The organism is Methylobacterium sp. AC433, assembly GCF_979253015.1.
Map to the genome: position 1 here is coordinate 110,430 of NZ_CEEDBN010000010.1, position 55,414 is coordinate 165,843.

Genomic DNA, 55,414 nt, shown 5'->3' on the forward strand with positions numbered 1-55,414 from the left:
GAACTCAGGAACGATGCGGCGGCCATCGGCGCGCGATCAGGCCGAGCGCCACCAGACCACGCCCATGATGAAGATGATCGCCAGGAACTGCAGCAGCACGCGCAGGCGCATCAGCTTCTGCGAGAGGTTGGCGCTGCCCCCGCGCATCATGTTGAACAGGCCGAGGACCAGGACCACCGCCACCGCGACGCAGGCGAGGAGCACGAGAGTGTTGGAGGAGATCACGGCGTCAGTCTCGGTTCTGTCGGGTCGGGGAATATGGCCCCCCATATGGACTCCTCGAGGGGAGGAGCCCAGGGGGCGGGTTCATCGCGTCAGTTCCGGCGCAGCAGGCGCTCGAAGTAGTCGAGCTCCTCGCGCGGGCGGTTCGGGTCGCCGAGCTTGCGGCGCAGTTCCTCCATAATGCGGCGGGTGCGCTGAACGGCGGATTCGTCCGCCGTGGGCACGCGGGCATTGCCGTTGGTCATGTCGCGGCCCTTGGTGGGGCGGCCGAGGGGATCGTCGTCGCGGTTGCCGGCCTGGCCCTGCTGGCTCGGCTGTTCGCCCCCTTCGCCCTCGCCTTTGCCCTCGCCCTCGCCCTCGGCCATCTCCTGCATCTGCTTCTGCATACCCTCGGCGCCGCGCTTCAGGCCATCCAGCGCCCGGCCCTGGGCGTCGACCGCCTCGCCGTCCTTGCCCTGGCCGAGGGCGCCCTCGGCCTCGCGCATGGCCTCCTCGGCTTCCGACAGGCCTTCCTCGCCCTGCATGCCGAGATCCTTCATGCGGCGCTGAAGGTCCTCCAGGCGCTCGCGCAGGGCCTGCTGGCGCTGGCCGGCGCCGCCCTTCTGGCCCTCGCCCTTCTGCCCCTGCTGACCTTGGCCCTGCTGACCCTGGCCCTGCTGACCCTGGCCCTGCTGACCCTGACCCTGCTGCCCGGGCTGGCCCTTCTGGCCCTCGCCCTGCTGGCCCTGTTGCCCACGCTGCGGACGCTGGCCGCGCTGACCCTGCCCCTGCTGGCCGCGCTTGTCCTGGCCGTCCTTGAAGGTCTCGTCGCGCAGGTCCTGCTGCTCGCGGGAGAGCTTGTCGAGTTCGTCGGCCTGCTTGCTCATCTCGCGGCCGTTCGGGTCGGACTTGCCGCCCGGCTCCGCGGTCTGGAGGTTCTCCAGGATCTCGCGCAGCTGGTCGAGCAGGCGCTGCGCCTCCGCGGTGTCGCCGCGCTTCATGGCCTCGGCCATGTCGTTGAGCATCTTGTTGAGATCGTCCGGCGTCACCGTCTTGGCGTTCGGGTTGGGCTGGCTCTTCTCGGCCTGGGGCTTCTGGTCCTTGCGCTGGCGCTCGGCCATGCCCTTCATGAACTTGTCGAGGGCCTGCTTCAGGTCTTCGGTGAGCTTCTTGATCTCCTCATCCGGCGCATTGCGCTCGATCGCCTGCTTCAGGTTGTCCTGGGCCGCGCGCAGGCTCTTCTCGGCGTCCGACAGGTCGCCGTCCTCGATCTTCAGGGCCATCTCCCAGAGGAGGTCGGCCACCTCCATCAGGGCCTCGTCGCTGCGGGCGGCGCGCAGGCGGCGGGCGGCGGTCTTCAGCCCGAGGAAGACGCTCGGCTGCGGCGTGAACGTGTCTGGGGCGATCAGGAGCGCGTCGAGGGCGGTCTGCACCCGGCCGCGGCTCTCGTCCGGCGCGGTGATCAGGCGCCGGCGCTCCTCGGCCAGGGCGCGGGCCAGCGGCTGGGCGAAGATCCGGGCCGGCAGCGTCACCTCGGCGGTGGGCGTGCGGCCCTCCTGCCCGGCCTCGTCCTTCACCACCAGCGTCAGGCGCACGCGGGCTCCGGACCACGGATTGTCGGTGAGGTCGACCAGGGTCTTGGTCTCGTGCTCGCCGGTCGCATCGGCCGGCAGGGCCAGCGCGATCTTGGGCGGCGGCACCAGGGCGCGGGTATTGGCCAGGGGCTCGACCAGACCCTCGGCCGAGGCGATGCCGTAATCGTCCTTGGCCCGGTAGGTCAGGTTGAAGGTCCCGCGCGCATTGACCTCGAGGGCGCCGATGCGCTCCACCTCGGGGGGCGTGTCGGGGATCGTCTCGACGAGGAGGTGCTGCGTCGTGCCGCCCGCCGCGACGGTGAGGTCGGCGACGCCGCCGGTGAGCTGGAAGCGGTCCTCGCGCAGGTCCGCATGGGGCGGCTTGCCCGGCAATGCCTTCAGCCCGGCCTTCGGCGCCAGCACCGCCTCGCCCTGGCCGGCGATCCGCACGATCAGGGTGGAGTTCACCGGCGCGCGCAGGCGCTGCCGCTCGCCGTTCATGGTCACGACCAGGGGCGGCAGGCGGGTGTAGAGCGGCGGATCGATCCAGCCGTCCACCCGGAAGGTCGGCCCCGGCGCCGGCGGCGCCCGCCAGTCGAAGGCGCCGAGGATGCGGGGGCGCCACTCGGCACCGGCCACGAACAGGCTCGCCACCGCCGCCACGATCAGGCCCGCCCGGAGCGCGAAGGGATCGCGCCGCGCCATGCCGGGCCGCGGCGGCGGCGGCGCCAGCCCGGCCACGGCCTCGGCTGCCCGGGCCTGGTGCAGGGCCCAGAGGGCGCGGGTCGCCGGATCGGCGGTGCCGACCGCGAGGGTGTCCTCGATCGAGGAGGCGGGGTTGTGGGAGAGGGGACCGCCCTTGGCGGCGGCCGCGCGGTCGATCCGGGCCAGGGCCGCGCGCCGGCTGTCGCGCCGCAGGCGCGCCAGGGGCAGGAGCACGGCGACGAGGGCCAGGGCGAAGAGCGCGATGCCGGCGATCCGGGCGAGCGGCGGCAGGTCGAGCCAGAGCCCGAGCCAGGACAGGGTGAGGAAGGCCAGGACCAGGCCGATGCCGCGCCACAGGATCGGCCAGGCCCGCTCCCAAAGCCCGGCGGCCTGCGAGCGGGCGACCAGCCGGTCGAGCCGCTGGCGCAGGGCGGGTCCCCGTGCCTCGGGGGCCGTCGCGCGCGAATCCGACGCCTGTCCGCCGCGTGTGGAGGTCGCCGGGTCGGCCTCGCCCATCGTGTCTGGCTCCTCGCGCGTCGCATGGCCGCCGCGCCTTCCCCGCAAGGCTAGCATGGTGGCGGCACCGCGCGACGGGGTCAAATCATCCCAGGGTGCCTCGCCGCATGCCCCGGCGTCTGGCCCTCGGCGACGAGCCGATCTGAACCCGCCGCGTCCCTCGCGGGTTGCTGCCTCGATTTCAGCGGTTCGGAAGGATGCCCGCCATGGTCGATGTGAAGCCTGTCGTCGATGCCCTGGTGCGCGCGCGCCGCGGCCGCCTCGCGGCCACCGCCGCCCTCGGCGGCCTCGCCCTGGTGGCGGGCCTCGCCGCGCGGGCGTTGCGCGGATCGACCCTGCCGGAGCCCGAGGAGGCACCGGCGGCCCCCGGCGTCGACGAGGACGAGGCGCGCTGGATGCTGCGCGCGATGGTGGCGGCGACCCTGGCCGACGGCATGATCGACAAGGACGAGCGCCAGCGCCTCGACGCGGCGGTCCAGGCCTCGGGGGTCGCGAGGGACGGGGCGGCCTGGCTGGAGGCCGAGGTCGCCGATCCGGTCGACCTCGACACCATCGCGGATGCGGTGAACACGCCCGAGCAGGCGACGCGGATCTACTCGGCGGTGCGCCTCTCCGTCCTGGCTGACACGCTTCAGGAGCGGGAATTCCTCAAGCGGCTCGCCGAAGCCCTCGACGTTCCGGAGGAGGCCGTCGCCCGGATCGAGGGCGAACTCGCCGCCTGAGGTTCAGGCCTGCGGCTCGAGCCAGTCCGGCATCCGGTCGAGGGCGATCAGGTCCTCGTAGGTCTGGCGCGGGCGCACGATGGCGGCGTCCGCGCCGCGCACCAGCACCTCCGGCACGAGCAGGCGGGAATTGTAGGTGCCGGCCTGCACCGCCCCGTAGGCCCCGGCGCTCATCACGGCGATGAGGTCGCCGGGGGCGACCTCCGGCATCTCGCGGCCCAGCGCGATGTAGTCGCCGCTCTCGCAGACCGGACCGACCACGTCGGCGACCATCCTCGGCGTCTCGGCCGCGGGCTCCTTGACCGGCCGCAGCCCGTGATAGGCCTCGTACAGGGTCGGACGGATCAGGTCGTTCATCGCCGCGTCGACGATGACGAAGGTCCGGCCCTCGGTGCGCTTCACGTAGATCACGCGGGTCACCAGGATGCCGGCATTGCCGGCGATCATCCGGCCGATCTCGAAGACCGGGCGCAGGCCCAGCGGCGCGAAATGCGGGCGCAGGATCGCCGACAGGGCCGCGGGCTCCGGCGGCGGCGCGTTGTCGTCGCGATAGGGGATGCCGAGGCCGCCGCCGAAATCGATGTGGTGGAGGTCGTGCCCCTCCGCCATCAGGTCGCGGGCGAGCCCGGCGAGCAGGCCGGCGGCGTGGTCGAAGGGCGCGAGATCGGTGATCTGGCTGCCGATATGCATGTCCACACCGGCGATCGCGAGGCCCGGCAGGGTCGCCGCGTGGGCGTAGACCGCCCGGGCCCGGCCGATCGGGATGCCGAACTTGTTCTCGGACTTGCCGGTGGAGATCTTGGCGTGGGTGCCGGCATCGACGTCCGGATTGACCCGGATCGAGACCGGTGCCGTCAGGCCGAGGCTGGACGCCACGGCGGAGAGCTGGGCCAGTTCCGGCTCGCTCTCGACGTTGAAGCAGAAGATGCCGGCCTGCAGGGCGGCGGCCATCTCGCCCTGCGTCTTGCCGACGCCGGAGAAGACGATGCGCTGCGGATCGACGCCGGCCGCCAGCGCCCGGCGCAGCTCCCCCTCCGAGACGATGTCCATGCCGGCCCCGAGGCGGGCCAGGGTGGCGAGTACGGCCTGGTTCGAGTTCGCCTTCATGGCGAAGCACACGAGGGCGTCGTCCGCGCCGAAGGCCTTGGCGAAGACGCCGTAATGGCGCTCCAGGGTGGCGGTGGCGTAGCAGTAGAACGGCGTCCCGACCGTGTCCGCGAGGGCGGTCAGGTCGACATCCTCGGCCTGGAGGCGGCCGTCGCGGTAGTGAAAGTGGTGCATCGGCCTGCCTGCGGGCATCCGCCCGGGGGATTCGGGCCTGCGCGCGGCGCGTCCGGGCGGGCGCGTCTTCCCGCACGAGGCCGGGGAAGGTCTGTGGTGACCCGCTTCTACAGCAGCGGGTCGAGCAGGAAAGGCTCCTTGGGGATGACGTAGCCGCGCTTGGCGCCGCGCGTCGTCTTCACCGGCGCCTCGGCGCCCGAGCCCGGCACCGCCAGGGTGTCGAGTTCGTCACCGGCACGCACCGCGTCCGGCTCCGGCGTCGCGGTCCCGCCGCCGAGGCCGACGCTCTGCGGCAGCGCGCGCGGGCTCGCGACGCCGGGCAGGCCCGGGCGCGCCACGGAGCGTGCGGCGGAGGTGCCCGGCGGCGGCTCCAGCGCCCCGCGGCGGCCGCAGGCCGAGGCGGACAGCGCGATGAGGCCGAGCGCGGCGATCGTCGTCAGAGGGCGGGAACGGAGGAACATCGACGCTTGCGGTCCGGGACGCGGTGGCGGTCAGCATAGCCGTTGCGGCCGCGCGACGCGAGGGAAACGGCGACGCTGTCCCGCGCGGCGATGGCGTCCCGCGCGGAACCGGGCGCGGCTCAGCTCTTCTTCTTGCCGTCGGTCTTCTGGTAGACGTCGATGGCGCGACGGCAGTTCTCCGAGAGCTTCGTCCAGTTGGTCTGGAAGCACTTGTCGAGAGCCGGATCATCGGTAGCGAGATTGCCGCAATAGGTCAGGTAATCGCCGGTGCAATACTTCTTCAAGGTCTCGTTGCCGCGCTTCGTCTGCGGAGCGGCGGCTCCCTGCGGCTGCGCGGCGGGCTGGGCGAGCGCCGGTGCGACCGCGGCCGTGGCGGCGAGGAGGAGGGCAAGCGACGTGAGCTTAAGGGCCATGGGGGGCGCGGTCCGTCTCAGAAAACAGGGAATGGGCGATCCGATGAAGCGCCGACATGGTCGAAACATGGCGCGCGGATGGTCGCCGCGTGGTCAGGCCGCTTTCTACGCCGCGATTTCCCGTCCGCGCAACGTCCGCGGCGTTTTCCGCCGCACATGACGAAATGCGAATGCGGCCGGATCGCGGATCAGTTCGTCCGTGCCGGCATCGGGTAGGCCGAGACGGGCGGAAGCCGCTCGCGCTGCATCAGGCTGTCGGCGACGTCGGAGATCCTCCGCCGCAGGTCGGCCGCCTCGCCCTCGCGCCGGGCCATCACCTCGGCCAGGGCCTCCTCGGCCGCCGCGAGGCTGGCGCGCAGGGTCTCGCGCTCGGCCACCAGGGTGGCGGTGAGGTCCGGGACCTCGGACCCCGACGGAACCCCGGTTTCGGCCGCGCCCGGCCCGCTTTGCCCGGCGCGGGCGGCGATGAGGTCGTCGAGGATCTCCTGGTGGGCGAGTTCGAGCACCTGCAGGGTCGCGAGACCCAGGGCCGTGTCCTGGCGCGCCGCCTCGAGGTCGCGCTCGACGTCGCTCAGGGTGGCGCGGGTCGCCGCGATCACCGCCTCGCGCTCGCCCAGGGTGGCCTCCCGCTCCTCGACCGTCCGCGTGAGGGCGGCCGCCTCCATCGTCCGCGCGCCGATGGCGGCGAGGTCACCGTGGCGGTGGGCCTTCACCGCCTCGACCCGGCGCTCGAGGCGGCGCTGGGCGACGGCGAACTGCGCCCGGAGATAGTCCTTCTCGGCGGCGACTTCGGAGATCGACAGGGGGAGGCGGGCCTCGACGCGGCGCTTCGACAGGCGCGCCGCCCGGGCGTTCACGGCGGGCAGAAGCAACAGCGCGCACAGGCTCGCGGCCAGGAAGCCGAGCGTGAAGATCATCACGGTTTCGATCACGCGGAAACGCTCGCTCAACACGCCGTTGACGACAATGACGACGGGGTGACCCGTCGACCCTCGCCGGCCTGTTTAGCCCATGTCCCCCCGGGATGGGCAAGACGTGCGGGGACACACCCCCGCGCTCGCGCGACTCAGAACGGATTCCAGGTCGGCTTGGCCGTGAACTTGAGGTAGCCGATGTTGATGCCGAGGCGGGCGCCGACGCCGGTGCGGATCGGCACCACCACGATGTCGTCCGCCGTCACCGCCGTCATGCCGAATCCGCCCACGAGGTAGGCCGAACCGTCCACGCCGCCGAAGCGGCGATACAGGCCCGCCACCGCCGGCAGGTTGTAGACCAGCATCATGGTGCGGTCGCCGTCGCCGCCGACGTCGAAGCCGATCGACGGCCCCTGCCAGTAGATCCGGCGCTGGCCGGCATTGCGGGTGTAGAGCGTGCCCTCGCCGTAGCGGACGCCGCCGACGATGGCGCCCGAAGCCTCCTGGCCGAGGATGTAGCCGTTGGGCTCGCCCCAGCGGCGCGTCGCCTCCTCGACCAGCTGGGCGAGGCCGCGCGACATCGAGCCGAAGAAGCGGTGGCCGTTATCGACCAGTTCCTCGGGGCGAAACTTGCCCGGCGCGCCGTCGGCCGCAGCGAGGGCGCGGGGCGAGACGCCGAAGAGGAGCGCGCCCGCGAGGGCGCCGACGAAGGCGCGCCGGGTGGCGGGCTCGCGCGATGGCAGGGCGTGGCCGGCCCGATGGTTCGACGTCATGCCTCGTCCCTCCTGTCTACCGACACCCGCCCGGAGGCGCTATCGTCTCGCTAACCGAGACCGCGCTATGGACGATCATCTCATCCTAGGGACGCCGCGGCCCGGAGCCGGTGCGCCTCGATACGCGGCGATCATGATGCGAAACAAAGCAACATGTGGTTAACGCGCCGTCACCTGGTTCGCGTCGCCGCCATCGGCGGTCTGCTGCCGGTCGGCACCGGGGTCCGGGCGTCTCCGCTGCCGCAGCTTCCGGCCGGCCGCATCGCCCTCGCGGGCTTCGACGTGGTGAGCTACTTCCTCGACGGCCCGGAGCCGGGCCGACCGGCCTACGAGCTGTCCTGGGCGGGACGGACGTGGCGCTTCGGGCGGGCCGCGAACCGGGAGGCGTTCCGGGCCGCGCCCGCCGCCTATGCCCCCCGGCTGGGCGGATTCGACCCGGTCGGCGTCCTCGCCGGGCGCCTCGTCGATACCGATCCGCTGGTCTATGCCCGCCTGCCGGGTCCGGACGGCACCGAGCGGCTCTACCTCTTCCGCAACGCCGAGCACCGCCTGCGCGTCATCGCCGAACCGCGCCTCGGCGCCGAGGCGGAGGCGCGCTGGCCGAGCCTGCGCGACCAGATCGACAGCGATTTCCCGGACTGAACATCCGTCCCGGTCAGATTCGGCCCTCGCCCTGCGGCGCGTGCCGGTCCGGGCCGCGCCCGACCGGGCTGCGCTCGGGCAGCACGAGGTTGTCCGCGTAGCTCGCGTCGCCCAGGGCCGCGAAGGGGCCGTTGCGGTAACTGCGGGTGTAGTGCCCGTAGGTCATCGGCCGGCCGGCGGGGACGACGACGCAACCGCCCGCGACCGTGAGGATGTGGTCGCCCGCCGCCGTGTCCCACTCCATGGTAGGCCCGCAGCGGACGTAGATGTCGGCCTCGCCGGAGGCGATGAGGCAGAATTTCAGGGCGGACGCGGCCGAACGGGTCGCCCCGAGCCGAAGGGAGCCGAGGCAGGCCTCCGTCTCGCTGTCCCCGTGCCGGTTGCTGCGCAGGGCGACGAGGCCCTGGTCCGGCCGCGGCCGCACCGCGATCGGCTGCCGCTCGCCGAGATGCCCGTCGCGGATCTCCGCCCCGAAGGCGTGGGCACCGGCGCCCCAGACCCGGCGCAGGCCGGGAGCCGCGAGGGCGGCGGCGATCGGCCGGTTGCCGGCGACCAGGCCGATATTGACGCTGTACTCGGCGTTGCCGGCCAGGAAGTCGCGGGTTCCGTCGAGGGGGTCGACGAGGAAGAAAAGCGGCGCCGGCGGATGGTCGTAGGAGGATTCCTCGGCGATCACCGGGATGCCGGGCCAGTGCCGGGCGAGCTCCCCGATGATGAAGGTCTCGGATTCCGCGTCCGCCTGGCTGGCCGGCGAGCCGTCGGGCTTGAGAACGTGCGGACAATCGCCGCCATGGTGCCGCCTCAGGATCTCGCCCGCCCGGCAGGCGATTTCCATCAGGGTGGCCGCAATACGGTCGCGCGTCGGCGCATCGATCGACATGATGCGAGGCATGATGCCCGCGCCACGGACCCTTGTCGACCCGGATCGCGAGAGGTCCGGGTGCTTTTCAAAGTATCCGGCGCCGTCTATCGGTGCCCTTCAAGACCGGACGCGGCCCTGAAACGCCTGCGCGGAGCGCACCATGACCCCCCTCAATCTCGACGCCCTCGACCTGTCCGCCCTCCTGTGCTCACGCGTCTGCCACGACGTGATCAGCCCGGTGGGAGCCATCGTGAACGGGCTGGAGGTCCTGGAGGACGAGAGCGACACCTCCATGCGGGAATTCGCCCTGGAGCTCATCGCCAAGAGCGCGCGCCAGGCCTCGGCGCGCCTGCAATTCGCCCGCATCGCCTTCGGCGCCGCCGGCTCCGCCGGAGCCTCGATCGACCTCGCCGACGCCGAGAAGGTGTCTCGCGGGATGTTCGCCGACGACAAGACGCAGCTCGCCTGGAGCGCGCCCCAGGCGCTCTACCCGAAGAACAAGGTCAAGCTCCTCCTCAACCTCGTGATGATCGCGCAGAGCGCGATCCCCCGCGGCGGCCTCATCGACGTGGTGGTGCGCGGCGACGGCGAGGCCCCGACCCTGACCCTGACGAGCAAGGGCTCGCATGCCCGCATCCCGGCCCATGTCGAGGACATGATCGCCGGCACGCCGGAGAACGGCACCGTCGACGCGCACGGCATCCTGCCGTTCTATGCCGGGCTCGTCGCCCGCGCCGCGGCCATGGACGTGCGCTTCTCGATCGAGGGCGACACCGTGACCATCGCGGCGACGCCGACCGCCGCCGCGCGGCCGGAGGCGCCCGCGGCGCCGCATGCCGAGCCGGAGGCCGACCGGCCGTCGGATTCCGAGCCGCCGGACACTGCGCTGGCCTGACGCGAACCGAGCTTAGGGCGGTTCATCGGGAGATCGACAAATATTATAGCGATCTCCCGCTTTGTCCTCGGGGATGAAACCCTTCCCTAACCGGTTCGGGTTCAAAGTCGGTCCTGCACAGACTGTAGTGCGCGTATGGACCGAGTACCTCTCATGGACGACTTGTTGCGTGAGTTCCTGACCGAGAGCGCGGAGCACCTCGACACCGTCGATGCCGAGCTCGTCCGGTTCGAGCAGGATCCGAACAATCAGACGATCCTGCGGAACATCTTCCGCCTCGTCCATACCATCAAGGGCACCTGCGGATTCCTCGGCCTGCCGCGCCTCGAAGCGCTGGCCCACGCCGCCGAGACCCTCATGGGCCAGTTCCGCGACGGCATGCCGGTCACCGGCCCCGCGGTCAGCCTAATCCTCGTTACCCTCGACCGCCTCAAGGCGATCCTCGGCGATCTCGAGGCCACCGGCGCCGAGCCGGCCGGCAGCGACGACGATCTCATCGGCGCCCTGGAGGTGATGGCCTCCGCCCCGATCGCCCCGGCCGCTCCCGCGCCTGTCGCGGACATCAAGCTGCCCGATCCGGTCGTGCGCGAGCTGAAGCCCGGCGAGGTCAGCCTGGAGGATCTCGAGCGCGCCTTCATGGAAGCCGAGGGGCCCGATCCGTTCGACGTCGCCGTCGCCCCCGCGCCGGCGCCGGTCGCCGCCGCTCCCGAGCCGGTGCGCGAGGCTCCGGCCCCGATGCCCGCGAAGGCCGCCGAGGCGCCCGCGAAATCCGCCGATGCGCCCGCCGCCCCCGAGGGCGAAGGCGGCATCGCGAAGGTCCAGACCATTCGCGTCAACGTCGACACCCTCGAACACCTCATGACGATGGTGTCCGAGCTGGTACTGACCCGCAACCAGCTCCTCGAGATCGCCCGCCGCCACGACGACTCGACCTACAAGGTTCCGCTGCAGCGCCTCAGCCACGTGACGGCCGAGTTGCAGGAAGGCGTCATGAAGACGCGCATGCAGCCGATCGGCAACGCCTGGCAGAAGCTGCCGCGCGTGGTCCGCGACCTGTCCTCGGAACTCGGCAAGCAGATCGAGCTCGTGATGAGCGGCGCCGAGACCGAGCTCGACCGCCAGGTCCTCGAGGTCATCAAGGACCCGCTCACCCACATGGTGCGCAACTCGGCCGATCACGGCATCGAGTCGGCCGCCGACCGCAAGGCCTCCGGCAAGCCGCTGCGCGGCACCATCCGCCTCTCCGCCTATCACGAGGGCGGCACGATCACGATCGAGATCGCCGACGACGGCAAGGGCCTCGACCTCGCCGCCATCCGCCGCAAGGCCGTGGAGCGCAAGATCGCGAGCCAGGCCGAGGTCGAGCGGATGACCGACGCCCAGGTGGCGAAGTTCATCTTCCATCCGGGCTTCTCGACGGCCGCCGCCATCACCTCGGTCTCCGGCCGCGGCGTCGGCATGGACGTGGTCAAGACGAACATCGAGCTCATCGGCGGCGTCATCGACATCAACACGCAGCTCGGCCGCGGCACCACCTTCACGATCAAGATCCCGCTGACCCTCGCGATCATCGCCGCCCTCATCGTGAAGGCCGGCGAGCAGCGCTTCGCGGTGCCCCAGGTGGCGGTGCTGGAACTGGTGCGCGTCGACAAGGCGACCGCCCAGAAGGTCGAGCGCATCAACGGCTCGCCGGTCCTGCGCCTGCGCGAGCGCCTCCTGCCGATCGTCACCCTCACGGGCGTCCTCGGCCAGGACCAGGCCGCTGACGCCGTGGATTCCGGCTTCGTGGTGGTGGCCCAGGTCGGGCGCCAGCGCTTCGGCATCCTCGTCGACGAGGTCTTCCACACGGAGGAGATCGTCGTGAAGCCGATGTCCTCCAAGCTGCGCCACCTGCCGCTGTTCGCCGGCAACACCATCCTGGGCGACGGCGCCGTGGTGCTCATCGTCGACCCGAACGGCATCGCCCAGCAGGTCAGCCAGGGCTCGCAGTCCGGCGCCATCCCGGTCGAGGCCGAGGTCGAGGAGATAGAGGCTGCCGACGCCAAGGCCACGCTCCTCGTCTTCAAGGGCGGCGCGGGCAGCTACAAGGCGGTGCCGCTCTCCCTGGTCACCCGCCTGGAGGAGATCGAATCGGCCAAGGTCGAGTGGGTCGGCGGGCGTCCGCTGATCCAGTACCGCGGCCGCCTGATGCCGCTGGTGCCCGCCGATCCGTCGATCGAGATCCGCACTTCCGGCACCCAGGCCCTCGTGGTGTTCTCCGACGGCGAGCGGGCCATGGGCCTCGTGGTCGACGAGATCGTCGACATCGTCGAGGAGCGCCTCGACGTCGAGATCTCGGCGGATCGCTCGGACCTCATCGGCTCCGCCGTCCTGCGCGGCCGCGCCACCGAGATCATCAACATCGCCCACTTCCTGCCGCTCGCCTACGACGACTGGGCACGGGGTCCCAAGAAGACGGTCAAGAAGAGCTCGACCCTCCTCCTCGTCGACGATTCCGCCTTCTTCCGCGAGATGCTTAGCCCGGTCCTCAAGGCCGCCGGCTACAGCGTGATCACCGCTGCCAGCGCCGACGAGGCGGTGGCGGCCCTGCTCTCCAACGGCCGGATCGACGTCGTGGTGTGCGACCTCGAGATGCCGGGCCGCAACGGCTTCGACCTCGTCGGCGCCATGCGCAAGGTGGAGGGCCGCGTCGCCGGACTTCCCGTCATCGGCCTCTCCGGCACCATCGGCGCCGAGGCCATCGAGCGGGCGCGGACGCTCGGCATCGCCGACCTCGTGGCGAAGTTCGACCGCAGCGGCCTGATCTCGGCCCTGGCCGAGCTCGACGTCTCCAGCCTCGCCGCCGCCGCCTGACCGGCGAAGCCCCTTCGGAGTCCACGCCCATGATGCAGGCCGCCAACACCAACGCCGCGGAAACCGTCGGCACCCACGACTTCGTCACCGTCTTCGTCGGCGAGACCATGTTCGGTCTCGCCATCGACCGGGTGCACGACGTCTTCATCCCGGCCGGCGTCACGCCGGTGCCGCTCGCCCCGCCGGAGATCGTCGGGCTCCTCAACCTGCGCGGCCGCGTGGTCACCGCCCTCTGCCTGCGCCGGCGCCTCAGCATGGCGCCCCGCACCGGGGACGGCGCCCAGATGGCGATCGGCCTGGAGCAGGGCGGAGAGACCTTCGCCCTCATCGTCGACGGCGTCGGCGAGGTGCTCAAGCTCGGGGCTGAGACCCACGAGCCGGTGCCGATCAACCTCGATGCCCGCTGGCGCGACCTCACGCTCGGCGTCCACCGCCTCGACGGGCGCCTCCTCGTCATCCTCGACGTCGATGCGCTCCTCGCCTTCGGGACGAACGCCCGCACCGCCGGCGCCGCCTGAACCCCAGCCCAGGAGAAGGGACCGATGAAAACCTGTCTCATCGTCGACGACTCCGCCGTCATCCGGAAGGTGGCGCGCCGCATCTTCGAGACCATGAACTTCGAGGTCGGCGAGGCCGAGGACGGCGAGAAGGCGCTCAGCGCCTGCGGCAAGACGATGCCGGATGCGATCCTGCTCGACTGGAACATGCCGACCATGGACGGCTACGACTTCCTGCGGGCCCTGCGGAAGACCCCCGGCGGCGAGAAGCCGAAGGTCCTGTTCTGCACCACGGAGAACGACGTCGGCGCCATCGCCCGCGCCCTGCATGCGGGCGCCGACGAGTACATCATGAAGCCCTTCGACCGCGACATCGTCACGGCGAAGCTGGCCCAGGTCGGCTTCGCCACGGACGCCGACGCAGCCTGACGCGGACACGGACCGGGCGCCCCGCCCCGTCCGGCCGAGGTTCCCCATTCGACCGCATTCCCGCGTCGCTTACAGCGTGAAATCCATGATGGCCGCTCCCGCACCGACCTTCGCGTCGACCCATTCCGCGCCGCCGCCCCTGGCGGGGCAGCGGGTTAGGGTCCTGATCGCCGACGATTCGGCCGTGGTGCGCGGGCTCGTGGCCCGCTGGATCGGCGAGGCCGGCTACGAGGTCGTCGCCACGGCCGCCAACGGCCGGATCGCCCTGGAGGCGATGTCGCGCCACGACCCCGACGTGATCCTCCTCGACATCGACATGCCGGAACTCGACGGCACCCAGGCCCTGCCGCTGCTGCTCGCCAAGAGCCCCGGCGTCCAGGTCATCATGATGTCGACCCTGACGACGCGCAACGCGGACATCTCCCTGCGCTGCCTCGCCCTCGGCGCCGTCGACTACATCCCCAAGCCCGAGAGCAACCGCGGCGTCACCACCTCGGACGCCTTCCGCACCGACCTGATCGAGCGGGTGCGCCTGTTCGGCTCGGCCCGGGCGCGCAAGCGCGGCGCCTCCGGCGCCCCGATCCCGGTCTCGCCCGGCATGCCGGCGCCCGCCCCGGTCTCGGCCCTGCGGCCGACGTCGCCCCTGGTGCTGCGCCCCAAGGCCCGCAACGGCGTCGCCCCGCGCGTCCTCCTCATCGGTGCCTCCACCGGCGGACCGCGCGCGGTCGGCGAGGTCCTGGAGAAGATCGGCAGCGCCACCCTGCGCCAGTTCCCCGTCCTCATCGTGCAGCATATGCCCCCGGTCTTCACCGCGGTGTTCGCCGAGCATCTCGGCGTCCGTACCGGACTGCCGGCGGCGGAGGGCAAGGCCGACGAGCGCCTGCAGCCGGGCCGGATCTACGTCGCCCCCGGCGGGCGCCACATGGGCCTCGCCGGATCGCGCCAGGACGTGACCATCCGCCTGCACGACGGCCCGGTGGTGAATTTCTGCCGTCCCGCCGTCGACGTCCTGTTCCTGGATGCCGCCGCGATCTTCGGCGCCGCCTCCCTGGCCGTGGTGCTCACCGGCATGGGCTCGGACGGGACCGGCGGCGCCCGCGCCCTCACCGAGGCCGGCGCCGCGGTGCTCGCCCAGGACGAGGCGACCAGCACGGTCTGGGGCATGCCCGGCAGCATCGCCAAGGCGGGGCTCGCCCAGGCGATCCTGCCGCTCGGCGAGATCGGCCCGGCGCTGCGCAATCTTCTGACGGGACAGGGCGCATGACCGACGTCGAATTCGATTTCCTGCGCGCCTACCTCAAGACCCGCTCCGGCCTCGCCCTCAGCGGAGAGAAGCGATACCTGGTGGAGAGCCGCCTCGGGCCGGTCTGCCGACGCTTCAACCTCGCCGATCTCGGCGCGCTCGTGAACGCCCTCAAGGGCGGCCGCGACCTCGCCATGGAGAAGGCGGTGGTCGAGGCGATGACCACCAACGAGACCTTCTTCTTCCGCGACCGCACGCCCTTCGACCTGTTCCGCGACGTGCTGCTGCCGGAGGCCATGGCCCGCCGGGCCACCCAGCGCCGCCTGCGCATCTGGTGTGCCGCCGCCTCCACCGGCCAGGAACCCTATTCCCTGGCGATGATGCTCCAGGACGCCGCCCCCCGACTCGCGGGCTGGACCGTCGACCTCATCGGCACCGACCTCTCGACCGAGGTGCTGGAGAAGGCCAAGGCCGGGCTCTACAGCCATTTCGAGGTGCAGCGCGGCCTGCCGGTGCAGTCGCTGATCAAGCATTTCGAGCAGGTCGGCGAGCAGTGGCGCATCTCCGCCACGCTCCGCCAGATGGTGGATTACCGCCCCCTCAACCTGCTGCAGCCCTTCGACGGCCTCGGCACCTTCGACATCATCTATTGTCGCAACGTGCTGATCTACTTCGACGCGCCGACGAAGGGCGACGTGCTGGCCCGCCTGAGCAACAGCCTGGCGGCCGACGGTGCGCTCCTGCTCGGCGCCGCCGAGACCGTGATCGGCCTGACCGAGAAGCTCGTCCCCAACACCAAGCACCGGGGCCTGTACAACCAGGCCGGAGCGTCGTCCCTGCCGCAGGGCCGGCCGGCGCCGGGGCTCGCCCCCGCCGCCCCGGCACTGCGCCGGGCCGTCGGCCTCTGAGCCCGAATCGACGCGAGGCCGGACGGATCGTGGCGCGGGCGCGAGCCCGCGCCATTCGCGTTCGAGGGCCGGCATCGCCCGGGAGGGGGAGGGGACGGCGGCGGCACAGACGGACGGGGCCAATAAAAAAGGCCCCGCTCGCGCGGGGCCGTTTCGTCGTCCGACCGGTGGATCAGACGGCGATCCGCTCTTCGCCCTCGTTGGGCTCGCGCAGCACGTAGCCGCGGCCCCAGACGGTCTCGATGTAGTTCTTGCCGGAGGAGGCGTTGGCGAGCTTCTTGCGCAGCTTGCAGATGAAGACGTCGATGATCTTCAGCTCGGGCTCGTCCATGCCGCCGTAGAGATGGTTCAGGAACATCTCCTTGGTCAGCGTCGTGCCCTTCCGGAGCGAGAGGAGCTCCAGCATCTGGTATTCCTTGCCGGTCAGGTGCACGCGGCTGCCGGAGACCTCGACGGTCTTCTGATCGAGGTTCACGATCAGGTCGCCGGTGGTGATCACCGACTGGGCGTGACCCTTCGAGCGGCGGACGATCGCGTGGATGCGGGCGACGAGCTCGTCCTTGTGGAAGGGCTTGGTGAGGTAGTCGTCGGCGCCGAAGCCGAGGCCCTTCACCTTGTCCTCGATGCCGGCCATGCCGGAGAGGATCAGGATCGGGGTCTTCACCTTGGCGACGCGGAGGTTCCGCAGCACCTCGTAGCCCGACATGTCGGGCAGGTTCAGGTCGAGCAGGATGATGTCGTAATCATACAGCTTGCCGAGGTCGATCCCTTCCTCACCGAGGTCGGTGGTGTAGGTGTTGAAGCTCTCGGACTTGAGCATCAGCTCGATGCTCTGCGCGGTTGCGCTGTCGTCCTCGATCAGAAGTACCCGCATCGTCGGTCCCCAGCCCAGCCGGCCGTGTGCAGCGTACGGGCAAGCCCCCGCCGTTCGTTCGCCACCGGCCCGTGGCGAACGCTCCCTCGTCAATGACGTGAAACGCTATTCGTTAATCGTTAACAAACCCTGATTCACGGACGCAAGCACACAATTGAAACGGAGGTCCGGCCACGCTTCGAACCGTTGACGATCTGTTCTCGTTCGATCGTCGCCGGGCTTCAGACGAAACCTTCGCATGTCCTCTCAAGTGCCTTGTCCGCAAGGACTTGTCGCGTGCTGTCTCTCCGGTACAACGGCATCGAGATGTCGTCGACCGGACAGAAGTTTTTTCGTCCCGGCCTGAACCGGCGGCGCGCTACAAGCCCGATGCACACAGTGTTAAGGAGGGAGGTAAACGAATGGTTGAGAGAACCGCCGATGACGGACCGCGACCCTAGCGGCGCGCGCTTGCGCCTGGCTGACGCACGCGGCGCCATCGACGCGGTCCAGGTCCTGGAGACCTACGGGCGGGTGGTGGCGATTCGCGGCCTGCTCATCGAGGTGGCGGGTCCCGTGGCGGCGATGCGCCTCGGCGGCCGCCTCGACATCGCCGTGGAGAACGGCCTCGGGGCGGTGCCCTGCGAGATTATCGGCTTCCAGGGCGACCGGGCGCTCGCCATGCCGTTCGGCTCCCTCGAGGGGGTCCGGCGCGGCTGCCCCGCGATGGTGCGGGACGAGGCCGCGGGTGCCGTGCGCCCCTCCGCGGCCTGGCTGGGGCGGACGATCGACGCCCTCGGCCGGCCCATCGACGGCCTCGGGCCGCTGCCCCCCGGGCCGGCGATCTATCCCCTGCGGGCCGATCCGCCCCCGGCCCATGCGCGCCAGCGGGTCGGGCCGCCCCTCGATCTCGGCATCCGCTGCATCAACACCTTCCTGACGATGTGCGCCGGCCAGCGCATGGGCATCTTCGCCGGCTCGGGCGTCGGCAAGTCGGTGCTGCTCTCGATGCTCGCCCGCTACACCGCCGCCGACGTGGCGGTGATCGGCCTCGTCGGCGAGCGCGGCCGCGAGGTGCAGGAATTCCTGCAGGACGACCTCGGGGCCGCGGGCCTCGCCCGCTCGGTGGTGGTGGTGGCCACCTCCGACGAGCCGGCCCTGATGCGCCGCAACGCCGCCTACGTCACCCTGGCGATGGCGGAGTACTTCCGCGACCAGGGCGCGCAGGTGCTGTGCATGATCGATTCGATCACCCGCTTCGCCATGGCCCAGCGCGACATCGGCCTCGCGGCCGGCGAGCCGCCCACCGCCAAGGGCTACACGCCCACCGTGTTCAGCGAGCTGCCGCGCCTGCTCGAGCGCGCCGGACCCGGGACGGGGCAGGGGGCGATCTCCGGCCTGTTCACCGTCTTGGTCGAGGGCGACGACCACAACGAGCCCGTGGCCGACGCGGTCCGCGGCATCCTCGACGGGCACATCGTCATGGAGCGCGGCATCGCGGAGCGCGGACGCTACCCGGCGATCAACGTCCTGCGCTCCGTCTCCCGCACCATGCCGCGGGCCTGCGACCCGGAGCACCTGCCCACCGTCCGGCGCGCCCGGCGCCTGCTCTCGACCTACGCCGACATGGAGGAGCTGATCCGGCTCGGCGCCTATCGGGCCGGCGCCTCTCCCGAAGTGGACGAGGCGATCGCGCTGATGCCCGAAATGGAGGCTTTTCTGGGTCAGGGTAAGGAAGAAGCAACTTCGATCGGCGAGGGTTATCGTCGCCTGGCAGAGATCGTCGGCGCCCCGTGAGGGGACGCCCCGACCCCATCTCCCGATGCCGGGCCCGGAGCGCGGCCCGTCGCGCACCGGCGAGCCGTGCGTTGCGTGGAGTGAGACCGCCCATGAAATCCCGTGACACGTTGATCCGGCTGCGGCGCTTCCAGGTCGACGAGAAGCGTCGGCGCGTGACCCAGATCGAGATGATGAAGGCGGACTTCACCCGCATGGCGATGGAGCTCGACCGCGAGGTGACCCATGAGGAGAGCCGCGCCGGCATCTCCGATCCCGCCCACTTCGCCTACCCGACCTACGCGCGGGCGGCCGCCACCCGCCGGGACAACATGCGCCAGTCGGCCGCCGCCCTCGAGGGGCAGCTCGCGGAGGCCAAGGCCGAGCTCGGCGAGGCCTTCGAGGACCTGAAGAAGATCGAGATCCTGGACGACCGCGAGCGCACGGCGGAACGCGTCGCCGAGGCGGCCCGGGACCAGGCGGCCATGGACGGAATCGGCCTCTCGCGCATCCGGGCCTGACCACGCCCCGCGTGCCGGCCCCGGGGGCGGCCGGCACGAAACCGTCATGATCCCGTGGGAAGAGCCGTCCCTGCCGGGGCCGCGTGGAACCTTGCTTGCGATGCCGTGCGGCGTCGTGCAGGGAGGGCTCCGGAGAAGGGGCTCGTCCAGACCACAATGAAGAAGATCAGCGATTTCATCTGGCCGATCATCGGCCTCGCCGCCGTGATCGGTTCGGGCTACCTGCTCTACAAGGAGTTGGCGGGCATCTCGGTGGCGGAGATCAAGGGCAGCTTCGCCGCGATCCCGGTCCACCGCTTCCTCCTCGCCGGCCTCGCGACCCTCGTCGCCTACGCGGCCCTGGCCTGGTACGACCGGATCGCGCTCCTGCACCTCGGCGTGCGCCACATCTCGTGGTTCTTCGTCTCCGTCTGCTCCTTCACCACCTACGCGCTCTCCCACAATATCGGCGCCTCGGTGTTCTCCGGCGCGGTGGTGCGCTACCGCGCCTACACCGCCAAGGGCCTGTCGGCGGCCCAGGTCGCCGTGCTGGTGGCCCTCTGCTCCTTCACCTTCGGCCTCGGGACGATCCTGCTCGGCGGCTTCGTCCTCACCGTGCTGCCCGACACCCTGACGCGCCTGAACGGGTACCTGCCGCCGATCCTGACCGACCCCGCCACTGCCCGCATCCTCGGCGCCGGCCTGCTCGGCTTCGTCGCCCTCTACGTCGCGGGTTCGCTGCTGCACCTCAAGCCGCTGACGATCCGCAAGTTCAAGCTCGAATACCCCCGCCCACGCATCATGGGCCGCCAGCTCATCGCCGCGCCGCTGGAGCTGCTCGGGGCCGCCGGCATCATCTACTTCGCCCTGCCGGAGGCCGGGAACCCGGGCTTCCTCGTCGTGCTCGCGGTCTTCCTCGCCTCGTTCTCGGCCGCGCTCGTGTCGAACGCGCCGGGCGGCCTCGGCGTGTTCGAACTGGTCTTCGTGGTGGCGATGCCCGACATCGCCCGCCCGTCGGTGATCGCCGCCCTGCTCGTCTTCCGGCTGTTCTACTTCTGGATCCCGTTCCTGATCTCGGTGGTGGTGGTGCTCCTCTACGAGCGCAACCGCCTCGCCTCGGCCCTGCGCGACAAGCCCCACGACCCGTCGGCGCCGGAGCCCCCCTTCACGGCGCCGGGCCTCGACGCGCACGCCATCGAGCGCCGCATGGAGAAGAAGCCGGTCTGATCGCCGCGACGCGGGATCGCCCGAACGACGAAGAGGGCCCGTCGCCGATCCCGACCGGGTCTCGGCGACGGGCCCTTCTCGTTGAGCGGGCCGGGACGCGTCAGACCGAGCCCACGGTCCGGAGCCGGGCGCGGGGATGGATCTCCGCCTGGCTCATCACCGGGGTCTCGCGCCGGAAGCGCTCGATGATCGAGCGCACGAAGGGCCGGGCCTGGACCGAAGTGACCAGCACCGGCATCTCGCCCATGCGCGCGGCGGTCTCGAAGCGGTCGCGGACCGTGTTGACGAATTCCGAGAGCTTGGAGGGCTGCATCGCCAGGTAGCGCTCGTCGCGCTCGCCCGCGATCGATTCGAGGAAGGCCTGCTCCCAGGCCGGCGACAGGGTGATGATCGGCAGCATGCCGTCCGGCCCCTGGTACTGGGCGCAGATCTGGCGCCCGAGGCGCGCGCGGACGTGTTCGACGATGTCGCGCGGGTTCTTCACGTGGCCGGCCACCTCGGCGATGCCCTCGATGATCGCCCCGAGATCGCGGATCGAGACCCGCTCGGCCAGCAGGAACTGCAGCACCCGCTGGATGCCGGTGGTGCCGATCTGGCTCGGCATGACCTCCTTGAGCAGCTCGGCATGGTCCTTCGAGACCTCGCGCAGGAGCTTCTGGACCTCGACGTGGTTCAGGAGCTCGGAGACGTGGGCCTTGATGATCTCGGTGAGGTGCGTCGACACGACGGTGGCGGCGTCCACCACGGTGTAGCCCTTGAGCTGGGCCTGGTCGCGCAGGGAGGCGTCGATCCAGGTGGCGGGCAGGCCGAAGGTCGGCTCCAGCATGTGCTGGCCGGGCAGCTGCACCTGTCCGCCCATCGGGTCCATGGCCATGAACTGGCCGGGGAAGATCTGCCCGGTGCCGGCCTCGATCTCCTTGACGCGCACCACGTAGGCGTTGGCGTCGAGCTGGACGTTGTCGAGGATGCGCACCGAGGGCATGACGAAGCCGAGCTCCGCGGCGAGCTGGCGGCGCAGGGCCTTGATCTGGTCGGTGAGGCGGTCCTGCCCCTCCGGCCCGTTGACGAGGGCGAGCAGGGCGTAGCCCATCTCCAGCTTGAGGTCGTCGAGCTTGAGGAGATCCGTGACGGTCTCCTCCTTGGCGGCCGCGGCGGCAGCGACCGCGGTGGCATCCATCGGGCTGCCGTCGGCATCCAGCGGCGGCGCGTTGCGGGCGACCCTGGCGAAGTGCCAGGCGGCGTAGCCGGAGGCGCCGGCGAGCGCCAGGAACGGCAGCATCGGCATGCCGGGCAGGAGCGCGATCAGCACCATGACGCCCGACGACATGCCCAGAGCCTTCGGGTAGTTCGCGAGCTGCTTGCCCAGCGCCTTGTCGGCCGAGCCCTTCACGCCGGCCTTGGAGACCAGGATGCCGGCCGCCGTCGAGACGATGAGGGCGGGCACCTGGGAGGCGAGGCCGTCGCCGATGGTGAGCAGGGTGTAGGACTTGGCCGCCCCCATGAACGGCATGCCCTGCTGGGCCACGCCGATGATGATGCCGCCGATGACGTTGATGAAGGTGATGAGCAGGGCGGCGATGGCGTCGCCGCGGACGAACTTCGAGGCACCGTCCATGGCGCCGAAGAAGGAGGATTCCTCCTCCAGGGCGGCGCGGCGGGCCTTGGCGACCTTCTCGTCGATGAGCCCCGCCGAGAGGTCGGCGTCGATGGCCATCTGCTTGCCGGGCATGGCGTCGAGGGTGAAGCGCGCCGCCACCTCGGCGATGCGGCCCGAGCCCTTGGTGATGACGACGAAGTTCACGATGATCAAGATCGCGAAGACGATGATCCCGATGACGAAGTTGCCGCCCATCACGAAGTTGCCGAAGGCCTCGATGACGTGGCCGGCCGCCGCCGTGCCCTCGTGCCCGTGGCCGAGGATCAGGCGGGTGGAGGCGAGGTTGAGGGCCAGGCGCAGCAGGGTCGCCACGAGGAGCAGGGTCGGGAAGACCGTGAACTCGAGCGGATTGTCGATGAACAACCCGGTCATCATGATCAGCACCGAGATGATGATCGAGACCGCGAGCAGCAGGTCGAGCAGGAAGGCCGGCAGCGGGAAGATGAGCACCGTGAGGATGCCCATCACGGCGGTGGCGAAGAACAGGTCGGTGCGCTTCGACAGCGCGTTCAGGTTCGCCCGGTTCGGGATCGCGAAGCTCGCGAACTGTGCGAGGCTCCCGCTGGAGCCCCCCGCCGGAGCCGGCGCGGCGGCGGCCGTCTCGCTCATCGTCACCCTCACTGCTCCCGAGGTTGGGGAGCCCGGCAAGATTTGCCGGGTGCAGGGTTAGCGAAGGGTTAATGCCCCGCCGATCGCCGCCGGCCGGGAGGCCGGCCCTGCGTCAGGCCAGGTACTTGGTCAGGCCAGGTACTTGGTCAGGCCAGGTACTTGCGGGTGACCACCGCCAGGGCGAACACCATCGCGGCGCCGCCGGAGATGAGGCAGATCATCAGGAGGCGGCGGGGCTGCTGCGAGGATTCGGGCTTCACCGGCTGGACGATCATGCTGAAGAACTCGATCTGGCGCTCCGCGATGATGCGCGCGCGCTCATGCGAGGCCAGCACCTTGGCGAAGTACTTCTCCGCATCGGTCCGCTCGGTGTCGAAGGCCTCGAACCGGGTCAGCGCGTTGGCCAGGATCCGGCGCTGCTCCGGGTCCTCGCTCGCCGACTGGCGCTCGATCCGGGCGATGTTGTCGTCGAGGTCCTTGAGCTGGGCCTTCATGTCCTGGATGCGCCGGGTCTCCGGCGAGAGGTCGCGCTGCCCCTGGATGAGCTGGACCGCCAGGTTGATGCGCGCGGTCCTGAGTTCGCCCAGCACCTTGAGGTTGCTCTCGTTGGTCTTCTGGGCGTCGAGGACGCCGTCGCGGTTGCGCAGGGCGGCGACCTCGGTGCGGATCTTCACCATCCGCTCCTCGGCGCGCTTGAGCTCGCGCTGGCTCTCGGCCACGGCATCCTCGCGGGCGCGGCCGCTGAGGGCGTTCACCATGCGCTCGCTCTCGGCCAGGATCGCGTTGGAGAGGTCGAGCGCCTCCTGCGGGTCGAAGGCGTTGACCGTCAGCTCGATGATGCCGGAGCCCGCCTCGACCTTGGTATGGACCCGGTCGTGCCAGTACTTCAACAGCTTCTCGATCGGCTTCCCGGGATCGAAGCGCGACAGGAAGTCGATCCCCGGGCGGGAGAACATCTCCCGCAGGGGATAGGCCTTCTCGATCGCCTCGATCATCGGCCGGCTGGTGATGTAGTTCGTCGCGATCAGGCTGTCCTGCGCCACCATCTGGCGCATCGGCGTGCCGGAATTGGTGCCGACCTGGTCGGGCGAGGCCTTCTCGACATTGCCCAGGGCGGGGCGCAGGGCGAAGCGCGACTCGACGACGAAGCGGTCGGAGGCGATGAGGCCGTAATAGGCGACGGCCGCCAGGGTCGGGATCAGGAAGCAGACCACGAACAGAAGCGGAATCAGCGGGTCCGTCTTCACGTGGCTCTGGTAGGAGCGAATGCCCTTCTTGCGGTCGGCGAAGCGCGAGACCCGGGCGATCTGCCTCAGGGATTCGGCGACCGCGTTGGAGCGGTCGGCCGTGGTCAGCGGCTGGCCCTGCGGGTTGCGGATTTCGATGCTCATGCGCCCCGGTATTCCATGTCGTGCGGCCCTCCGGCCGCCACGATGCAACCTTTGCACCCGCGACGCGGCAAAACCGTGGCCGGACTGCGCCTCTCAGGCGTTGAGGCGGCGATAGACCTCGATGGCGTCGTCGATGTTCTCGTAGACGATCGCGCGGCCGTTGATGATCACGATGCCCTGCTGGCACCAGGTCCGCAGGGTGTCCATCGCGTGGGACACCATGATCACGTCGGCGTTCTCGCGGCGGGCGGCGAAGGCCTCCTCGCAGCGCTTCTGGAAGCGCGCGTCGCCCACCGCCGTCACCTCGTCGATGAGGTAGCAGTCGAACGGGATCGCCATGCTCATCCCGAAGGCGAGGCGCGAGCCCATGCCGGAGGAGTAGGTCCGGATCGGCACGTCGAGGTAGCTGCCGAGCTCCGAGAAATCCTCGACGAACTCCAGCACCTTGCGCGGATCCTCGCCGTAGATCCGGGCGACGAAGATGATGTTGTCGCGCCCCGTCATGGCCGGGTGGAAGCCGCCGGCGAAGCCCAGCGGCCAGGAGACGCGCGTGCTGCGGATCACGCGCCCCTTCGTGGGCATCTCGGTGCCGGCCAGCAGGCGCAGGGAGGTCGACTTGCCGGCGCCGTTGATCCCGAGGATGCCATAGCTGACCCCCGGCTTCAGGGTGAACGAGACGCGTTCCAGGATCGTGCGGCGATGGCCGTCCGTCCGGTAGACCTTGGTCACGTTGTCGAAGCGGATCACGGCGGCGGACGGCTCCCGGGGCCTTCGGGCGGCGCGACGCCGCCCCCAGCGCATCGGGGGCAAAAGCGGCGAATCTGAGAACCCGCGCTGCGGCCGTCGCCGCGGCGCACCCGAAATCGCGACGGATTCGCCGGCTTTGCCGTTCTGAGGCTTGCACGCCGCCGGTGCGGCTTGTACACGACGCCTCCCGGCGCGATCGCGAAGCCCGGCCGCCCCGGCGGCTGCGAGACGCGGTGCCGGGACCGGAGGGGTGGCCGAGTGGTTGAAGGCGCACGCCTGGAAAGTGTGTATACCGGAAACGGTATCGCGGGTTCGAATCCCGCTCCCTCCGCCAACTTATTCAAAACTGAAAAAAGTGTTGGACTGTAGTAAGTTACAGGACTGCACTGGCTTGCTGTCTCCCATTCTTTCCCTCTAAATGTCCCCCATTAGCCAACTTCGCAGGATCGAAAACCTCGACGCTGCGTCGTTATGTCGGACCCCGGCTCCTTCTGATGTAGCCTGCAGGCTGCACGGCTCCCTGCGGAAGCGTGGGAGTTCGCGGAGAGCCACACTTTAGATCGCCTATCTTCATGATCCCATTGGAGCCTGACGTAGAACGCGAGTATCAGCGCGTGCTGGCGGAATTACCCCAGTGGGAAAATGCGGGGCCTTTGTACCTCACTCCAGAGCAGGTTGTTCGAGCCCACTTTTTTATCGCGAACCACTTCCTATTGGAAGGTGAGGGGATCGGAGGCGTTGGTCCGAAGAGTATCGATCTACTTCTTTCGGCAGTGAGCAGGCAGACCGTCTCGTTCGGGCCCGAGTTAAAATGGAAGGATCGTTTCGACGTCGCAGCAACTCTGTTCTTTGGCTTGACGAAGAATCACGCCTTCCATGACGCAAATAAACGTACAGCCTTTCTCAGCGCGCTCTTCCAACTTCAGCTCTCCGGATGGACCCCTTCCAGTTCCGAGAAAGAGTTCGAAGATTTCACGGTTGAGGTCGCCGAGAGCCAACTTCACAAATACAAAAGATTTCGCGACCTCGTTCGCCGCGGCGATCCTGATCCGGAAGTACGATTCATTTCTTGGTTCTTTCGTAATAACATGCGAAAAATAGACAAAAAAGCGTACGCTATAACTTACCGAGAGCTTGAAGCAATACTTAATCGTTATGGTTTTTACTTCGAAAATATTCTTAAAAACTATGTAGACATTGTTAAAAAGAAAGAAAAGCGCCGCTTTTTTGGCTTTGGAGGTGTTGAAATAGTCACTGAACGAGTATGTCAGATTACGTTCCCACGCTGGGGCGCACAGGTCAACCAAGACACGATAAGAGCCGTGAGGAGAAATACTAAACTTACTAGTGATGATGGTGTAGACTCAGGGTCATTTTTTAACGGTTTAGACACAATGCAGTCTCTCATCACTACCTATCATCGGCCTTTGCTTAGTCTTGCAAGCCGTTAAGCTCTAGGTTTCTACGTTCGAAGCGTGAGTTTCGGTAGCAGGTTCAAGCATAGTTGCTCATGAACCGAGAGGACCGCTTGAGCTGGTGGTTCACGGCGATGCGTAGGAGCCGCTTCAGCTCGGCCGGGGCATCCTTGACCCCAAGGTGGTCGAGCATGGTGTCGACCTTCACCTCGGTTCGGATCGGGGAGCCGTCGTCCATCCGCACGTGGATGAGCGACCGGACGAGGGTGTCTCCTGGAGTGGGTGCTGTTGTGACTTCGCGCATGGGGGTTCTCGCTTCTGAAACGCGAACGGCCCCCGTGAGGGAGCCGCTGAAGGTGGGCGGAAGTGGGTGGAAGGGGTTGCCGGTCAGGGCGTCAGCATGAACAGGGCGATGCAGACGGTCAGGTAGGCGAACAGCATCGGTCTCACGCCCCGGAGACCCTGATGAAGCCTGCCTTGAGGGCAGAGCGGTACGACATCTCACCCCGTCCAGGGATGTTCAGGACCACCGACTTGCCGTCCTTACGGGCCGTGATGCCGCCACCGAACGAGGCGTTCAGCACCGCTTCCGGGTCGCTATCTCCGACCTGGGCAACGTACTCCTGAAAGAGCGGCTGATAGCCCTTGGTGCTCCGCTCCATGCCGTGAGCGTTCATCGCAGCCTTCATCTCACGGGGCTTGTTGGCGCGTGCCCAGTCGAAGAAGTCCTCGGCATCGCCACCACCCCAGGACTGTACGGCTGTGACGGCCTGGGTGCGGAAGTGCTCCATCATGGCTGACGCTTCGGCTGCCACCGCCAGAGGCTCCCGGCCGCTCTCGGCGGCGGCACGCTCGATGGTGATGATGCTGATCTCACCCGTGGAGATCGCGTCCTGAAGGGCAGCGACCTGCATACTGGCTGAGACGCCCTGGCAGAGAGTGGCGAGCGCCTGCTCTGCCTGCGGGTCAGCGAACGCCTCAGCGTCATCTACAGGCGCGTCCTCCTGGGGCTCGGCCTTGGCAGCCTCAACGCCGCCCTGCACTTCGATAAAGCGCCCGTTGGCGTCACGGGTCACCATGCCCAGGTGCTCTGCCGTTTCCACGGATAGCTCCATGCCGTCCACGGTGATGATGTCCGATCCCTTCACGCCCCCCATCGAGGGAGCGCCCAAGGGCGTGCGAGCGGTCGAGAGGATGCCCGCAGAGCCGCTGGCGAAGTTGGCCGTGTTCAGGCCCTGAGGGCGTTGGATGATGGTGCCGTTCTCGGTCACCGACACGACACCCGGCTGGGCGTTGACGGTGGCTCCCCGGTATCCTTCCGGGGCTGCGTTGGAGGTGCCGCCTTCAGGGGCGGGCATGGCTTGATAGCTGGCGTAGTTCGACATGGGTGACGGTCTCGATGTGATGGGATAAGGGGTCAGTGGACGGTCGGGTTGATGGGGTCGGAAGCGGCTTCCACCGGGATGCGCAGGGCTTCCTTCCAGGGAGCCGCCTTGCGACGCTTCGGGCGACCACCATTGCCGGTGCCCATGCACAGGTTCGATGCCCTCAAATTCAGGGTGTCATCGTCCTTGTAGGAGATGGCGGTGCGCTCGAAAGCGTAGGCGACAAGTCGAGCGATGTAGACGCTGTGGTCGTTCTTGCGGACGCGGACGTAGCTCTTGGCCTTGCGGGCATCCACGAGGCTCCAAGAGCCGGGGTGTGCCTTGGTGATGCGCTCGAAGTCCTCACGATAGAGCCAAGCGGTCTTGCCAGGGGCATTGGTCAGGCGAACGCCGACAACCGCCCGCCCATCAGGGTCGGTGGCGTGGGTGATGTGGTTCGGTTTCATGGTCTCTCAGGGTGGGTTGAGCCCATGCGTCGTCGCCACCCTAAGAACTTCTTAGGGCAGTGCTTGCAGGGCAGAGGATGGGATGAAGGCCGTGGGCGGGTGTCGCTCACAGACGGCCGGGAAGGTGGTTCGGGTGGGTCAGTGCCCAGGAGCCGCTAACGGCCGTTGGTGGTCGCTACCGTGGCGTCAGGAACGCCTACTCAGGGCGTGCGAACGGGGATGCCTGATACCGACCCATGCGGAAGCCTCTCTGAGGGTGTTCGACCAACGAGAGGGCAGCGGCATGCCCCACGGTAGACTGAAGGCACACGGTCGAGATGCCTTCATGGGTCATGGTCAGGGGCGTCTGAGGCAGTACGCCTTCCGACAACAAGGCACGGGCCGCTTGGTAGAACGGGGTCTCGTAGGGTCCAAGGATGCGCCCGTCATCGAGTCGCGCGAAGTAGCGGTCCGGCCGCTTGGCAGGGCTGATGGTGATGTTCATGGGTTCCGGTTGAGGAGTTAGAGGCTAAACGACAGAAAACACCCGCTGGAGTGATCCAGGGGTGCTCGGTCAGGGATGGGTGATGTTAAGTTAGAGGGGCGCTTTAAGGTGCGTAGACGAGGCTAAACGACAAATAAACTGTACGCCTCAGCTGAAGAAGACGTGCGAAACCTTTCAAGCAGCTCGTTTGGCGACCTTAGCGATGGTCGCACGGCTGCATCCGGTGGCAGCCTGTATCTGAGACCACGACACGCCCTTGGCGAGTAGGTCAGCGATGCCAGCGTTGCGCTTGGTATCCTCAGGACGGCCCTTGTAGACGCCTGCTTCCTTGGCCTTGAGCTGGCCTTCAGCCTGCCGTCTGCGGCGATCCTCGTAGTCCTTGCGAGCCACGGCAGCGAGCATGTCTAGGAGCATGTCGTTGATGGCAGCGAACATGCGCCCGGTGAAGTCGTCGGGGTTGGTGGTCGCCATCTGCCACGAGGTCGGAAGGTCCAGAGCGACTACACGGATGGACCGGGCTTTGATCTCGGCCTTCAGCTTGTCCCAGTCACCAGCCGTGAGGCGGGAGAGACGGTCCACCTGTTCGACCAACAAGATGTCGCCTGGGTGGGCGTCCTTCAGGAGCCTGAACAGCTCGGGACGGGCCAGCTTCGATCCGCTCTCGTTCTCGATGTAGCGGGTTGAGATGGTCAGCCCACGCTCGGCAGCGAAGGCTTCAAGCGGCTCCCGAGCACGCTCTGCATCCTGCTCGGTGGTGCTGGCACGAAGGTAGGCCCTGACAAACATGGGAAGCCATCCGATCTGTTTTGGATGGTTCATACAAACTCAGTCTGTTTTGGTTAGTCAAGCGGGTTTAGTGAACCACGTTTGAGGGCATGTTGAACCAGTCTGCTTCGAGCATACCCATACTGAACCACGATTATGAGGGTGTTCAGGCTCGACGATACGGTATCGGCGGCGCGGTGGTGCGAACACCGGGTAGGTGAACGTGAGGCTGGGGAGGGGTAGGGAGCCCGTGGGATCGGACCACGGTGAGGGCAAGGGAGACCACCCCTCAAAGGGCATCCTCCCCACTACGTTGCTTCACAGGCTTGGGAGGGGCCGAGGGGGAAACCCAGGAAACTAATCGGGAAAATACCCTCTCACACTTTTTCGGTAAACTATTCTGGGCCTATAAGAGCCACTGAACGAGAACCTTTAAGTTGTTACTAGACAGGGTACTTTAGGGATATGATGATAATGGTATCATCCTACAGTCACTGTCTATGTCATCGGTTATGACAACTTTAGAAAACTGTCCATCTGCATCGCGGTGTCGGGGTCCATCACCTCCCGTCCGGCCTCATGCCACCCTGATGAGTGCCTTCTGTCGGTCGTCGCTATGTGAGCGTCGTCTCTGACAGGTTGGCCTGAGGTGGCCGTCTTTTTTCTGCAAGTATGCGGGGTAATGTCCGCTCAGAGCGGTTTCGTTTGCTCAGACAGCGGTTTAGTCGATCCTGCCAGAGCCTGGATTTGCGGCTGCCACAGAGCGCCCGATCACGGGTGGGCGGAACTCGCATTTACTAGCTCGTGTGCGGGGTAATGGCCGCTGAGGACGATTTTCACAGTCTACTGAAGGGCTTGGCCGATCCTATACGTGCTCCGGTTGTTGCCGACACCCCGCCACAAGAACGAAGACAGAACATGTGCGTCCGTCATGACCCTGAGAGTCACGGGGATAGCTGCGCCCTCACAGTTGACCCCCTGGCATTTCACTTCAAGGTAGCTGGCAGACGCGAGTGGGAAGCGGTCGATCCCTACGAAGGCAAACCGCTTCCCAACCAACCGTGTCTAGGTACTGGGTCCACACCGGAGACCGGATACGACCAGAGGACAGGATGGGGTCCAAACTCATCCGAAGGGCGGCTTCCACCCCCGTCCTTCCCTCGGCGTCTACTCTGTCCATCGGTTGCGTGACTCGCAACTCCTGTGTGCGGATGGGGCAGGAAATCCCCAGTTCACTCAGGCTCACCAGCGCAAGATGTGGATAAGGCTCCGCTCTGGATGCCCATTCCAGTGTCACCGGTAGCGACCGCCAGCGGCCGTTAGGCCCTCTCGGGTAGTCAGGGTGCGGACAGCAACTCCCGGCCGCTGGTGAACGACCCCCTCAAGTGGGCCAGGGCCAGTGGCGCTCGCCGCGTCGGGTCAGCAGGAACACCCCGCCATCTCCGCGTCCATTCCAGAGGATGGTGGTCATCCACCGCAACACCCGCAGCTCACAGTCACCCCGGCTGATGCGGAGGTGGAAGCGGTTACCATCGACCTTGAACGTCATCGTCGTTGTCTCGACACGTCCGGCCTCACGTTGAGGACGGCACAACGGCACTTATCATGGCAATGAGGCGCACAGTCTACCGATCAGTGAAGGGCATGATGCCATCTTGATCTAACGCACGCCAAATGGTTCTATCGTGACAACTTGTGTGCAGGGGTGAGTTGCTTCTCAGGAGTCTACACGATCACTACACGATCCCTGTGCGTCACACGGTACCGCCACGTCTTACAGAACTGCGAGCCATCGTCTGAATGAACGAGCTTGCCGGGCCGTTGAGCCCTTTACCAGTTCGATGAGGGCTTCCCGCGTTACGAGGCCCATCAGATGCTCCCCACGGGCGGTCGGTGTGCTGGCGTATCCCCACTGGTGCCCGTCCAGCACCTGTTCGCGGCGGTGTCGCCATGTGTCTGGATGCCAGCCAATGGCTGCTCCCGCGTCCTTGGCAACGATCCAGAGTTGCCCCTGCCAGTTGGTGAGCCTGATGCGGAAGCTCCGTCTCATCCCCTTGATACCTGGGTTGAAGCTGACGACCCGGAAGGCCGTCTCTCGCCTCCCTCCGTCAGCCATTTTTCCTCCGTCTCTTTCGTACTCGGCAAGCTCACAGCCTCCACACACGCTCTCATGGCTTCCAGAGAGGCTGCACCGGCATACCGGCCCATCGTCATGCCGAGGGGGAGGGCAACACCGTCCAGGGTGCCGTCTTCCGCCTTGTGCCCGACCACGTTCGCGATGGTCCAAGCTGTGTAGCCCTTCTCACCCCGCTCGATGCCCTCTACGGCCTTCCGAACGAACCAACGCCGCCATGAGTGGAAGTCGACGTTGGACTGACGCTGGCTTAGTGAAGCACGCTCATCCACACCCAAGCGACGCCGCTCGCGTGTGAAGGCTTGGCTGACGGGCGCTGAACGATCCCGCTTCGAGCCTTCCCGTTGCTCCTCAAGATCATGGAATAAGAAGGCATTGGCAGGCTTTCCGGCGCATCGGGTCGTGATGAGTTCGGCAAGGCCGGGATGTGCAGGGATCGTCCTCAGCCCGCTGGGTGTCTTCGCGTCTGTCACCCGCAGACATCCGTTGGCACAGTCTCGCACGCGGAGACCGGCCACTTCCTCCAGCCTCAGACCGCTCAAGGCGCTCATCAAAGAGAACTCACGCTCCCGCTGAGACCGGATGCCAGTCAGGAGTAAAGTTGCCTCCTTGTCTGTGAACGGCCTCTTTTTGGCGGCTCCCTGCTCACGCCGCTGCTTCGGCTTCTCCAGCGACTGCTCGATCCAGGGGTTCTCCTTCGTGCCGTGGCGCTTACCCAGCCACCGCCAGTAGGACCGAAGGCAGGACAGGTCTTTGTTGGCCGTCTTCACGTCCACGCCTTGGCTGACGAACTGGTCATGGATGAAGCGACCCGCCACGCGCTTCGTGATGGCTTCTACCGTCTTCCGTGTTCGGGTGCTGTCACACCACGCTTCCAGCTTCGCTACGGATCGGCGGATGTCGTCCTTGTACCCGATGGATAGGTCTTTCTCCGCGAACCAACGATCCAGAAGCGAGGGTAGAGGGGTCGCCTCTCCCAAGGCGATGGCAGCGAACTCCTGCGCGGCTTCTGCACCGTGCTCCCGCTCAACTGCATCGACCGTAACTTCCAGCGCAGCGTCCTCTGGATCGTACTCAGACCCGTCAACGTCACCGCCCCCAAGGTGAAACTCACCGGCATCCCGTAGGCGTTTCACCTGCAGCGCCTGCGTCACCAGTGAGGATCGGATCGCCACTGCCTTGGTGCCCTTGAGGGACGCTCGAAGGCGGTGGATCACATCAACCTTCTCCCGCTCGGCCTCCAACGGATCAGTGGTCTGAAGGGTCTCCTTGAGCTTCCCCTTGCCGACCTTGGCGACCATCGAAGGGGGCACGCGGATCACCGCACGGATGCGGTTGCCGTGCCATTCGAGATGCATACCGAGCTTCTTGGAGGGCATGGGGCAGGGGCCTTGGAAGTGGGTTGTCCCCCACGCAGTCCCCCATTCTGTCCCCCAAATCAAGGCTAAAAAACTCAACGATCTCAATGGATCAGTGGCTTAGAGCCCATCAGGCGGATGGTCCCGCTCCCTCCGCCAAGTGTTTCCTTCGTTATCTCATCTAGCGAAAATACGCCGTTCCGGGACCGATCCTCGGTACTGTCCTCGATCTTGTTCCCTCCGATGCCCCCCGGAACGGACGCCTTCGAGAACGTTGCCTGAAATGGACCCGCCGGCCGATAGCCTTCGCGGACCGCGCGTGGTGGCGCTTCCCCGGGTTCGATCGTCCCGGATGGCCCGTACCGCAACGTCCTGCCGACGGCCGCTCGCCGAGCACCATGCCTCCGAAACCGTATTGCGCCGCACAACATGGCGTTGTGCGACAGGTTGCGGTGTCCACGTGTTTGCGCGAGCGCTACGGGAGGCCGTGACCGTCCGATGGCGGCGACCGGCACGGCATGCAGGACCAGGGCAGCGCTCGTGCGGTCAATTCGACGCCAGGCGGTGCGAACGCGCGGGTCGGCCGCCGGTGGAGAGGCACGATGAACCGCACGCGAACCCTCGATCCTGCGGCGATCCGGTCGATCGCGTTCGTGGGCCGGTGCACGGCGGCGTCGATCCTGTCCTACGCCGCAGCCAGCGGAATCGGGCTGGGGCATCTGCTCTGGGCCGTCGTCTCGACGCTGATCGTCTCGCAGGAGACGGCTTCGGAGACGCATCGCTCCTTCCTGTGGCGGTGCGCCGGGACCCTGCTCGGCGCCGGCGTTGCGGTGCCGGCGGCTTTGTGGCTGATGCCCGACCCGGCGCGGCCCCTGGCCGCCATCGCCCTGGCGGTGCCGGTCGCCGCGGCCATCGCCCGGCGCTGGCCGCGCCTGAGGGTCTGCCTGTGGACGGCCCCCCTGGTGATCCTCACGGCGACGGCCGAACACAGCCTTCTGCACACGGCCAGCCAGCGCTGCGGCGAGGTCCTGCTCGGCGGCCTGATCGGCTCGGGGATCCACCGGGTGATCGATCACCTCGCCCGGCGCTGGCTCAAGCTGGCCTGGGATGTCCGCGACGCCCCGAGACCGCCCGGATAGGGCAGGGGAAGCACCGGCGGGCGCCTGCTCCCGCGCGAGCCGGGAAAGGCCCCCTCAGAACGCGTAGCGCACCGTGCAATACGGCATGCGCTCGGCCAGCAGCGCCTTGAAGCGGCCGAGCCACGTCCCCTTCCACCCGGTGCGGTAGCGCAGGTTGGCGCCGCCGCCTTCGGAAATCTTCGCTTCCTGGATGTCCGGGCGCCAGAGCAGGTCCTCGGCCCTGGGGTGCCAGCCGAGATTGACCGCGTGCAGGTCGGCGTTGTGGGTCAGCAGGATGATCTCCGCCTTGAGCTGGGCGCGGGCCGCCGGGCCGATCGTCCCGTCGATGGCCTCGAACAGCGCCGCCCAGTCGGCTTCCCAGCCCTCGTAGAGGATCACCGGCGAGAAATTGACGTGGACCTCGTAGCCGGCGGCGACGAAATCGTCGATCGCGGCGATGCGCTCGGGGATCGGCGCGGTGCGCACGTCGACGATGCGGGCGATGCGCTCGGGCATCAGCGAGAAGCGGATCCGGGTCTTGCCCCGGGGGTCGTAGGCGAGGAGGTCGCGGTTCACCGCCTTGGTGGCGAAGGAGGCCTTGGCGTTCGGGATGTCCCGGAACAGGGCCACGAGGTCGCGCACGGTGTCGCTGACCATGGCGTCCACCGAGAGGTCGCCGTTCTCGCCGAGATCGTAGACCCAGAGGGCGGGGTCGATCGTGTCGGGCTCGGGCAGCGGACCCTGGCGGGCGGCGTGGCGGGCGATGGCGGCGGAGACCGCCTCGACGTTGACGAAGAGCGAGATCGGGTTGGCGAAGCCCTTGCGCCTCGGCACGTAGCAATAGGCGCAGGCCATGGCGCAGCCGTTCGAGGTCGAGGGCGCGATGAAGTGGGCGCTGCGCCCGTTCGGACGCATGGCGAGGCCCTTCTTCACCCCGAGCACCAGGGTGGAGCGCTTGATCCGCACCCAGTCCTCCACCGAGCCCGCATTGCCGTGCAGGCTCGGGATGTTCCAGTGCGAGGGCACGACGATGCGCTCGGCCTGCGGAAACCGGTCCAGGATCTCCCGCCCGCGCGAGAAGTCCGGCACGGCGGGCTCGTGGTAGATCGTCGAGACGTCGAGGAGGTCGCGGGGTCGGGCCATCTGCCTTGGGACATCGACCGGGATGCGCGTCCTGCGCGCGCATCCGGCCCGGGGCCAACGCCCCGGGGGAGCGGGCGATCCGCGGTGTGGCGATCAGAGGCGGGCGAGCAGCTCGGCCTTCTTGGCGGTGAACTCGCCCTCGGTGAGGATGCCCTTGCGGCGCATCTCCGACAGGCGCTCGATCGTCGTCAGCACGTCGCTGCCCGGGACCGGGGCGGCACCGGGCGCGGGCGGCGGTTCGGCCCCCGGGGCGCCGGCCTCGAACGGCTCGGGCGCGAAGGGGCGGGCCTCGCCGCGCTCGGCCTCGTCGAGGCGCCTCAGGCTGGCGAGGTCCACGGGGCCGCCGGGGCCGGAGAAGCGCAGGTTCGTGCTCCCGCCCTGCTGCTGCGAGACGCCGCTGATCGCGTGATCGCCGGTGTCGTAGACCGCGGCCCGCCCGTCCGCCTCGACCACCAGGCGCCGGTGGGCCGGGAAGTAGGCGTAGCGCATGCCGTTCTGAGAGCCGGAAGTCGCCGGCGCGCCCCACTCGGCGGGCCAGGGCGATCCGCCGGCGCGGGGCGCCTCCGCGAAGGCGCCGGCGGGGAGCGCCGCGGCGAGGGTGGTGCACAGGGCGTCGACGCGGGCCTTGAGGTCGGCGTTGAACATGTCGCCGATCATGGTCATGCCGGCGCCCGACCATTGGCCGAAGCCGCCGAGGTCGGGATGGTTGAACTGCGCCATCCGGCCGTTGCCGGCCTCCAGTGCGTGCACGAGGTGGCGCACGGCGTCGAGGCTGACCCGGTAGCGGTCGGCGATCGCCTGCAGGCCGTTGGGCTGATCCGTCATGCGCCGCTCTCCTCGCGCGCGGCCCGGCCGCGCCGTCGTCCAGGTCTCGTCGCGACAGTCTTGCCGCAAGCGCGGGCGGCGTGGAAGCCGCCGCGGGCGGTCCGACCGTGCGATGCAAAAAGATTTCTCCGGAGGCGGACCTTCCGGCGAAGCGTGAGCGTTCCTGTCGAGGTTTCCAGGACGGGGCGTCGCGCGGCGCCCCGTCCCGACGCACGCATCGATACCGCCCGGAGCGAACATGGCCGACACGACGAATCCCGCGGACCGCTCGAGCCCGCAGGGCCGCGCCAAACGTTCGCGCATCAAGGAAGGGTCGCCCTATCCCCTCGGCGCCAACTGGGACGGCCTCGGCGTCAACTTCGCCCTGTTCTCGGCCAACGCCACCAAGGTCGAGCTGTGCCTGTTCGACGACGACGGCATCGACGAGATCGAGCGCATCGAGCTGCCCGAGTACACCGACGAGATTTGGCACGGCTACCTGCCCGACGCGCGCCCCGGGACGATCTACGGCTACCGGGTGCACGGCCCCTACGATCCGAAGGCCGGCCACCGCTTCAACCCGAACAAGCTGCTCATCGACCCCTACGCCAAGGGCCTCGTCGGCTCGATCACCTGGAACCCGGCCCTGTTCGGCTACCAGATGGAGACGGGCGACGACCTGACCTTCGACGAGCGCGATTCCGCGCCCTTCACCCGGCGCAGCCGCGTCATCGACCCGGCCTTCACCTGGGGCCGGGACCGCAAGCCGCACGTGCCGTGGGAGAAGACGATCTTCTACGAGACCCACGTGAAGGGCTTCACCAAGCTGCACCCGGCCGTGCCGGAGAAGCTGCGCGGCACCTATGCGGGCCTGAGCACCCCGGCCGTGCTCGATTACATCAAGAGCCTCGGCGTCACCTCGGTGGAGCTCCTGCCGGTCCACGCCTTCGTGCAGGACGACTACCTGCAGGAGAAGGGGCTGGTGAACTACTGGGGCTACAACACCATCTCGTTCTTCACCCCCGCCCGGCGCTACGCCGCGGTGCCGGACTTCGCCTTCTCCGAGTTCAAGGAGATGGTCGCGCGCATGCACGGCGCCGGCCTCGAGGTGATCCTCGACGTGGTCTACAACCACACTGCCGAGGGCAACGAGAAGGGTCCGACCCTGTCGTACAAGGGCGTCGACAACGCGTCCTACTACCGGCTGATGCCCAAGGAGCCGCGCTACTACATCAACGACACCGGCACCGGGAACACCTTCAACCTCTCGCATCCAAGGGTGCTGCAGCTCGTGACGGATTCCCTGCGCTACTGGGCCACCGAGATGCGGGTCGACGGCTTCCGCTTCGACCTCGCCACCATCCTGGGACGCGAGCCGCACGGCTTCGACGAGGGTGGCGGCTTCCTCGACACCTGCCGTCAGGACCCGGTGCTGAACAGCGTCAAGCTCATCGCCGAACCGTGGGATTGCGGTCCGGGCGGCTACCAGGTCGGCGGCTTCCCGCCGGGCTGGGCCGAGTGGAACGACCGCTTCCGCGACGACGTGCGCGGCTACTGGCGCGGCGACGAGGGCATGTTGCCGGATCTCGCCGCCCGCCTCACCGGCTCGGCCGACAAGTTCAACAAGCGCGGGCGCAAGCCCTGGGCCTCGGTGAACTTCCTCACCGCCCATGACGGCTTCACGCTGAACGACACCGTGTCGTACAACGAGAAGCACAACATGGCCAACGGCGAGGACAACCGCGACGGCCACTCGCACAACCTGTCGAACAATTACGGCGCCGAGGGACCGACCGACGATCCCGAGATCCGGGCCGTGCGCCTGCGCCAGATGCGCAACATGCTGGCGACCCTGTTCCTGTCCCGCGGCACCCCGATGCTGCTGGCCGGCGACGAGTTCGCCCGCACCCAGAACGGCAACAACAACGCCTATTGCCAGGACAACGAGATCTCCTGGCTCGACTGGGAGGCCATCGGCCCGGAGGAGCGGGATCTGGCCGAGTTCACGCAGCGCCTGACCCTGCTGCGCGAGGCCCTGCCGATCCTGACCCGCGGGCGCTTCCTCACGGGCGCCTACGACGAGGAGTTCGGCGTCAAGGACGTGACCTGGCTGCGCCCCGACGGCGGGGAGATGTCGCCCGAGAACTGGTCCCAGGGGGATGCCCGCGCCATCGCGGTGCTGCTCGACGGCCGAGCCCAGGCCTCGGGCATCCATCAGCGCGGCGGCGACGCCACCTTGCTGCTGCTCTACAACGCCTATCACGACCTCGTGTCGTTCACCCTGCCGGAATCGGTCGGCGGCGTCGGCTGGACCCGGCTCCTCGACACCAACCTGCCCGACAGCCAGGACGTGGTGAGCAAGCCGATCGGGGCGACCTACGACGTCACCGGGCGCTCGATGCTGATGTTCGTGCTGAAGCCCGAGGAGGTCGACGGCGTCGACGCCACCGACATGGAGCGCTCCTACCAGCACGTGATGCAGGCCTTCGAGCGCGCCAACGTCAACAGCGTGCGCTTCGAGACCGAGCAGCGCTGACGGCCGGAGGACCGCTGGGCGCGACGCGCGCAGCGGTCCTCGCCGAATCGTCATGCGGCGTGGTGGCCGGCGAAGCGTACCGCGGGGAACGATGATGGCGCCGGTCGTTTGACCCATGTTAGGGGCGGGCTGTCAGGCTCCGCCTGCCGAATCCCGCTCGGCCAGTCCCGCGCGGCAAATCCCGCCTGCGACGCCCCGCCGATGTGATTGCGCGACGATGATCGACACGCCCAAGACGCCGCCCACCGGGGCGCCCGCGCAGGACCCCATCCTCGCCACGGACGAGGCGCAGACCAAGCCGGAAGCGGCCTACTTCTTCGCCGCGGTGGCCGCCTCGCGCATGCCCATGGTGGTGAGCGACCCGCGCCGGCCCGACAACCCGATCATCTTCACGAACGACGCCTTCCTGGAGATGACGGGCTACCGCCGCGACGAGGTGATGGACCGCAACTGCCGCTTCCTGCAGGGGCCGGAGACGGACCGCGCGGCCGTTCGCGAACTCGCCCGGGCGATCGCCGCCCGCGAGAACCTCGCCACCGAGATCATCAACTACCGCAAGGACGGCACGCCGTTCTGGAACGCGCTGTTCGTCTCGCCGATCTACGACGCGAGCGGGACCCTCGTGTACTTCTTCGCCTCGCAGCTCGACGTCTCGCGCCGGCGCGATGCCGAGGAGGCCCTGGGCCAGGCCCAGAAGATGGAGGCGCTCGGCCAGCTCACCGGGGGCATCGCCCACGATTTCAACAACCTCCTCCAGGTCATCGTCGGCTACGTCGACATCCTCGGCGCCGGCCTCGACGACCCGGCGGCCGACCGCAACCGCCTGCGCCGTGCCACCGACAACATCCGCACCGCGGCCGAGCGTGCCACCACGCTGACGCAGCAGCTGCTGGCCTTCGCGCGCAAGCAGCGTCTCGAGGGCCGCTCGGTGAACCTCAACGCCCTGGTCGAGGGCATGGCCGACATGGCCGGCCGCACGCTCGGCGAGACGGTCAGCCTCGGCTTCGCGCTGAGCCCGGACCTCTGGAACTGCCGGGTCGACCCGAACCAGGCCGAGGTCGCGCTCCTCAACGTCTTCATCAACGCCCGCGACGCGATGCCGGAGGGGGGCCGCCTCACGGTCAGGACCGAGAATCAGCTCATCACCGGCGAGCTGGCCGGCCCCCTGGCACCGGGCCGATACGTCACCATCAGCGTGAGCGATACCGGAAGCGGCATCCCGGTCCATGTCCTCGCCCGGGTGATGGACCCGTTCTTCACGACGAAGGAGGAGGGCAAGGGCACCGGCCTCGGCCTGTCGATGGTCTACGGCTTCGCCAAGCAGTCGGGCGGCGCGGCCCGCATCGAATCCGTGCTGGGGGAGGGGACCGTGGTGCGCCTGTCCTTCCCGGCGACCGAGAACGCGGTGCTCGAATCGGCCCCGGCCGCGGTCGGCGAGCAGGAGGGATCCGGCACGGAGACCATCCTCATCGTCGACGACCGCGAGGACGTGGCGGAACTGGCCCGGACGATCCTGCGCGATTTCGGCTACAGCACCCTGATGGCGCAGAACGGGCGCGAGGCCCTCGACGTGCTGGAGAGCGGCGGCCCCGTCGACCTGCTGTTCACCGACCTCATCATGCCGGGCGGCATGAACGGCATCGTCCTCGGGCGCGAGGCCAAGCGCCGGCGCCCGGACCTCAAGGTCCTGCTCACCACCGGCTACGCCGAGGCGAGCCTGGAGCGAACCGATGCCGGGGGTTCGGAGTTCGATCTCCTGAACAAGCCCTATCGCCGGACGGACCTGGTCCGCCGCGTCCGGGCGATCCTCGACGGACCCGCCGCGGCCGGCTGACGCTTCCGCCCGGGTCCGCCCCATCGGAGTGCGTAGGCATGGCCCAGGGCGACAAGTCGAAATACACCGACAAGCAGGTCCGCAAGGCCGAGCACATCGCCGAGTCCTACGAGTCGCGCGGGGTGCCGGAGAAGGAAGCCGAGGCGCGGGCCTGGGCCACCGTCAACAAGGACGATGGCGGCGGCAAGAAGCCCGGCGGGTCCGGGCGCGGCGAGTCCGGGCGAGGGAAGGCGAGCGGCCAGCCTGCGGCCCATCGCGGCGGAGCGGTCGGCGGCAAGGCCTCGGCCGGCCGCACGGCGGAAGAGCGCTCCGCCTCCGCCAAGAAGGCCGCCGCCACCCGCAAGCGCAACGCGGAGGCCGCACGCCACGCATCCTGACGGTCGTCTCGGTCGAGGGATCTTGGGTGCAGACGATCGGCTGATCCGATGGGTCTCAGGGGTCAGACCGGCGGGTCGAGCATGCGGGATCCTGACGCGCTGTCCAACGACGTTCCGGGCGATTGCCGATGGCATCGCTCCGTCATTCCGAAGCGCCGAAGGCGAGCCCGGACCCGACGGGGCGCAGCGGAGGCGTGCGATCCAGAGCCGCTGACGGCGTCAGGTCCTGCACCACCTGCATAACAGCCTTAGTTTGCCGGCGGTTAAGTGGCCGATAGCGATAGCGGGCGCTCAAACTGCGCCTGGATGGGAGCTGAAGGCACGGGCCTCCGAGAGTTCCAGACAGGGAATTTTGCCTTGTCATCAGAGGTTTGAACGATTGATCGACCGAGTGGTGAAATGCAATCTTGGCTGCAGCCCGAGTCGAGAAACAGTCGGTGGTTTATTGATACTAAGTATGGAATCCATTCGAAGTGTAAGTATGAAAGTCGATCTCGCTCAGGCTTTTGCTTTCTCACAACTCGTCGCCGGAGAAAAAATATGAGCAATGATCCAAAAATCCCTGCTGATATTAAACCGCCAGATAGCCAGCAGGCAGCTGTTCCCACATACAATGAGCAATTCAAGGATGTTGACGGTCCACTCGCGGCCACTGGCTGCGTATGGGCAGGGAAGGCCTATTCTGAGGGCGGCGTTCATAACGAAAGCGGCATTGCCTATACCTGCACCAATGGATCTTGGGTCAAAGGTTAATTTCGGCCAACCCAGATCGAAGCTTGTGCAAATTTCTTCCTAGACTAATCTGTTGCCGCTCGGCGTCGTTTTGCGAGCAGTCGCGCGGCAATAGTATCCTGCTAGAGACTGTTATGAACCGGCCACGAGTTGAGCGGCCTGTTTGAGTATGAGGCAGACGAAGGCGACGATGTGGAGGTCGGCGAGGGTACTGGGATAGCGCTCGTAATCCTTGACGAGGCGACGAAAGCGCGTGGCCCAGGCAAAGGAGCGCTCCACCACCCAACGCCGCGGCAGCAGGACGAAGCCGCGCTTGACTTCCTACAGTTCGACGACCTCCAGTTCGATGCCGTGGGTGCGGGCCGCCTTGGCCGGCTTCTCGCCCGTATAGCCCTGGTCGACATAGGCGAGATCGACGCTGTTCCCGGTGGCAGCCTGCACGGCTTGCGCCAGGCGCCCGACCTGGGCGCGGTCGTCGGCATCGGCGGGGGTGACGTGCAGGGCCAGGAGGTGGCCGAGGGTGTCGACGGCCAGATGGACCTTCGAACCCTTCTTGCGCTTGGCGCCGTCATAGCCGGCCCGCTCGCCGCTCTCGGGCGTCGAGCGCAGGGTCCGGCTGTCGCGGATGGCCGCGCTCGGCTCGGGCGAACGTCCGGAGGCCGGACGCAGCAACGCCAGCAGATCGTCGGCCAATCGCTCGAAGCAGCCGGCCGCCTCCAGCGCTGCGCCTGCTGGTAGACGGCCTCCCAGGGCGGCAGGTCGGTGGGCATCCAGCGCCACGGTAACCCCCGTCTTCACCACGTAGCGCAGCCCGTTGATCACCTCGCGCAGACTGTGCTCGCGCTGTCCCGCATCCTCGCGCAGCAGCGCCAGATAGGGGGCGACCAGCGCCCATTCTTCATCGGAGACGTCGGACGGGTCGGATCTGCGTGAAGAGATCATGCCCTTTCGTCTGGAATCCCCACGCCACGGGTCCACAACAGCCTCTAGATCCCGGGCTCCGCTGCGCGGCCCGGGGGATGATGTGGTGCTAGACGCGGATCGTCACCGGATGACGTGTCCCGGCAGACGCTTCGCCGGGCAGACGCTTCGCCGACCCGAAGAGGGGACCGGTGCGGACCCTCCAAAAAGGGAACGGGGGCGCAGCCATCGAAGGGCACCGGATCTCACGATCCAGCGCCCGTCGAATACAATGCGCCCCCGCGACCAATCGAAGAGAATGCGGCCGCCGAGCCCTCTCAGGCCATCGCGGTCTTCAGGTGCTGATCGACCTTGTCGAGGAAGCCCGTGGTCGAGAGCCACTTCTGGTCGGGACCGACGAGCAGGGCGAGGTCCTTCGTCATGAACCCGGCCTCGACGGTGTCGACGCAGACGGTCTCCAGGGTGGTGGCGAACTTGGCGAGCGCCGCGTTGTCGTCGAGCTTGGCGCGGTGGGCGAGGCCACGGCTCCAGGCGAAGATCGACGCGATGGAGTTGGTCGAGGTCTCCTTGCCCTTCTGGTGCTCGCGGTAGTGGCGGGTCACCGTGCCGTGCGCGGCCTCGGCCTCGACGGTGCGGCCGTCGGGGGTGAGGAGCACGGAGGTCATCAGGCCGAGCGAGCCGAAGCCCTGCGCGACGGTGTCGGACTGCACGTCGCCGTCGTAGTTCTTGCAGGCCCAGACGTAGCCGCCCGACCACTTGAGGGCCGAGGCCACCATGTCGTCGATCAGGCGGTGCTCGTAGGTGATGCCGGCGGCGTCGAACTTCGCCTTGAACTCGTTCTGGAAGACCTCCTCGAACAGGTCCTTGAAGCGGCCGTCATAGGCCTTGAGGATGGTGTTCTTGGTCGAGAGATAGACCGGGTACTTGCGGTTCAGGCCGTAGTTCATCGAGGCGCGGGCGAAGTCGCGGATCGAGTCGTCGAGGTTGTACATCGCCTGGGCGACGCCGGAGCTCGGGAACTTGAAGACTTCCTTCTCGATGACGGTGCCGTCCTCGCCCTCGAACTTGATGGTCAGGCGGCCCTTGCCCGGCACCTTGAAGTCGGTGGCCTTGTACTGGTCGCCGTAGGCGTGGCGGCCGACGACGATGGGCTGGGTCCAGCCCGGCACGAGGCGGGGCACGTTCTTGCAGATGATCGGCTCACGGAAGATGACGCCGCCGAGGATGTTGCGGATGGTGCCGTTGGGCGACTTCCACATCTCCTTGAGGTTGAATTCCTTCACCCGCGCCTCGTCGGGGGTGATGGTGGCGCACTTCACGCCGACCCCGTGGCGCTTGATCGCCTCGGCCGCCTGCACGGTGACCTGATCGTTGGTGGCGTCGCGGTGCTCGACGCCGAGGTCGTAATATTCCAGGTTCAGGTCGAGGTAGGGGTGGATCAGCTTGTTCTTGATCTCGCTCCAGATGATCCGGGTCATCTCGTCGCCGTCGAGTTCGACGACCGGGTTCGCAACCTTGATCTTGTCCATCTGCAGCACGCCTTCCTGAGCCAGGATGTCCGGCGCCACGCAAGGCGGATGCCGAACTCGCGCCGCTCTTAGCCCGCGCGCTTCCGGGGCGGAAGCAGGCTGGCCGCCCCGCGCCCATGACAAAACTTTTGGCCTGTCAGGGATTGGCGACGAGACGCGCCTTCTTGGTCGCCTGGTCGAACATGGCGTTCAGCGCCTCCTGGATCTCGCTCGCCGAACTGGCGGTGCGGAAGTAGCCCGAGGAGGCGCAGTTCTGCAGCGTGGCCGGGACGCTGGGGATCAGTCCGTTCACGATGACGTTCTCGTAACCGACATTGGTGTTGAACGGCAGGGCCAGCGGCACGTAGGGGATGTAGAGCACCGAGACGGTCACGCCCTTGTCCTTGAGCGACTTGCACAGGCTCGGATCGAGCAGCTTGGCCTGGGAACCGGTCCAGCCCGTCTTGTTGTACCAATACTGGTTGTTTCCCATGCCGTCGGTGATCAGGAAGACGAACGGGATCGGTCGGGCAGCGGTCGAGCCATCGCCCACGGCGGTGATCTTGCTGGAGATCGTGGAGAAAACGTTCTCGAAATGCGTCCCGCCGCTACCGCGCGGGACATTGGAATCGCCGATATCCATGTAGTTCTCGAGGTTGACGCTCGTGAGCGACCCGAGGTTGGTCGTGATGTCGGCGGCGGTCTCCAGGAAGCTCACGAACGGATAGAGGCCGATCCGGTACTGGTTGGTCAGCGTCTGGTTCGACTGGGCCTTGGCGATCAGCGCCTGGACGGCGTTGCTGACCGTGGCGATGCGCAGCTCGATGTTGTTCGACTTGGCGAGGTTGAAGCCCTTGTAGCCGGAGAAATGGCAGGCGAAGGCGCAGTTGTTGCCCTTCGCATCGGCCATGTCGGGGTTGAGCTTGGCGAACGCCACCTGCGCGGCGCTTGAGGTGGGAAAGCCCATCGAGCCCGAAGTGTCGAGGAGCAGGTAGAAGTCGGCGAAGCTGCCCAGCGTCAGGCTCGAGGTCGAGGCGCCCGAGACCGCGATGGAGGTCAGGTTGCCCAGCGCCCGGCTGAACGGGGATTCGTAGCTCGATGCGTAGGTCGCGGTCGCCGAGACGACGCCGCCGGTCCGGGTCACCGTCAGGTTCGGCTCCAGGGGCATGCTGTTGAGCATCGGACCGGCATTGACCCGGAAGGCCGCCAGGCCGCGGGTCTTGCCCAGCGCCAGGGCGGAGGCGGTCGGGTTGGCCTCGTTGTTGGGATTGGTCGAGATGTAGTCCCGCGCCGCGGCGATCGCCGTGATCGTGGCGGCGTCGGCGGCGCGGTCGAAATGGGTGCGGTAGTTGATGCCGCGGACGTAGTCGACGCCGAGGCCGGTGAGCCCGATGAGCGGCACCAGGGCGAGGGCGAACACCATGAGGACGTTTCCGCCCCGGTCGTCGCGCAGGCGCCGCAGCAGGGTCCGGGTGCGGGACATCGGGGGGACGGGTTCGGCGCGCATGGGAGATGCCTCGGAATCAGGGGCAGGCATTGGCGGAGGTCGTTCCGCCGCTCGGATCGAAGGTGATCGCCGCGACGTAGCGCGGCGCGAAGTAGAAGGACTTCGCGATGTCGATCGAACCGACGACGGACTGGAGGATGAGGGGCTTGTAGCTGAACACGACGTCGGCCACGACGAGGAAGCCGGGGCCGAAGGTGTCGCTGGGCAGCGTCTTCGGGCTCGGACCGGCCGTGTTGGGAGCGGCCACCGGAGGCGTCGTGCAGGAGCGCTTCTGGCCCGAGGTCCAGGCCACCTTCGGCGTGTAGGTGCAGTTGGCGTTGCAGGTCGCCACCGTCTGGGTGAACTTCACGCCCGAGATCGACCATTTCAGCAGCGTCCAGACCGAGACGTTGGCGTCCTTGGCCGCCGACATCGCCTCCGGGAACATGACCAGCTGCGCGCGCGAGATCGCCAGGATGTCGGTCTGTGAGATCTTGCCCGTGTCGTTGCGGGCCACGAGGTCGGCCAGAGTGCTGGCGGCGAGCTCGATCTTGCGCAAGTAGATGACGTAGCGGACGAGATCGAAGGTCACCGCCGAGAGCGTGATCAGCAGAGGCATGATCAGCGCGAACTCGACGAGGGCGATGCCGCGCCCGTCCCGTCCGAAGCGTCTGAGAAGGGAGCGGCTCATCGCGGCGTCAGCACCCGGTCGAGACGCTGGCGGTGGTGAAGGGCTCGTTGCGGAACGCCACCGCCGCGCGGGCGAACACCGCCGAGCCGCCCTTCCAGGGGGAGCTCAGCTTCAGGGTGATCCAGAGCGGGCTGAACACCGGGACCGCGTAGAAGACCTGGATGTAGCCGTAGGTGCCCGGCGCCCCGGTGCAGTACGAGGTCTGGCTGTTATCCATGGCGACGGGCACGAGGCTACGCTCGTCCGGGCTCACGAACACCGAGTAGCCGCTGCCCGAGCCCGACAGGGTCGTGGTCTGCAGGCTGGTGACGATGTTGTCGCAGGAGAGGCCGGCGATCAGCTTGGTGCAGACCACCGAGGTGCGGAAGCCGTTCGCGGTGGAGGCGGTGTCGGTCAGCGCGCCGATCATGATCGTCCGGCTCGTATCGGCCGTCGCCTTCTCCAGGGCCGCGTAGCAGAACACGTACAGGCCGCCCTGGAGGATCTCGACGAAGACCATGATGAAGAGCGGCATCACGAGCGCGAACTCGACCGCGGTCGCTCCGCCCGAAGCTCGGCGAAAGCGGCGCAACCAGCCTTTCTTCTTGAGCGCGCAGGACATGCCGGTGCCGGAATCGATCGTTGTCTGGTGACGCGGGTCGCCTGGCCTTGCCGTCACGGTCCGACCCGAAGGTTCCACTACCGTCGTCTCGAACAGCCGATGCCCATGTCCCGTATCGATCAGCGATGCACGGCAAGCCTTAAGGTCGGATTACCCGGTTCCCTCAAGGTCGCGCGCCGCCTCACCGGGCTGTGGATGCGCCGCGACGGCGCGCCATGCGGGGGCGGGGGTGGACATTGGGCGCCACACCCGGATTCTGCCGTCCCCGCGGAACCGGCCGGACGGCATACCTGCGCGCCTCCGGCGGCTCCGCACCCCCTCTCGAGAGATCACCATGAGCGAACGCATCATCCTCCGGGCCGGCGAGGCCCTGGTCGCCGGCGGGCCGCCGAACACGGCGGCCGAGCCCGAGGTGATCATCGGCGAACTCGACGGGCCGGTAGGCACCGCGCTCGCCACCCTCACGGGCGACCAGGTGGTGGGCCACAGCCGGGTCTTCGCGCTCCTGAACACCGACATCATGGTGCGGCCGGTGACGCTGTGCGTCTCGAAGGTGAGCGTCACGGAGAGCAAGTACACCTCGATCCTGATGGGCACGGTGCAGTTCGCCATCGCCAACGGCGTGCTCGACGCGGTCCGCGCCGGCTACATTCCGAAGGAGAAGGCGAACGACCTCGGCATCATCTGCTCGGTCTGGCTCAGCCCGGGCGTGATCGAGGCGCAGAGCGTCGACCACAAGGCCCTGTTCGACATCCAGCGCCGGGGCATGACCGAGGCGATCCGCAAGGCGATGACCAACGAGCCGTCCATCGACTGGCTCCTGGAGAACCAGGACAAGATCATCCACAAGTATTATCAGATGGGTCTCGACGGGAAGATCTGAGGCCGCGGCGGCCCGGGGCCGGCCGGGGGCGCTTTGCCCTCGCGGCCGGCCCGTGCGAGAGGGCCGGGTACGCGCCGCCGGACCCGCCACGGCCGATCCCGAAGCTTCCGATGCGATGACGTCCGACCCGATGAATCCGCCCGACTCACCCGCCGGCCCCGTCATCATCCTGGTCCAGCCCCAGCTCGCCGAGAACATCGGCATGACGGCGCGGGCGATGGCGAATTTCGGCCTGTCGGAGCTGCGCCTGGTGGCGCCGAAGAACGGCTGGCCCAAGAAGGGCGTGCGCGAGGCGGCCTCGGGCGCCACCCACATCCTCGACGGCGCCGTGGTGTACGACACCCTCGGCGCGGCGATCGCAGACCTGCACTACGTGCTGGCGACCACGGCCCGCGAGCGCGGGCAGATGAAGCGGGTCTTTCCCCCGGACGAGGCGATGCGCGACGTCGCGGCCCGGGCCGGCCAGCGGGTCGGCATCCTGTTCGGCCGCGAGCGGTCCGGCCTCGACAACGACGAGGTGTCGCTGGCCGACGCCATCGTCACCTTCCCGGTCGATCCCCGCTTCTCCTCGCTCAACCTCGCCCAGGGCGTGCTGCTGATGGGCTACGAGTGGCGCCGGGCGGCCGGCCTCTCGGCGCTGCCCTTCAGCGGCGAGATGCTGTCGCCCCCCGCCACCCGCGAGGCGATGGCCTCGCTGTTCGGAACCCTGGAGGACAGCCTCGCGGCGGCCGGGTTCTATCCGCCGGAGAAGCGGGACATCATCGCCCGAAACATGCGCGACATGCTCCACCGCATGGCCATGACCGAACAGGACGTGCGCACGATGCGGGGGGCGCTTCGCGCCCTGATAAGCCGCCGGCCGCAGTGAGGAGAGACTGCGCAGGCGCTCTTAACCCACGCGCTATATTTGCATGGCACAATACACCACCATGCAGAACGAACGTCTCACGACCTTCGGGGGCGAGTTCGCCTGCCGATCCCGCGAAGCGGCGTTCCGGGCGGAGCGGCTGCCGGAGACCCTGCGCCACACGCAGCTGATCTTCCTCGTCTGCATCGCCATCGAGGTGCTGCTGCTGGCCGGCGACGGCACCCTGACCGGCGCCCATGACGCCTTCGGCCCGATGCTGGCCGCACGCCTCGGCATCGTCGCGGCGACGCTGGCGAGCCTCCTCGTCCTGCCGCGCATCCGGCACTTCTCCGGCCTGCAATGGCTGCTCGTCACCTGGCAGGCCGTGCTCAGCGTGGCGGCCTCCGTCCTGTGCGCCTCGCAGTCGGACGTCGCCCTGGCGGCCACCCTGACGATCCCGGCCGCCTTCATGCTGGTGCTTCCGCTGCGCTTCGCCTGGACGGTGGCGGCCGGCAGCTTCTCGGCGATCGTGCTCCTGGCGGGCTACCTGGTGCCGCGGGCCCTGCCGGTGTCGGTGATCGGCCTGACTCTCGAGGTCGTCCTCGCGAACCTGACGATCCTGCTGTTCGTGACGTGGTCGAACCGGCTGCGGCGCCTCGAATGGTCGGCGACCGAGGCCCGGCGCCGGACGAACGGGGCGCTCGCGGAGAGCCGCGCGCTGTTCGAGACGATGTTCCGGGCCGTACCGGTTCCGATCGTCGTCTCGCTGGCGGCCAACGGGCAGATCATCAGCACCAACGATGCCGGCATCGCGTTCTTCGGGCTCGCCCCCGGGGACGCCCTGTCGAACTACGCCAACCGGACCTTCATCGCCTCCGCCGATCGCCGCGAGATGCAGGCCGTGCTCGACCGCCAGGCCGTCGTCCGGGACCGGGAGACGAGCATCGTCACGCTCACGGGCGAGCGCCGGGACGTCCTCCTGTCGATCGAACGCGTTCAGATCGACGGGACGCCCTGCCACGTGTCCAGCCTCGTCGACATCACCAGCCGGAAGGCCGCCGAGGCGCAGATCCGCACGGCCGCCCATCACGACGTGCTCACCGGCTTGCCCAACCGGGCCCTGTTCCAGGCGACCCTCGATGCCGCCCTGGTGCGGGCCGAGGCGGAATCCGCCCCGGTCGGGCTGATCCTGCTCGACCTCGACGCGTTCAAGGAGGTCAACGACACCCTCGGGCACGATTCCGGCGACGCGCTCCTGAAAGAGGTCGCCCGTCGCCTGTGCGGCGTCATCGGCCCCGACGACCTCGTCGCCCGCCTCGGCGGCGACGAGTTCGTCGTGCTCTCCACCGGAGGCGACGCCTCCGGCCGGTCGAGCATCCACGGCCTCGCGACGGACATCCTCGACGCCCTGCACCCGCCGATGTCGATCAGCGGGCGCGTCGTGGCGCCCCGGGCCAGCCTCGGCCTCGCCCTCTATCCCGATCATGCCGGAAATTCGGCCGACCTGTTCACCAATGCCGACCTCGCCCTCTACGCCGCCAAGGCCTCGGGGCGGAACCGCGCGACCCTGTTCGTCCCGGCCCTGCGCGCCAGCATCGAGGACCGGGTGACGGTGACGCGCGAGATGCGCGCCGCCCTCGACGCGGGCGGCGGGCTCGTGCCCCACTACCAGCCGAAGATCAACCTGGCCTCCGGGGCGGTGATCGGCTTCGAGGCCCTGGCGCGGTGGCAGCACCCGACCCGGGGGCTGCTGATGCCCGGTGCCTTCTCGGCGGTGTTCGACGATCCCGAGATCGGCGTCGCGGTGGGCGATGCCCTCCGCGGCCGGATCATCGCCGACATCCTGCACTGGACCAGCCTCGGACTCGATCCCGGCCGCGTCTTCCTCAACCTCTCCTCGGTGCAGTTCGCGCAGGGCGACCTCGCCCGCACCTTCCTGAACGACGTCGACACCGCCGGACTTGCGCGCAGCCGGATCGGGGTCGAGGTGACCGAGACCGTCCTCCTCGGCAGCCACGTCGACCGGGTCAGCGACGTGCTGGCCGAACTGCACGGCAGCGGCATCCAGGTGGCGCTGGACGATTTCGGCACCGGCTACGCCTCGCTCACCCACCTGAAGCAATTCCCGGTGCACGAGATCAAGGTCGACCGCAGCTTCATCCGCGACCTGGAGCGCGACGCCAACGACGCCGCCATCGTCACGGCGGTGCTCCAGCTCGGCCGCAGCCTGGGCCTCGACGTCACCGCCGAGGGGGTCGAGACCCCGGAGCAGGCCTCCTTCCTGCGCGAGAACGGCTGCACCCACGTGCAGGGATACCTCTACGGCAAGCCGATGCCGGAAGGCCGCGTGCCCTGGTTCCTGGGCAACCACGCGGAGACCCTGGCTAAAAGCCCGATCCTGCGCATCGCCTGAGGCGACCGGGCCTCGAAGGCGCGGCGCTCCCCGCCGAGTTGATGCCCCGGCGTTTTCGGAGCATGGCTGCCCCATGCTCCGAGAAGGCGAGCCCGGCCTCGCCCTTCGCCGATCAGGATCGCCATGCGCCCGAAAGCTGCCCTCGCCCTCGCGCTGCTCGTCATCCTGTCGCCCGTCGCCGCGTGGGCCGCGCCGGACGAGGCCGTGCTCGCGGCGGTCAAGGCCCAGGACGGCCCCTATCGCGAGACCCTGAAGGGTCTGGTGGACGTCGATACCGGCACCGGCGACGTCCCCGGTCTCGCCAAGGTCGAGGCGATCCTGAGATCGCGCCTGGAGGCGGCGGGGCTCACGGTGGAGAGCCGGGCCGCCGCCGCCTTCGGCGGCAACACCCTGATCGGCACGCGATCCGGCGCGGGCACGCGCAAGATCATGCTGCTGGTCCATTACGACACCGTCTTCGGGAGCGGCGACGCCGCCAAGCGCCCCTATACCGAGCGCGACGGCCGCGCCTACGGCCCCGGCGTCGCCGATGCCAAGGGCGGGATCGCGATGATCGTGCACCTGATGGCGGCTCTCGAGACCCTGCACTTCGACCGCTACGGCACCCTCACGGTGGTGTTCAATCCCGACGAGGAGCGCGGCTCGCGGGGGTCGCGCGACGAGATCGCCCGGGTCGCCCGCGAGCAGGACGTGGTGCTGTCCTTCGAGCCGTCCTTCGCGGATGCCGGCGTCGATGCCGTCACGGTGGCCACCAAGGGGATCAACTACGCGAGCCTGACCGTGAAGGGCCGCGCCTCCCATGCCGGCGGCGCCCCGGAGGCCGGGCGCAACGCCGTGGTGGAACTCGCCCACCAGATCCTGCAGCTGCAGGACCTCGGAGACCCCGGCAAGGGGACCAGCCTGCACTGGACCGTGGTCCAGGGCGGGACCAAGCCGAACATCATCCCGGAGGCGGCCCGGGCGGAGGGCGACATGCGCTACTTCGTGCCCGGCGAGTACGAAAGGGTGCTGACGCAAGGCCGCCGGATCGTCGAAAGCCATCGCGTGCCCGACACGCAGGTCAGCTTCGATCTCGCCCGGGGCCGGCCGCCGCTGCCGCAGAACCCGGCGACGCAGGCGCTCGGCGAACGGGCCCGAGCGATCTATGGCGAGCTGGGCGCCCCGCTCGCCTTGGCCGAGATCGGCGGCGGCACCGATGCGGGCTACGCCTTCCAGCCCGACAGCCCGGCGAAGCCCGCCCTGCTCGAGTCCCTCGGCATCGTCGGCGGCCACTATCACAGCGCCGACGAGTTCGCCGTGCTCGCCAGCATCACGCCGCGGCTCTACCTCGCGACCCGCCTGGTGATGGAGGTGTCCCAGGAAAGCGGGCGCTGACCCGGCGCGGGTTCCGGTCCCGGCGACGCCGCGACCGGGGCCGGGTCAGCCCAGCTGGGCCAGGGCCTGCTCGACGTCGGCGATGAGGTCCTCGACGCTCTCCAGGCCGATCGAGAGGCGCACCGTCTCGGGGCCGACCTTGGCGGCGGCCTTGTCGGCGGGGTCGAGCTGGCGGTGGGTCGTGGTGGCCGGGTGGATCGCCAGGGACTTGATCTCGCCGATGTTCACGAGGTGCGAGATCAGCTTCAGGCTCATGATGAACCTGACCGCCGCCGCCTCGCCGCCCTTCAGCGCGACGGTGAAGATCGAGCCCGGCCCCTGCGGCACGTAGCGCGCGGCCATCGCCTCGCCCTCCTGGCCGGGCAGCGCCGGATAGCTCACCCAGGCCACGGCCGGATGGTCCTTCAGGAAGGCCGCCACGGCCTTGGCGTTCGAACAGTGCCGCTCCATCCGCAGCGGCAGGGTCTCGATGCCGGTCAGCGTCAGGAAGGCGTTCATGGGCGACAGGCCGGGGCCGAGCTCGCGCATGCCGAAGACGCGGCAGGCCGAGGCGAAGGCGAAGTCCGGGAAGCGCTCGGTGAGCACGAGGCCGTCGTAATCGGCCCAGGGCTCGCTCATCAGGTTGTAGCGGCCGGGGATCGCGGCCCAGTCGAACTTGCCCGCGTCGCAGATCACGCCGCCGATGGTCTGGCCCGAGCCACCGAGGAACTTCGAGGTCGAGTGGATGACGATGTCGGCGCCGTGCTCGATCGGCCGGATCAGGGCCGGCGACGCGAGGGTGTTGTCGACGACGAGCGGCAGGCCGTGCCGGCGCGCCACCTCGGCGATGCCGGCGAGATCCATCACGGTGGCGCAGGGATTGACGATGGATTCGCAGACGATCGCCCGGGTCTCCGGGGTGATCTCGGCCTCGAAATCGGCCGGGGTCAGGCCCTTGGTGAACTGGGGCTTGAGGTCGTAGCGCCCGTCGAGGCGGTTCATCAGGCCGAGCGAGCCGCCGAAGAGGCGCGAGGAGGCGACGTAGGCCTCGCCGCTCCTCATCAGGGTCATCAGCACCATGAGCACGGCCGACTGGCCCGAGGCCACCGCCACGGCGGCCTTGGCGCCTTCCAGCGCGGCGACGCGGCGCTCCAGGGCGGCCACGGTCGGGTTCGAGCCGCGCGAGTAGGAGAACCCGGTGCGGCGCATGGCGAAGATGTCCGCCGCCTGCTGGGTGTCCTCGAAGACGAAGCCGTTGGTGAAGTAGATCGGCTGGGCCCGGGCGCCGGTGGCCGGGTCGGGCGCGGCGCCGGCATGGATCGCCTGGGTCGCGAAGCGATGGGTCTGGGTCTCGGTGGCCATCGGGGCCTCCCGTCTGTGAAGGTCGGGGGAGCGGTCAGGCGGCGCGGCGGGCGAAGGCGCGCAGGGTCCGGACCAGGGTCGAGGGCTCGTAGGGCTTCGGGATGAAGCGCGCCCCGTCGGGCATGTCGTGCGGGCCGGGGGTGCCCATGCCGGAGACGACGAGCACCGGGATCGCGGGCCAGCGATGCGCCACCAGGCGGGCCAGGGCGAAGCCGTCCATGGAGCCGCGCGGCATGTCGACGTCGGTCATCAGCACGCCGACGTCGCCGCGGCTCTCCAGCACCGAGAGGGCGTTGTCGGCGTGGCTGGCCTCCAGCACCTCGAACCCGGCCTCCGCGAGGGTGTCGGCGGCTTCCATCAGGAGCAGGCCGTCATCTTCGACGAGGAGCACGACGGGGAGGTCTGGCGGGTCTTGCTGCATCGGCGGCCGGACGATCTCGCGACAGGGGTGAGACGGGGGCCTAGGCCCAGCCGGCGGTGTCGTCAATAACGGCCGGTGTCGCGCATCCGTTTCGCCGGGGCCGGCAGGCGCCGCGCCGGCATCTCCGGGGCGAAGGCCACCGCGAGGACGACGAGGGCCGCCAGGATGGCCAGGAACGCCAGTCCGTCGTTGATCTGTTCCACGAATGCCCAGGCCGACATCGCCACCTCCGGTGATCGCGGCCCCAGCCTCGGCCCAACTTGGTAAAGGGAAGGTTAACACGGCTCCCCTCAGGCGCTCAGGGCCGCGTCGAGGTCGGCGATCAAATCCTGTGGATCCTCCAGGCCGACCGAGAGCCGCACCACCTCCGGGCCGGCCCCGGCGGCGACCCGCTGCGGGTCGGTGAGCTGGCGGTGGGTGGTGGAGGCCGGGTGGATGATCAGCGAGCGGGTGTCGCCGATATTGGCCAGATGCGAGAACAGGGTCAGGTTCGAGACGAGCTCGACCCCCGCCTCGTAGCCGCCCTTCAGGCCGAGGGTGAACACCGCGCCGGCGCCGTGCGGCGTGTAGCGCCGGGCGAGCTGGTGGTACCTGTCCGTCTCCAGCCCCGGATAGCTGACCCAGGCCACCGCCGGGTGGCTCTGCAGGAAGCTCGCCACGGCCAGCGCGTTGTCGCAGTGGCGCTGCATGCGCAGGGGCAGGGTCTCGATGCCCGAGAGCAGCAGGAAGGCGTTGAAGGGCGAGAGCGCCGGCCCGAGGTCGCGCAGGCCCAGAACCCGCACCGCGATGGCGAAGGCGAAGTTGCCGAAGGTCTCGCCCAGCACCATCCCGGCATATTCCGGCCGCGGCGCCGACAGCATCGGGTAGCGCGCGTCGCCCGCCCACGGGAAGGTGCCGCCGTCGACCACGAGGCCGCCGATGGAATTGCCGTGGCCGCCGAGGAACTTCGTCGCCGAGTGCACGACGATGTCGGCGCCGTGCTCGAAGGGGCGGATCAGGTAGGGGCTCGCCATCGTGTTGTCGACGATGAGCGGGATGTTGTGGCGCCTGGCGATCTCCGAGAGCGCCGCGATGTCCGTGATGATCCCGCCCGGATTGGCGATCGACTCGCAGAAGATCGCCTTGGTGCGCGGCGTGATCGCGCGCTCGAAGGAGGCGGGGTCGTCGGTCTGCGCCCAGACCACGTTCCAGCCGAAGTTCTTGTAGGAATGGTTGAACTGGTTGATCGAGCCGCCGTAGAGGCGGTCGGCCGCGATGAACTCGTCGCCGGGCTGCATCAGGGCGTGCATCACCAGGAACTCGGCGGCGTGGCCCGAGGCCACCGCCACCGCGGCGGTGCCGCCCTCCAGGGCCGCGACGCGCTCCTCCAGCACCGCGTTGGTGGGGTTGGTGATGCGCGAGTAGATGTTGCCGAAGGCCTGGAGCCCGAACAGCGAGGCGGCGTGCTCGGCATCGTCGAACACGAACGAGGCGGTCTGGTAGATCGGCGTGGCGCGCGCCCCCGTGGTCGGGTCGGGCGCGGCGCCGGCATGGATGGCCCGCGTGTTGAAGCCAGGCAGACGATCGGTCATCGAGAAATCCTCCCGGGCCCGCCGGCCCGCTCGCGCGTGTGGTCTCTTGCCTGTCTTCTAGCGCCGGACCGGGCACCGGCGGAAGAGCCCGCCATCCGCTGAAACGAACGAGAGTTCTTTATGACGGACGGGGGAGGGGGTCAAGGCGGGGCGCTCGTGCCGTCCCTCCCCCATGCG

General features: G+C 68.5%; 49 protein-coding genes, 1 tRNA gene and 1 pseudogene (1 of these 51 running past the window's edge). 22 read left to right on the forward strand and 29 right to left on the reverse strand.

The features are described from left to right. The 3 genes from AC0IWM_RS15295 to AC0IWM_RS15305 form a co-directional block, all read right to left on the reverse strand. Positions 1–26 carry the 5' end (the start) of an AmpG family muropeptide MFS transporter gene (locus AC0IWM_RS15295; RefSeq protein ID WP_471756355.1) on the reverse strand. Its footprint begins 1,267 nt before the window's first position, so only the first 26 of its 1,293 coding nucleotides appear in the window; it begins with the start codon at positions 24–26; the stop codon falls past the left edge of the window. Between the two features lie 10 nt (positions 27–36). Beyond that, positions 37–222: a twin transmembrane helix small protein gene (locus AC0IWM_RS15300; RefSeq protein ID WP_056474339.1), complete on the reverse strand. Its 186-nt coding sequence runs from the start codon at positions 220–222 to the stop codon at positions 37–39. Between the two features lie 92 nt (positions 223–314). Then, entirely contained in the window at positions 315–2,996 is a 2,682-nt protein-coding gene (locus tag AC0IWM_RS15305) for a TIGR02302 family protein (RefSeq protein ID WP_471756357.1), read from the reverse strand. Between the two features lie 206 nt (positions 2,997–3,202). Here AC0IWM_RS15305 and AC0IWM_RS15310 point away from each other — a divergent pair, with 206 nt between their 5' ends. Beyond that, entirely contained in the window at positions 3,203–3,718 is a 516-nt protein-coding gene (locus AC0IWM_RS15310) for a DUF533 domain-containing protein (RefSeq protein ID WP_471756359.1), read from the forward strand. Positions 3,719–3,721: 3 nt separating this feature from the next. Here the strand turns inward: AC0IWM_RS15310 and lysA are convergent, their stop codons facing one another. From lysA to AC0IWM_RS15335, 5 genes are all read right to left on the reverse strand, one after another. Beyond that, positions 3,722–4,999 carry a diaminopimelate decarboxylase gene (lysA, locus tag AC0IWM_RS15315; RefSeq protein ID WP_471756361.1) on the reverse strand — a complete coding sequence of 426 codons (1,278 nt, stop codon included), beginning with the start codon at positions 4,997–4,999 and terminating at the stop codon, positions 3,722–3,724. 107 nt (positions 5,000–5,106) lie between these two features. Then, positions 5,107–5,460, reverse strand: a complete 354-nt coding sequence (gene lptM / locus AC0IWM_RS15320; RefSeq protein WP_471756363.1) for an LPS translocon maturation chaperone LptM — start codon at positions 5,458–5,460, stop codon at positions 5,107–5,109. A 119-nt stretch (positions 5,461–5,579) separates the two neighbouring features. Further along, a complete protein-coding gene (locus AC0IWM_RS15325; protein ID WP_471756365.1) occupies positions 5,580–5,873 on the reverse strand; it encodes a 3',5'-cyclic-nucleotide phosphodiesterase in 294 nt (97 codons plus the stop codon). A gap of 188 nt (positions 5,874–6,061) precedes the next feature. After that, positions 6,062–6,805: a hypothetical protein gene (locus AC0IWM_RS15330; protein WP_471756367.1), complete on the reverse strand. Its 744-nt coding sequence runs from the start codon at positions 6,803–6,805 to the stop codon at positions 6,062–6,064. 134 nt (positions 6,806–6,939) lie between these two features. After that, positions 6,940–7,560, reverse strand: a complete 621-nt coding sequence (locus AC0IWM_RS15335; RefSeq protein ID WP_471756369.1) for a DUF1134 domain-containing protein — start codon at positions 7,558–7,560, stop codon at positions 6,940–6,942. A gap of 153 nt (positions 7,561–7,713) precedes the next feature. Here AC0IWM_RS15335 and AC0IWM_RS15340 point away from each other — a divergent pair, with 153 nt between their 5' ends. Beyond that, positions 7,714–8,202: a YHS domain-containing (seleno)protein gene (locus tag AC0IWM_RS15340; RefSeq protein WP_471756371.1), complete on the forward strand. Its 489-nt coding sequence runs from the start codon at positions 7,714–7,716 to the stop codon at positions 8,200–8,202. A 13-nt stretch (positions 8,203–8,215) separates the two neighbouring features. Here the strand turns inward: AC0IWM_RS15340 and AC0IWM_RS15345 are convergent, their stop codons facing one another. Further along, entirely contained in the window at positions 8,216–9,094 is an 879-nt protein-coding gene (locus AC0IWM_RS15345; RefSeq protein ID WP_471756373.1) for a 3'(2'),5'-bisphosphate nucleotidase CysQ family protein, read from the reverse strand. Positions 9,095–9,224: 130 nt separating this feature from the next. Here AC0IWM_RS15345 and chpT point away from each other — a divergent pair, with 130 nt between their 5' ends. The 6 genes from chpT to AC0IWM_RS15375 all read left to right on the forward strand — a co-directional run bounded on the left by chpT (position 9,225) and on the right by AC0IWM_RS15375 (position 15,889). Continuing rightward, positions 9,225–9,959 (forward strand): histidine phosphotransferase ChpT, encoded by a 735-nt coding sequence (gene chpT / locus AC0IWM_RS15350; protein ID WP_471756375.1) that lies wholly within the window; start codon positions 9,225–9,227, stop codon positions 9,957–9,959. A gap of 153 nt (positions 9,960–10,112) precedes the next feature. Continuing rightward, the gene (locus AC0IWM_RS15355) at positions 10,113–12,812 is read left to right on the forward strand and encodes a hybrid sensor histidine kinase/response regulator (protein ID WP_471756377.1); all 2,700 of its coding nucleotides are present in this window, start codon (positions 10,113–10,115) and stop codon (positions 12,810–12,812) included. Positions 12,813–12,844: 32 nt separating this feature from the next. Next, positions 12,845–13,330 carry a chemotaxis protein CheW gene (locus AC0IWM_RS15360; protein ID WP_056274868.1) on the forward strand — a complete coding sequence of 162 codons (486 nt, stop codon included), beginning with the start codon at positions 12,845–12,847 and terminating at the stop codon, positions 13,328–13,330. A gap of 24 nt (positions 13,331–13,354) precedes the next feature. Further along, on the forward strand, positions 13,355–13,738 hold the full coding sequence (locus AC0IWM_RS15365; RefSeq protein ID WP_056473466.1) for a response regulator: 384 nt from the start codon (positions 13,355–13,357) through the stop codon (positions 13,736–13,738). Positions 13,739–13,823: 85 nt separating this feature from the next. Beyond that, positions 13,824–15,002 (forward strand): protein-glutamate methylesterase/protein-glutamine glutaminase, encoded by a 1,179-nt coding sequence (locus AC0IWM_RS15370; RefSeq protein WP_471756379.1) that lies wholly within the window; start codon positions 13,824–13,826, stop codon positions 15,000–15,002. Further along, positions 14,999–15,889, forward strand: coding sequence for a CheR family methyltransferase (locus tag AC0IWM_RS15375; protein WP_471756381.1), 891 nt, complete (start codon positions 14,999–15,001; stop codon positions 15,887–15,889). Before AC0IWM_RS15370 ends, AC0IWM_RS15375 begins: the two co-directional genes overlap by 4 nt. 172 nt (positions 15,890–16,061) lie before the next feature. Here the strand turns inward: AC0IWM_RS15375 and ctrA are convergent, their stop codons facing one another. After that, entirely contained in the window at positions 16,062–16,763 is a 702-nt protein-coding gene (gene ctrA / locus AC0IWM_RS15380; RefSeq protein ID WP_019903129.1) for a response regulator transcription factor CtrA, read from the reverse strand. Between the two features lie 420 nt (positions 16,764–17,183). Here ctrA and fliI point away from each other — a divergent pair, with 420 nt between their 5' ends. The 3 genes from fliI (at position 17,184) to AC0IWM_RS15395 (ending at position 20,245) form a co-directional block, all read left to right on the forward strand. Then, a complete protein-coding gene (gene fliI / locus AC0IWM_RS15385) occupies positions 17,184–18,539 on the forward strand; it encodes a flagellar protein export ATPase FliI (protein WP_056473470.1) in 1,356 nt (451 codons plus the stop codon). Positions 18,540–18,631: 92 nt separating this feature from the next. Beyond that, positions 18,632–19,039: a flagellar export protein FliJ gene (fliJ, locus tag AC0IWM_RS15390; RefSeq protein WP_471756383.1), complete on the forward strand. Its 408-nt coding sequence runs from the start codon at positions 18,632–18,634 to the stop codon at positions 19,037–19,039. 156 nt (positions 19,040–19,195) lie between these two features. Then, a complete protein-coding gene (locus tag AC0IWM_RS15395; protein ID WP_471756385.1) occupies positions 19,196–20,245 on the forward strand; it encodes a putative bifunctional lysylphosphatidylglycerol flippase/synthetase in 1,050 nt (349 codons plus the stop codon). A gap of 100 nt (positions 20,246–20,345) precedes the next feature. On the opposite strand, the gene flhA is transcribed toward AC0IWM_RS15395, so the two are convergent. The 3 genes from flhA to AC0IWM_RS15410 form a co-directional block, all read right to left on the reverse strand. Then, the gene (gene flhA / locus AC0IWM_RS15400) at positions 20,346–22,511 is read right to left on the reverse strand and encodes a flagellar biosynthesis protein FlhA (protein WP_471756388.1); all 2,166 of its coding nucleotides are present in this window, start codon (positions 22,509–22,511) and stop codon (positions 20,346–20,348) included. Positions 22,512–22,657: 146 nt separating this feature from the next. After that, positions 22,658–23,902, reverse strand: a complete 1,245-nt coding sequence (locus AC0IWM_RS15405; RefSeq protein WP_471756390.1) for a KpsE/RkpR family capsule polysaccharide export protein — start codon at positions 23,900–23,902, stop codon at positions 22,658–22,660. 93 nt (positions 23,903–23,995) lie between these two features. After that, a complete protein-coding gene (locus AC0IWM_RS15410; RefSeq protein WP_056473478.1) occupies positions 23,996–24,649 on the reverse strand; it encodes an ABC transporter ATP-binding protein in 654 nt (217 codons plus the stop codon). A gap of 244 nt (positions 24,650–24,893) precedes the next feature. Here AC0IWM_RS15410 and AC0IWM_RS15415 point away from each other — a divergent pair. Continuing rightward, a tRNA-Ser gene (locus AC0IWM_RS15415) sits at positions 24,894–24,983 on the forward strand. A gap of 238 nt (positions 24,984–25,221) precedes the next feature. Next, positions 25,222–26,100: a type II toxin-antitoxin system death-on-curing family toxin gene (locus AC0IWM_RS15420; protein ID WP_471756392.1), complete on the forward strand. Its 879-nt coding sequence runs from the start codon at positions 25,222–25,224 to the stop codon at positions 26,098–26,100. A gap of 43 nt (positions 26,101–26,143) precedes the next feature. Here the strand turns inward: AC0IWM_RS15420 and AC0IWM_RS15425 are convergent, their stop codons facing one another. From AC0IWM_RS15425 to AC0IWM_RS15445, 5 genes are all read right to left on the reverse strand, one after another. Further along, positions 26,144–26,368, reverse strand: coding sequence for a hypothetical protein (locus AC0IWM_RS15425; RefSeq protein WP_471756394.1), 225 nt, complete (start codon positions 26,366–26,368; stop codon positions 26,144–26,146). Between the two features lie 142 nt (positions 26,369–26,510). Then, the gene (locus AC0IWM_RS15430; protein ID WP_471756396.1) at positions 26,511–27,449 is read right to left on the reverse strand and encodes a hypothetical protein; all 939 of its coding nucleotides are present in this window, start codon (positions 27,447–27,449) and stop codon (positions 26,511–26,513) included. 32 nt (positions 27,450–27,481) lie between these two features. Continuing rightward, the gene (locus AC0IWM_RS15435) at positions 27,482–27,895 is read right to left on the reverse strand and encodes a hypothetical protein (RefSeq protein WP_471756398.1); all 414 of its coding nucleotides are present in this window, start codon (positions 27,893–27,895) and stop codon (positions 27,482–27,484) included. A 658-nt stretch (positions 27,896–28,553) separates the two neighbouring features. Then, positions 28,554–29,165: a recombinase family protein gene (locus AC0IWM_RS15440; protein WP_471756400.1), complete on the reverse strand. Its 612-nt coding sequence runs from the start codon at positions 29,163–29,165 to the stop codon at positions 28,554–28,556. A 2,025-nt stretch (positions 29,166–31,190) separates the two neighbouring features. After that, positions 31,191–32,657 (reverse strand): tyrosine-type recombinase/integrase, encoded by a 1,467-nt coding sequence (locus AC0IWM_RS15445; RefSeq protein WP_471756402.1) that lies wholly within the window; start codon positions 32,655–32,657, stop codon positions 31,191–31,193. 581 nt (positions 32,658–33,238) lie between these two features. Here AC0IWM_RS15445 and AC0IWM_RS15450 point away from each other — a divergent pair. Continuing rightward, a complete protein-coding gene (locus tag AC0IWM_RS15450) occupies positions 33,239–33,775 on the forward strand; it encodes an FUSC family protein (RefSeq protein ID WP_471756404.1) in 537 nt (178 codons plus the stop codon). Between the two features lie 54 nt (positions 33,776–33,829). On the opposite strand, the gene AC0IWM_RS15455 is transcribed toward AC0IWM_RS15450, so the two are convergent. Both AC0IWM_RS15455 and AC0IWM_RS15460 read right to left on the reverse strand, forming a co-directional pair. Continuing rightward, positions 33,830–34,897, reverse strand: coding sequence for a spore photoproduct lyase family protein (locus AC0IWM_RS15455; RefSeq protein ID WP_471756406.1), 1,068 nt, complete (start codon positions 34,895–34,897; stop codon positions 33,830–33,832). A gap of 93 nt (positions 34,898–34,990) precedes the next feature. Next, positions 34,991–35,722 carry an SHOCT domain-containing protein gene (locus AC0IWM_RS15460; RefSeq protein ID WP_471756408.1) on the reverse strand — a complete coding sequence of 244 codons (732 nt, stop codon included), beginning with the start codon at positions 35,720–35,722 and terminating at the stop codon, positions 34,991–34,993. 238 nt (positions 35,723–35,960) lie between these two features. On the opposite strand from AC0IWM_RS15460, the gene glgX reads away from it, so the two are divergent. The 4 genes from glgX to AC0IWM_RS15480 all read left to right on the forward strand — a co-directional run bounded on the left by glgX (position 35,961) and on the right by AC0IWM_RS15480 (position 41,201). After that, positions 35,961–38,237 (forward strand): glycogen debranching protein GlgX, encoded by a 2,277-nt coding sequence (gene glgX / locus AC0IWM_RS15465; RefSeq protein ID WP_471756411.1) that lies wholly within the window; start codon positions 35,961–35,963, stop codon positions 38,235–38,237. 217 nt (positions 38,238–38,454) lie between these two features. Next, positions 38,455–40,071 (forward strand): histidine kinase famiy protein, encoded by a 1,617-nt coding sequence (locus AC0IWM_RS15470; RefSeq protein WP_471756413.1) that lies wholly within the window; start codon positions 38,455–38,457, stop codon positions 40,069–40,071. Positions 40,072–40,109: 38 nt separating this feature from the next. Next, positions 40,110–40,448 (forward strand): plasmid stabilization protein, encoded by a 339-nt coding sequence (locus AC0IWM_RS15475; RefSeq protein WP_471756415.1) that lies wholly within the window; start codon positions 40,110–40,112, stop codon positions 40,446–40,448. 540 nt (positions 40,449–40,988) lie between these two features. Next, the gene (locus tag AC0IWM_RS15480; protein WP_471756417.1) at positions 40,989–41,201 is read left to right on the forward strand and encodes a hypothetical protein; all 213 of its coding nucleotides are present in this window, start codon (positions 40,989–40,991) and stop codon (positions 41,199–41,201) included. A gap of 111 nt (positions 41,202–41,312) precedes the next feature. Here AC0IWM_RS15480 and AC0IWM_RS15485 read toward each other — a convergent pair. The 5 genes and pseudogenes from AC0IWM_RS15485 to AC0IWM_RS15505 all read right to left on the reverse strand — a co-directional run bounded on the left by AC0IWM_RS15485 (position 41,313) and on the right by AC0IWM_RS15505 (position 46,387). After that, positions 41,313–42,122: pseudogene (locus tag AC0IWM_RS15485) on the reverse strand (IS5 family transposase). Positions 42,123–42,418: 296 nt separating this feature from the next. Beyond that, positions 42,419–43,630, reverse strand: a complete 1,212-nt coding sequence (locus AC0IWM_RS15490; protein WP_471756419.1) for an NADP-dependent isocitrate dehydrogenase — start codon at positions 43,628–43,630, stop codon at positions 42,419–42,421. Positions 43,631–43,766: 136 nt separating this feature from the next. Beyond that, entirely contained in the window at positions 43,767–45,116 is a 1,350-nt protein-coding gene (locus AC0IWM_RS15495) for a pilus assembly protein TadG-related protein (protein WP_471756420.1), read from the reverse strand. 16 nt (positions 45,117–45,132) lie between these two features. After that, the gene (locus AC0IWM_RS15500) at positions 45,133–45,786 is read right to left on the reverse strand and encodes a TadE/TadG family type IV pilus assembly protein (RefSeq protein ID WP_471756422.1); all 654 of its coding nucleotides are present in this window, start codon (positions 45,784–45,786) and stop codon (positions 45,133–45,135) included. Positions 45,787–45,793: 7 nt separating this feature from the next. Continuing rightward, the gene (locus AC0IWM_RS15505; RefSeq protein WP_471756424.1) at positions 45,794–46,387 is read right to left on the reverse strand and encodes a TadE/TadG family type IV pilus assembly protein; all 594 of its coding nucleotides are present in this window, start codon (positions 46,385–46,387) and stop codon (positions 45,794–45,796) included. A gap of 334 nt (positions 46,388–46,721) precedes the next feature. Between AC0IWM_RS15505 and AC0IWM_RS15510 the strand changes: the two genes are divergently transcribed. From AC0IWM_RS15510 to AC0IWM_RS15525, 4 genes are all read left to right on the forward strand, one after another. Beyond that, positions 46,722–47,270: a formaldehyde-activating enzyme gene (locus AC0IWM_RS15510; RefSeq protein ID WP_471756426.1), complete on the forward strand. Its 549-nt coding sequence runs from the start codon at positions 46,722–46,724 to the stop codon at positions 47,268–47,270. Positions 47,271–47,400: 130 nt separating this feature from the next. Beyond that, positions 47,401–48,138 carry an RNA methyltransferase gene (locus tag AC0IWM_RS15515; RefSeq protein WP_471756428.1) on the forward strand — a complete coding sequence of 246 codons (738 nt, stop codon included), beginning with the start codon at positions 47,401–47,403 and terminating at the stop codon, positions 48,136–48,138. Positions 48,139–48,199: 61 nt separating this feature from the next. Beyond that, the gene (locus tag AC0IWM_RS15520) at positions 48,200–50,530 is read left to right on the forward strand and encodes a putative bifunctional diguanylate cyclase/phosphodiesterase (protein WP_471756430.1); all 2,331 of its coding nucleotides are present in this window, start codon (positions 48,200–48,202) and stop codon (positions 50,528–50,530) included. Positions 50,531–50,653: 123 nt separating this feature from the next. Further along, entirely contained in the window at positions 50,654–51,904 is a 1,251-nt protein-coding gene (locus AC0IWM_RS15525; RefSeq protein ID WP_471756432.1) for a glutamate carboxypeptidase, read from the forward strand. Positions 51,905–51,949: 45 nt separating this feature from the next. Here AC0IWM_RS15525 and AC0IWM_RS15530 read toward each other — a convergent pair whose 3' ends face one another. The 4 genes from AC0IWM_RS15530 to AC0IWM_RS15545 all read right to left on the reverse strand — a co-directional run bounded on the left by AC0IWM_RS15530 (position 51,950) and on the right by AC0IWM_RS15545 (position 55,237). Beyond that, positions 51,950–53,245, reverse strand: a complete 1,296-nt coding sequence (locus AC0IWM_RS15530) for an O-acetylhomoserine aminocarboxypropyltransferase/cysteine synthase family protein (RefSeq protein ID WP_471756434.1) — start codon at positions 53,243–53,245, stop codon at positions 51,950–51,952. 34 nt (positions 53,246–53,279) lie between these two features. Then, entirely contained in the window at positions 53,280–53,666 is a 387-nt protein-coding gene (locus tag AC0IWM_RS15535) for a response regulator (RefSeq protein ID WP_471756436.1), read from the reverse strand. Between the two features lie 62 nt (positions 53,667–53,728). Next, the gene (locus AC0IWM_RS15540; protein WP_156653002.1) at positions 53,729–53,887 is read right to left on the reverse strand and encodes a hypothetical protein; all 159 of its coding nucleotides are present in this window, start codon (positions 53,885–53,887) and stop codon (positions 53,729–53,731) included. 69 nt (positions 53,888–53,956) lie between these two features. Beyond that, entirely contained in the window at positions 53,957–55,237 is a 1,281-nt protein-coding gene (locus tag AC0IWM_RS15545; protein ID WP_471756438.1) for an O-acetylhomoserine aminocarboxypropyltransferase, read from the reverse strand. Positions 55,238–55,414 lie beyond the last annotated feature (177 nt).

Bases quoted from the DNA above. Each gene is read 5' to 3' on its own strand.
- AC0IWM_RS15305 (WP_471756357.1), bottom strand. From the start codon at position 2,996: ATGGGCGAGGCCGACCCGGCGACCTCCACACGCGGCGGACAGGCGTCG.
- AC0IWM_RS15310 (WP_471756359.1), top strand. From the start codon at position 3,203: ATGGTCGATGTGAAGCCTGTCGTCGATGCCCTGGTGCGCGCGCGCCGC.
- lysA (WP_471756361.1), bottom strand. From the start codon at position 4,999: ATGCACCACTTTCACTACCGCGACGGCCGCCTCCAGGCCGAGGATGTC.
- lptM (WP_471756363.1), bottom strand. From the start codon at position 5,460: ATGTTCCTCCGTTCCCGCCCTCTGACGACGATCGCCGCGCTCGGCCTC.
- AC0IWM_RS15325 (WP_471756365.1), bottom strand. From the start codon at position 5,873: ATGGCCCTTAAGCTCACGTCGCTTGCCCTCCTCCTCGCCGCCACGGCC.
- AC0IWM_RS15335 (WP_471756369.1), bottom strand. From the start codon at position 7,560: ATGACGTCGAACCATCGGGCCGGCCACGCCCTGCCATCGCGCGAGCCC.
- AC0IWM_RS15340 (WP_471756371.1), top strand. From the start codon at position 7,714: ATGTGGTTAACGCGCCGTCACCTGGTTCGCGTCGCCGCCATCGGCGGT.
- AC0IWM_RS15345 (WP_471756373.1), bottom strand. From the start codon at position 9,094: ATGCCTCGCATCATGTCGATCGATGCGCCGACGCGCGACCGTATTGCG.
- chpT (WP_471756375.1), top strand. From the start codon at position 9,225: ATGACCCCCCTCAATCTCGACGCCCTCGACCTGTCCGCCCTCCTGTGC.
- AC0IWM_RS15355 (WP_471756377.1), top strand. From the start codon at position 10,113: ATGGACGACTTGTTGCGTGAGTTCCTGACCGAGAGCGCGGAGCACCTC.
- AC0IWM_RS15360 (WP_056274868.1), top strand. From the start codon at position 12,845: ATGCAGGCCGCCAACACCAACGCCGCGGAAACCGTCGGCACCCACGAC.
- AC0IWM_RS15365 (WP_056473466.1), top strand. From the start codon at position 13,355: ATGAAAACCTGTCTCATCGTCGACGACTCCGCCGTCATCCGGAAGGTG.
- AC0IWM_RS15370 (WP_471756379.1), top strand. From the start codon at position 13,824: ATGATGGCCGCTCCCGCACCGACCTTCGCGTCGACCCATTCCGCGCCG.
- AC0IWM_RS15375 (WP_471756381.1), top strand. From the start codon at position 14,999: ATGACCGACGTCGAATTCGATTTCCTGCGCGCCTACCTCAAGACCCGC.
- ctrA (WP_019903129.1), bottom strand. From the start codon at position 16,763: ATGCGGGTACTTCTGATCGAGGACGACAGCGCAACCGCGCAGAGCATC.
- fliI (WP_056473470.1), top strand. From the start codon at position 17,184: ATGACGGACCGCGACCCTAGCGGCGCGCGCTTGCGCCTGGCTGACGCA.
- fliJ (WP_471756383.1), top strand. From the start codon at position 18,632: ATGAAATCCCGTGACACGTTGATCCGGCTGCGGCGCTTCCAGGTCGAC.
- AC0IWM_RS15395 (WP_471756385.1), top strand. From the start codon at position 19,196: ATGAAGAAGATCAGCGATTTCATCTGGCCGATCATCGGCCTCGCCGCC.
- flhA (WP_471756388.1), bottom strand. From the start codon at position 22,511: ATGAGCGAGACGGCCGCCGCCGCGCCGGCTCCGGCGGGGGGCTCCAGC.
- AC0IWM_RS15405 (WP_471756390.1), bottom strand. From the start codon at position 23,902: ATGAGCATCGAAATCCGCAACCCGCAGGGCCAGCCGCTGACCACGGCC.
- AC0IWM_RS15420 (WP_471756392.1), top strand. From the start codon at position 25,222: ATGATCCCATTGGAGCCTGACGTAGAACGCGAGTATCAGCGCGTGCTG.
- AC0IWM_RS15425 (WP_471756394.1), bottom strand. From the start codon at position 26,368: ATGCGCGAAGTCACAACAGCACCCACTCCAGGAGACACCCTCGTCCGG.
- AC0IWM_RS15430 (WP_471756396.1), bottom strand. From the start codon at position 27,449: ATGTCGAACTACGCCAGCTATCAAGCCATGCCCGCCCCTGAAGGCGGC.
- AC0IWM_RS15435 (WP_471756398.1), bottom strand. From the start codon at position 27,895: ATGAAACCGAACCACATCACCCACGCCACCGACCCTGATGGGCGGGCG.
- AC0IWM_RS15440 (WP_471756400.1), bottom strand. From the start codon at position 29,165: ATGTTTGTCAGGGCCTACCTTCGTGCCAGCACCACCGAGCAGGATGCA.
- AC0IWM_RS15445 (WP_471756402.1), bottom strand. From the start codon at position 32,657: ATGCCCTCCAAGAAGCTCGGTATGCATCTCGAATGGCACGGCAACCGC.
- AC0IWM_RS15450 (WP_471756404.1), top strand. From the start codon at position 33,239: ATGAACCGCACGCGAACCCTCGATCCTGCGGCGATCCGGTCGATCGCG.
- AC0IWM_RS15455 (WP_471756406.1), bottom strand. From the start codon at position 34,897: ATGGCCCGACCCCGCGACCTCCTCGACGTCTCGACGATCTACCACGAG.
- AC0IWM_RS15460 (WP_471756408.1), bottom strand. From the start codon at position 35,722: ATGACGGATCAGCCCAACGGCCTGCAGGCGATCGCCGACCGCTACCGG.
- glgX (WP_471756411.1), top strand. From the start codon at position 35,961: ATGGCCGACACGACGAATCCCGCGGACCGCTCGAGCCCGCAGGGCCGC.
- AC0IWM_RS15470 (WP_471756413.1), top strand. From the start codon at position 38,455: ATGATCGACACGCCCAAGACGCCGCCCACCGGGGCGCCCGCGCAGGAC.
- AC0IWM_RS15475 (WP_471756415.1), top strand. From the start codon at position 40,110: ATGGCCCAGGGCGACAAGTCGAAATACACCGACAAGCAGGTCCGCAAG.
- AC0IWM_RS15480 (WP_471756417.1), top strand. From the start codon at position 40,989: ATGAGCAATGATCCAAAAATCCCTGCTGATATTAAACCGCCAGATAGC.
- AC0IWM_RS15490 (WP_471756419.1), bottom strand. From the start codon at position 43,630: ATGGACAAGATCAAGGTTGCGAACCCGGTCGTCGAACTCGACGGCGAC.
- AC0IWM_RS15495 (WP_471756420.1), bottom strand. From the start codon at position 45,116: ATGCGCGCCGAACCCGTCCCCCCGATGTCCCGCACCCGGACCCTGCTG.
- AC0IWM_RS15500 (WP_471756422.1), bottom strand. From the start codon at position 45,786: ATGAGCCGCTCCCTTCTCAGACGCTTCGGACGGGACGGGCGCGGCATC.
- AC0IWM_RS15505 (WP_471756424.1), bottom strand. From the start codon at position 46,387: ATGTCCTGCGCGCTCAAGAAGAAAGGCTGGTTGCGCCGCTTTCGCCGA.
- AC0IWM_RS15510 (WP_471756426.1), top strand. From the start codon at position 46,722: ATGAGCGAACGCATCATCCTCCGGGCCGGCGAGGCCCTGGTCGCCGGC.
- AC0IWM_RS15515 (WP_471756428.1), top strand. From the start codon at position 47,401: ATGAATCCGCCCGACTCACCCGCCGGCCCCGTCATCATCCTGGTCCAG.
- AC0IWM_RS15520 (WP_471756430.1), top strand. From the start codon at position 48,200: ATGCAGAACGAACGTCTCACGACCTTCGGGGGCGAGTTCGCCTGCCGA.
- AC0IWM_RS15525 (WP_471756432.1), top strand. From the start codon at position 50,654: ATGCGCCCGAAAGCTGCCCTCGCCCTCGCGCTGCTCGTCATCCTGTCG.
- AC0IWM_RS15530 (WP_471756434.1), bottom strand. From the start codon at position 53,245: ATGGCCACCGAGACCCAGACCCATCGCTTCGCGACCCAGGCGATCCAT.
- AC0IWM_RS15535 (WP_471756436.1), bottom strand. From the start codon at position 53,666: ATGCAGCAAGACCCGCCAGACCTCCCCGTCGTGCTCCTCGTCGAAGAT.
- AC0IWM_RS15540 (WP_156653002.1), bottom strand. From the start codon at position 53,887: ATGTCGGCCTGGGCATTCGTGGAACAGATCAACGACGGACTGGCGTTC.
- AC0IWM_RS15545 (WP_471756438.1), bottom strand. From the start codon at position 55,237: ATGACCGATCGTCTGCCTGGCTTCAACACGCGGGCCATCCATGCCGGC.